The 57,671-nt window shown below is 64.2% G+C and carries 48 protein-coding genes, 1 tRNA gene and 1 riboswitch (1 of these 50 cut by a window edge); of the genes, 30 read left to right on the top strand and 19 right to left on the bottom strand.

Annotation, left to right across the window (positions count from 1 at the left end):
- On the top strand, window positions 1–395 hold the end of the coding sequence (locus tag GSQ89_RS33590; RefSeq protein ID WP_158932453.1) for a transcriptional regulator. The gene continues 2,263 nt to the left of window position 1, outside the view; 395 of the gene's 2,658 nt are visible here — the last part of the coding sequence; its start codon lies beyond the left edge, outside the window; the stop codon is at window positions 393–395.
- A 133-nt stretch (window positions 396–528) separates the two neighbouring features.
- Window positions 529–1,284, top strand: a complete 756-nt coding sequence (locus GSQ89_RS33585; RefSeq protein ID WP_158932452.1) for a glycosyltransferase family 25 protein — start codon at window positions 529–531, stop codon at window positions 1,282–1,284.
- Between the two features lie 82 nt (window positions 1,285–1,366).
- Here GSQ89_RS33585 and GSQ89_RS33580 read toward each other — a convergent pair whose 3' ends face one another.
- The 4 genes from GSQ89_RS33580 to GSQ89_RS33565 all read right to left on the bottom strand — a co-directional run bounded on the left by GSQ89_RS33580 (window position 1,367) and on the right by GSQ89_RS33565 (window position 5,078).
- The gene (locus tag GSQ89_RS33580; protein WP_216856536.1) at window positions 1,367–2,008 is read right to left on the bottom strand and encodes a hypothetical protein; all 642 of its coding nucleotides are present in this window, start codon (window positions 2,006–2,008) and stop codon (window positions 1,367–1,369) included.
- 41 nt (window positions 2,009–2,049) lie between these two features.
- Window positions 2,050–3,456, bottom strand: coding sequence for a selenium-binding protein SBP56-related protein (locus GSQ89_RS33575; RefSeq protein WP_158932450.1), 1,407 nt, complete (start codon window positions 3,454–3,456; stop codon window positions 2,050–2,052).
- A 132-nt stretch (window positions 3,457–3,588) separates the two neighbouring features.
- On the bottom strand, window positions 3,589–4,389 hold the full coding sequence (locus tag GSQ89_RS33570; RefSeq protein ID WP_158932449.1) for a DUF2182 domain-containing protein: 801 nt from the start codon (window positions 4,387–4,389) through the stop codon (window positions 3,589–3,591).
- Window positions 4,390–4,394: 5 nt separating this feature from the next.
- Window positions 4,395–5,078 (bottom strand): DUF1326 domain-containing protein, encoded by a 684-nt coding sequence (locus tag GSQ89_RS33565; protein WP_158932448.1) that lies wholly within the window; start codon window positions 5,076–5,078, stop codon window positions 4,395–4,397.
- Between the two features lie 301 nt (window positions 5,079–5,379).
- On the opposite strand from GSQ89_RS33565, the gene GSQ89_RS33560 reads away from it, so the two are divergent.
- Both GSQ89_RS33560 and GSQ89_RS33555 read left to right on the top strand, forming a co-directional pair.
- A complete protein-coding gene (locus tag GSQ89_RS33560) occupies window positions 5,380–5,907 on the top strand; it encodes a GNAT family N-acetyltransferase (RefSeq protein ID WP_158932447.1) in 528 nt (175 codons plus the stop codon).
- Between the two features lie 645 nt (window positions 5,908–6,552).
- On the top strand, window positions 6,553–9,663 hold the full coding sequence (locus GSQ89_RS33555) for a Hint domain-containing protein (protein WP_158932446.1): 3,111 nt from the start codon (window positions 6,553–6,555) through the stop codon (window positions 9,661–9,663).
- Window positions 9,664–9,739: 76 nt separating this feature from the next.
- On the opposite strand, the gene GSQ89_RS33550 is transcribed toward GSQ89_RS33555, so the two are convergent.
- Window positions 9,740–13,306, bottom strand: a complete 3,567-nt coding sequence (locus tag GSQ89_RS33550) for a hypothetical protein (protein ID WP_158932445.1) — start codon at window positions 13,304–13,306, stop codon at window positions 9,740–9,742.
- On the opposite strand from GSQ89_RS33550, the gene GSQ89_RS33545 reads away from it, so the two are divergent.
- On the top strand, window positions 13,298–13,906 hold the full coding sequence (locus GSQ89_RS33545) for an LLM class flavin-dependent oxidoreductase (protein ID WP_371734325.1): 609 nt from the start codon (window positions 13,298–13,300) through the stop codon (window positions 13,904–13,906). The genes GSQ89_RS33550 and GSQ89_RS33545 overlap by 9 nt on opposite strands.
- Before the next feature lie 19 nt (window positions 13,907–13,925).
- On the opposite strand, the gene GSQ89_RS33540 is transcribed toward GSQ89_RS33545, so the two are convergent.
- Window positions 13,926–15,128 carry a collagen-binding domain-containing protein gene (locus GSQ89_RS33540; protein WP_158932520.1) on the bottom strand — a complete coding sequence of 401 codons (1,203 nt, stop codon included), beginning with the start codon at window positions 15,126–15,128 and terminating at the stop codon, window positions 13,926–13,928.
- 189 nt (window positions 15,129–15,317) lie between these two features.
- Here GSQ89_RS33540 and GSQ89_RS33535 point away from each other — a divergent pair, with 189 nt between their 5' ends.
- The 7 genes from GSQ89_RS33535 (at window position 15,318) to GSQ89_RS33505 (ending at window position 24,824) form a co-directional block, all read left to right on the top strand.
- Window positions 15,318–16,457, top strand: a complete 1,140-nt coding sequence (locus GSQ89_RS33535; protein ID WP_158932443.1) for a glycosyltransferase family 2 protein — start codon at window positions 15,318–15,320, stop codon at window positions 16,455–16,457.
- A complete protein-coding gene (locus tag GSQ89_RS33530; RefSeq protein ID WP_254073486.1) occupies window positions 16,412–17,878 on the top strand; it encodes a glycosyltransferase family 39 protein in 1,467 nt (488 codons plus the stop codon). Before GSQ89_RS33535 ends, GSQ89_RS33530 begins: the two co-directional genes overlap by 46 nt.
- Window positions 17,879–18,401: 523 nt before the next feature.
- Window positions 18,402–19,313: an oxaloacetate decarboxylase gene (locus tag GSQ89_RS33525; RefSeq protein ID WP_158932442.1), complete on the top strand. Its 912-nt coding sequence runs from the start codon at window positions 18,402–18,404 to the stop codon at window positions 19,311–19,313.
- Complete coding sequence (gene acnA / locus GSQ89_RS33520; protein ID WP_158932441.1) at window positions 19,310–21,973, top strand: aconitate hydratase AcnA; 2,664 nt, start codon at window positions 19,310–19,312, stop codon at window positions 21,971–21,973. Before GSQ89_RS33525 ends, acnA begins: the two co-directional genes overlap by 4 nt.
- Window positions 21,974–22,255: 282 nt before the next feature.
- A riboswitch (SAM riboswitch) is annotated at window positions 22,256–22,333 on the top strand.
- A 35-nt stretch (window positions 22,334–22,368) separates the two neighbouring features.
- Window positions 22,369–23,292 carry a homoserine O-succinyltransferase gene (metA, locus tag GSQ89_RS33515; RefSeq protein WP_158932440.1) on the top strand — a complete coding sequence of 308 codons (924 nt, stop codon included), beginning with the start codon at window positions 22,369–22,371 and terminating at the stop codon, window positions 23,290–23,292.
- 36 nt (window positions 23,293–23,328) lie between these two features.
- On the top strand, window positions 23,329–24,342 hold the full coding sequence (locus GSQ89_RS33510) for an ABC transporter substrate-binding protein (protein ID WP_158932439.1): 1,014 nt from the start codon (window positions 23,329–23,331) through the stop codon (window positions 24,340–24,342).
- A gap of 251 nt (window positions 24,343–24,593) precedes the next feature.
- Window positions 24,594–24,824 (top strand): hypothetical protein, encoded by a 231-nt coding sequence (locus GSQ89_RS33505; RefSeq protein WP_158932438.1) that lies wholly within the window; start codon window positions 24,594–24,596, stop codon window positions 24,822–24,824.
- A gap of 43 nt (window positions 24,825–24,867) precedes the next feature.
- Here GSQ89_RS33505 and GSQ89_RS33500 read toward each other — a convergent pair whose 3' ends face one another.
- From GSQ89_RS33500 to GSQ89_RS33490, 3 genes are all read right to left on the bottom strand, one after another.
- Window positions 24,868–26,403 (bottom strand): DHA2 family efflux MFS transporter permease subunit, encoded by a 1,536-nt coding sequence (locus GSQ89_RS33500; protein WP_158932437.1) that lies wholly within the window; start codon window positions 26,401–26,403, stop codon window positions 24,868–24,870.
- A 10-nt stretch (window positions 26,404–26,413) separates the two neighbouring features.
- A complete protein-coding gene (locus tag GSQ89_RS33495; RefSeq protein WP_158932436.1) occupies window positions 26,414–27,505 on the bottom strand; it encodes an HlyD family secretion protein in 1,092 nt (363 codons plus the stop codon).
- A gap of 161 nt (window positions 27,506–27,666) precedes the next feature.
- Window positions 27,667–28,224, bottom strand: a complete 558-nt coding sequence (locus GSQ89_RS33490; RefSeq protein WP_158932435.1) for a DUF1643 domain-containing protein — start codon at window positions 28,222–28,224, stop codon at window positions 27,667–27,669.
- Between the two features lie 248 nt (window positions 28,225–28,472).
- Here GSQ89_RS33490 and GSQ89_RS33485 point away from each other — a divergent pair, with 248 nt between their 5' ends.
- Window positions 28,473–29,597, top strand: a complete 1,125-nt coding sequence (locus tag GSQ89_RS33485) for a heme-binding protein (protein ID WP_158932434.1) — start codon at window positions 28,473–28,475, stop codon at window positions 29,595–29,597.
- A gap of 268 nt (window positions 29,598–29,865) precedes the next feature.
- On the opposite strand, the gene GSQ89_RS33480 is transcribed toward GSQ89_RS33485, so the two are convergent.
- From GSQ89_RS33480 to GSQ89_RS33465, 4 genes are all read right to left on the bottom strand, one after another.
- On the bottom strand, window positions 29,866–30,222 hold the full coding sequence (locus GSQ89_RS33480) for a YkgJ family cysteine cluster protein (protein WP_158932433.1): 357 nt from the start codon (window positions 30,220–30,222) through the stop codon (window positions 29,866–29,868).
- Window positions 30,223–30,261: 39 nt separating this feature from the next.
- The gene (locus GSQ89_RS39605; protein ID WP_254073485.1) at window positions 30,262–31,119 is read right to left on the bottom strand and encodes a cupin domain-containing protein; all 858 of its coding nucleotides are present in this window, start codon (window positions 31,117–31,119) and stop codon (window positions 30,262–30,264) included.
- Window positions 31,120–31,180: 61 nt separating this feature from the next.
- Window positions 31,181–32,230, bottom strand: coding sequence for a lactonase family protein (locus GSQ89_RS33470; protein WP_158932432.1), 1,050 nt, complete (start codon window positions 32,228–32,230; stop codon window positions 31,181–31,183).
- A gap of 1 nt (window position 32,231) precedes the next feature.
- On the bottom strand, window positions 32,232–32,969 hold the full coding sequence (locus GSQ89_RS33465) for a CbiX/SirB N-terminal domain-containing protein (RefSeq protein ID WP_254073501.1): 738 nt from the start codon (window positions 32,967–32,969) through the stop codon (window positions 32,232–32,234).
- Window positions 32,970–33,092: 123 nt separating this feature from the next.
- Here GSQ89_RS33465 and GSQ89_RS33460 point away from each other — a divergent pair, with 123 nt between their 5' ends.
- Window positions 33,093–34,730 (top strand): electron transfer flavoprotein-ubiquinone oxidoreductase, encoded by a 1,638-nt coding sequence (locus GSQ89_RS33460; RefSeq protein ID WP_158932430.1) that lies wholly within the window; start codon window positions 33,093–33,095, stop codon window positions 34,728–34,730.
- A gap of 308 nt (window positions 34,731–35,038) precedes the next feature.
- Here GSQ89_RS33460 and GSQ89_RS33455 read toward each other — a convergent pair whose 3' ends face one another.
- On the bottom strand, window positions 35,039–35,905 hold the full coding sequence (locus GSQ89_RS33455; RefSeq protein WP_158932429.1) for an alpha/beta hydrolase: 867 nt from the start codon (window positions 35,903–35,905) through the stop codon (window positions 35,039–35,041).
- Between the two features lie 120 nt (window positions 35,906–36,025).
- On the opposite strand from GSQ89_RS33455, the gene GSQ89_RS33450 reads away from it, so the two are divergent.
- The 3 genes from GSQ89_RS33450 to GSQ89_RS33440 all read left to right on the top strand — a co-directional run bounded on the left by GSQ89_RS33450 (window position 36,026) and on the right by GSQ89_RS33440 (window position 38,713).
- Window positions 36,026–37,708 (top strand): tetratricopeptide repeat protein, encoded by a 1,683-nt coding sequence (locus GSQ89_RS33450; protein WP_158932428.1) that lies wholly within the window; start codon window positions 36,026–36,028, stop codon window positions 37,706–37,708.
- A 32-nt stretch (window positions 37,709–37,740) separates the two neighbouring features.
- Window positions 37,741–38,589 carry a 4-(cytidine 5'-diphospho)-2-C-methyl-D-erythritol kinase gene (locus GSQ89_RS33445; RefSeq protein ID WP_174254967.1) on the top strand — a complete coding sequence of 283 codons (849 nt, stop codon included), beginning with the start codon at window positions 37,741–37,743 and terminating at the stop codon, window positions 38,587–38,589.
- A gap of 49 nt (window positions 38,590–38,638) precedes the next feature.
- Window positions 38,639–38,713 (top strand) — tRNA-Gln (locus tag GSQ89_RS33440).
- A 30-nt stretch (window positions 38,714–38,743) separates the two neighbouring features.
- On the opposite strand, the gene GSQ89_RS33435 is transcribed toward GSQ89_RS33440, so the two are convergent.
- Entirely contained in the window at window positions 38,744–39,226 is a 483-nt protein-coding gene (locus GSQ89_RS33435) for a hypothetical protein (protein WP_158932426.1), read from the bottom strand.
- A 373-nt stretch (window positions 39,227–39,599) separates the two neighbouring features.
- On the opposite strand from GSQ89_RS33435, the gene GSQ89_RS33430 reads away from it, so the two are divergent.
- The 7 genes from GSQ89_RS33430 to GSQ89_RS33400 all read left to right on the top strand — a co-directional run bounded on the left by GSQ89_RS33430 (window position 39,600) and on the right by GSQ89_RS33400 (window position 46,710).
- Window positions 39,600–40,463 (top strand): glycine--tRNA ligase subunit alpha, encoded by an 864-nt coding sequence (locus tag GSQ89_RS33430; protein ID WP_158932517.1) that lies wholly within the window; start codon window positions 39,600–39,602, stop codon window positions 40,461–40,463.
- Window positions 40,464–40,536: 73 nt separating this feature from the next.
- A complete protein-coding gene (locus tag GSQ89_RS33425) occupies window positions 40,537–40,797 on the top strand; it encodes a type II toxin-antitoxin system VapB family antitoxin (RefSeq protein ID WP_158932425.1) in 261 nt (86 codons plus the stop codon).
- Between the two features lie 17 nt (window positions 40,798–40,814).
- Window positions 40,815–41,189 (top strand): type II toxin-antitoxin system VapC family toxin, encoded by a 375-nt coding sequence (locus tag GSQ89_RS33420; protein ID WP_254073483.1) that lies wholly within the window; start codon window positions 40,815–40,817, stop codon window positions 41,187–41,189.
- Between the two features lie 2 nt (window positions 41,190–41,191).
- Window positions 41,192–43,243, top strand: a complete 2,052-nt coding sequence (gene glyS / locus GSQ89_RS33415) for a glycine--tRNA ligase subunit beta (protein ID WP_158932423.1) — start codon at window positions 41,192–41,194, stop codon at window positions 43,241–43,243.
- 12 nt (window positions 43,244–43,255) lie between these two features.
- A complete protein-coding gene (gene ppdK, locus GSQ89_RS33410; protein ID WP_158932422.1) occupies window positions 43,256–45,925 on the top strand; it encodes a pyruvate, phosphate dikinase in 2,670 nt (889 codons plus the stop codon).
- Window positions 45,926–46,068: 143 nt separating this feature from the next.
- A complete protein-coding gene (locus GSQ89_RS33405; protein WP_174254966.1) occupies window positions 46,069–46,287 on the top strand; it encodes a type II toxin-antitoxin system HicA family toxin in 219 nt (72 codons plus the stop codon).
- Between the two features lie 9 nt (window positions 46,288–46,296).
- Window positions 46,297–46,710, top strand: a complete 414-nt coding sequence (locus GSQ89_RS33400; protein ID WP_158932421.1) for a type II toxin-antitoxin system HicB family antitoxin — start codon at window positions 46,297–46,299, stop codon at window positions 46,708–46,710.
- 70 nt (window positions 46,711–46,780) lie between these two features.
- Here the strand turns inward: GSQ89_RS33400 and thpR are convergent, their stop codons facing one another.
- Both thpR and GSQ89_RS33390 read right to left on the bottom strand, forming a co-directional pair.
- The gene (thpR, locus tag GSQ89_RS33395; protein WP_158932420.1) at window positions 46,781–47,317 is read right to left on the bottom strand and encodes an RNA 2',3'-cyclic phosphodiesterase; all 537 of its coding nucleotides are present in this window, start codon (window positions 47,315–47,317) and stop codon (window positions 46,781–46,783) included.
- A gap of 4 nt (window positions 47,318–47,321) precedes the next feature.
- On the bottom strand, window positions 47,322–48,017 hold the full coding sequence (locus GSQ89_RS33390; protein WP_254073482.1) for an arylesterase: 696 nt from the start codon (window positions 48,015–48,017) through the stop codon (window positions 47,322–47,324).
- Between GSQ89_RS33390 and GSQ89_RS33385 the strand changes: the two genes are divergently transcribed.
- From GSQ89_RS33385 to GSQ89_RS33375, 3 genes are all read left to right on the top strand, one after another.
- Window positions 48,007–48,717, top strand: a complete 711-nt coding sequence (locus tag GSQ89_RS33385; RefSeq protein ID WP_158932419.1) for an ABC transporter ATP-binding protein — start codon at window positions 48,007–48,009, stop codon at window positions 48,715–48,717. The two genes, GSQ89_RS33390 and GSQ89_RS33385, sit on opposite strands and share 11 nt — an antisense overlap.
- Window positions 48,714–51,218 carry an ABC transporter permease gene (locus GSQ89_RS33380; protein WP_254073481.1) on the top strand — a complete coding sequence of 835 codons (2,505 nt, stop codon included), beginning with the start codon at window positions 48,714–48,716 and terminating at the stop codon, window positions 51,216–51,218. The genes GSQ89_RS33385 and GSQ89_RS33380 overlap by 4 nt, the downstream gene beginning before the upstream one ends.
- A 129-nt stretch (window positions 51,219–51,347) precedes the next feature.
- A complete protein-coding gene (locus tag GSQ89_RS33375) occupies window positions 51,348–52,115 on the top strand; it encodes a Bax inhibitor-1/YccA family protein (RefSeq protein ID WP_158932418.1) in 768 nt (255 codons plus the stop codon).
- 381 nt (window positions 52,116–52,496) lie between these two features.
- Here the strand turns inward: GSQ89_RS33375 and GSQ89_RS33370 are convergent, their stop codons facing one another.
- Entirely contained in the window at window positions 52,497–53,078 is a 582-nt protein-coding gene (locus tag GSQ89_RS33370) for a hypothetical protein (protein WP_158932417.1), read from the bottom strand.
- Window positions 53,079–53,239: 161 nt separating this feature from the next.
- Here GSQ89_RS33370 and oxlT point away from each other — a divergent pair, with 161 nt between their 5' ends.
- From oxlT to dnaA, 3 genes are all read left to right on the top strand, one after another.
- Entirely contained in the window at window positions 53,240–54,529 is a 1,290-nt protein-coding gene (gene oxlT, locus GSQ89_RS33365) for an oxalate/formate MFS antiporter (protein ID WP_256367365.1), read from the top strand.
- Between the two features lie 260 nt (window positions 54,530–54,789).
- Entirely contained in the window at window positions 54,790–55,059 is a 270-nt protein-coding gene (rpsT, locus tag GSQ89_RS33360) for a 30S ribosomal protein S20 (protein ID WP_158932415.1), read from the top strand.
- 416 nt (window positions 55,060–55,475) lie between these two features.
- The gene (gene dnaA / locus GSQ89_RS33355) at window positions 55,476–56,927 is read left to right on the top strand and encodes a chromosomal replication initiator protein DnaA (protein ID WP_158932414.1); all 1,452 of its coding nucleotides are present in this window, start codon (window positions 55,476–55,478) and stop codon (window positions 56,925–56,927) included.
- Window positions 56,928–57,126: 199 nt separating this feature from the next.
- Here dnaA and GSQ89_RS33350 read toward each other — a convergent pair.
- Window positions 57,127–57,671, bottom strand: a 545-nt coding sequence (locus tag GSQ89_RS33350; RefSeq protein ID WP_254073480.1) for a GMC family oxidoreductase, incomplete at its 5' end; no start/stop codon positions are given.

The raw sequence follows: 57,671 nt of genomic DNA, 5'->3' as shown, positions 1-57,671 counted from the left end.
TCGCCGAAGCGCTTGCGGGACTTGGACAACTGGGTGAGGCGCTTGATGCCGTGAACGAAGCAATCGCCACCGCCAGCCAACCCGGGGGCGGTCAGCGATGGTATGTTCCTGAGCTGCTCCGCATCAAGGGCGAGGTGTTGCTCCAGCAAGGCCTTGATCGATCCGCGTTGGCGGAGGACTGCTATGATCAGGCGGGCGAATTGGCCCGCGAACAAGACGCCTTGTTTTGGGAGCTGCGGGTTGCGCTTAGCCTTGCTCGCTTGCGGGTGATCCAGAATCGCCAAAACGACGCGCGACAGATACTGGCACCGGTCTACGATCGGTTCACGGAAGGCTTTGGGACGGCGGATTTGCGTGCCGCCCGCGCGATGCTCGATACATTGCGCGTGGTCTAGCGGTGAGGCGACCGGCTAAGCCTCCTTCTGTCAATCGGCCCGGCCCCAACGCCACCTGCGGCGTCGGCTCTGGCAGGCCCGACCCGACCGAGCCGGGCACCCCGACCTTGAACAACGCGGAACACTTTTACAAATGATCGTACCCGTCGACGTTATCAGCCTTGTCCGAACTCATGAGCGTCGAGAGCGGTTCGCCGCACAGAACCCCGGCCTCCGCTTCACGTTTTTCGACGCCGTCGACGGTCAGGCGCTCGATATCGATGCGCTCTGGCGGGACGGCACCTTCGGCGGCTACGTTTCCTACAGTAGTGGAGCGATCGGCTGTGCCTTGTCGCATCGAGGGTTGTGGGACAAGGCGGAAAAAGAGCAGCGCGTCGTCACCGTAGTCGAAGATGATGCCATCCTGCGAGCTGACTTCGCTTCTGCCAGCCAAGCTATGATTGAACGCCTGGAGGCAGATTGGGATATCGTCATGTGGGGCTGGAATTTCGATTCTGCCCTGTCTCTTAACGTCATGCCGACTGTCTCGCCCATGGTCGTGCTGACCGATCAGGCTGAGATGCGCCAGTCGATAGATCGCTTTCGCGCCGAGACGGGGATGCCGCACCCAATTCCGTTGGCAGGTTGCTTAGGCACGTGCGCCTATTCCATCAGTCCAAAGGGTGCTGCGATATTCCGTGCCGCGTGCTTTCCCTTGAAGCCATTGGCCGTGCCATTTCCACTGCTCGCGCAGCCGATCCAGAACACCGGCATCGATATCGCAATGAATGCCCTCTATCCAAGCGTGCAGTCCTTCGTCTCTATTCCGCCGCTCGCGATCACGCCCAATGTCAATGCCGAGTCACTCACTGTAGCGACGCACGATGATAAATGGTCCGACGCGCAATAAAGTGTCGTTTCCAATGTACAATCACTGAGACACAGCGACGAGTACTACACAGGCGCCGCTCTGTGATGCTGTGTGTCACCTGCTATCGGCCCTCGCCGCCTGGCAACGCAGCACCAAACGCCAACGAAAGCATGCCGACCAGGACAAGGCTTGAGGCCCAGACCGTGTCCAGATTGAACCAACCCCGTGCCACGAACTTCAGCCCCAGATAGCGGTAGACCAGCCATGCCAGAAGTCCGCCGGCAACAATCATGGCGGTGGCATGGACGCTGGAAACCAGCAGCGCCATGCCCAGATTGGCGCCGATCAAGGCCCGCGCGGCCTGATGGCCCCGGTCCATGTCGAAGGACCGGCAAAGCCCCAGGTAGATCGGTACCAGCATCAGTCCCGCGCCGTGCGCGATGGCAATCGTGAAGGACCAAAGCGCAAGTCGCGACGGTGGGATCCGCGTCAGCACACGCGGATGGCGTCTCCTGATCAGCAGAAAGACACCGAAGCCGATGACAAGCACGCTCGCGCCGATCTGAATCTCGCGCTGCCAGGCGAGCAAGATCGCGAGCATGGCGAAAGGCACCAACACCACGAACATCGCCGACACGTGCCCCGCCCCGAGATATAACAGCGCGCCGAGCAGAGCCCGAACACGCCTCTCCATCAACCCGCTCGCAACCGCGAGCGGCCATCCCATCGCCGGGTTGACCCCATGATAGAGACCGCTCGCCATAACAGCCAGCCAAAGGCCGGTCAGCGACCAGCCACCGCCGATCAAATCCCGACCGACGGGTAGCAGAACGAATCGGTCGAGCAGTCGCCGCCTTCGAGCCTGATTTGGTGCGCCCGGTACCCGTCGGGAAAGGCGACCCAGTAGTCCTCCGCCAGCGTCAGTCCTCCGCCAGGTTCAGCCCGGGCCATGACCTGTGCCCCGGGCACACCATCCGGGTAGAACTGATCGTCCCAGGTCGAGTAGAGAGAATTGGTCCAGTAGACCCGTTTGCCGTCGCGGCTGATCTCGACCATCTGCGGACCACCCGCATAGGCTTTGCCGTTCGGGTGCGGGCTCCGCCGCACGATCCCGCCGATGTGGATCGATCCCGCCAGCTTCGGTTTCCGGGGTTCCGTTACGTCGTACTGTCGCATCTCGCCGGTTCCCCAACAGGACACGTACAGGAACTTGTCATCGATAGAGAGATCGATATCGGTAACGAGCGGCGGCACCGCGCCAAATCCCTGAAGCAACGGCGGAAGCAGTTCCTTTTGCGCGGGCTCCGGCGGGATGGTCGCCGTCTTCTCGATGTGGAACTGTCCACCCTGCCGCCACCAGGTCCAGATCGATCCTTCAAGGTTCGTCGTGTCGATCACGACGCCGATGAAGCCGTGCTCACGGCTGGGATCGTGCGCGGGACGCACTTCGAGCGCCATTTGGTGGTTGGCGCCGAGGTCGAGCGTCTGCACGTTGCGCCTGGCCCGCAGATCCCAGAAGTGTACACGGTGCCCGTACTTGTTCGACAGCAGATCCTCGGGGACGATCCCGTTTTCGAATTGCGGTGGCAATGCCCACTCGCTCGACACCATGTAGTCGCGCGGCAGGTTCCACCAGAAATCATAGCCTTTCTCTTGCGACCCGCGGTCGATTTCCCAGCGGCCGAGGACATCGAACGTCTCGCAGTCCATGATGAAGATGCCTGGCGGACCGTCGGTGCCATCCTTCCCGCCGCCACCGAGCGTGCTGACGTAGATGCCTTCAGGCCCGCAATGCACCGTGTGCGGACGCGAGTAGCCCGTCTTGCGGAAGATTTCCTCGGGTTCGATGATCTTGTGGATCCGCGCCTGCGTTGGATGCGGCTTCGTATCCACGATGTACATGCGCGAGGACCGCATCCCCGGAATGATCAGATAGCGCCGTTCGAGGAAGGCGTGACCGGTCAGCGGCGACAGTGAGGATGAGCAGGCGTTCCATCCGAAGTGATGGAATTCGTCCCCTTTGTTCGGCATCGCCAGCGTGTGAACCACCTGGCTATAGGTCGGCGAGCCCGGTTTCACGTCGATGACCGCGAGCGCGTCAGGTTGTGAAAAATCAGGACTTAGCAGTAATGTGTAGGCAAAATCTTCTGCGGGCGCTTCCATCGCGAGTTGTGGCGAAGCGTAAAACGTGGGATCTGGACGCATATTCATGACGATGCTCTCCTTGTTTTCTGGTTCGGATCCCAGGACATTCGATTTCCGCTTACCTGGTCGGGGAACGATGTTTTGTCAGTGCTGGTGCAAGTCGATTTCGTTACGGCGCCCAGCATGCGCCTTACGCACTCAAGTCAACATGTTGACCGTCGCGATCGCCCCCGCCCACGCGAGAAGGGCGAAACCGAGCGGTTGGCTCGTTCGCCGACCCCATGCCGCATTCTTTTCGATCGCCATCAATGATCCAAGCGCGAGCATCCAGCCGACATTGCCGACACCCACGACGAACATCAGCAGCATGACGGCCCAGCAACATCCGACGCACCAGGCGCCATGCGCGAGGCCCAGGCTGAACGCGTCACGCCATGGGCTCGGGCCGTGCCAATGGCTCATGATGAAGCCGAGCGGGGTGCGGCACTTGTCCAGGCAATGATATTTCAGCTTCGAGAACTGGAATGCGCCGGCCAGGCCGAGGACAACAGCGCCGGGTGTCCATGGGTGTGTGGCGAGCCAAACCCAGCCACCGAGCTCGGCGTGCAGCGTGCGGTCCAGCAGATGCGCGGCCACACCGAACCCTGCCCAGGCCAGAAGGTAGCCCGCGATGAGCAACCCGTGCAGCACCATATGGTCGGGCCGCCCGGAGATCATGCGATCGAACAGGCGGATCAGCGGCAGCGACGTCGGCAACATCATCGCTGCTGACATCAGCAACCATCCGCCGCCATACAGCATGACGGGGACCAGCCACGAACCACCAGGCACCGCGTTACAGATCGCCGCGCCGAGGCCGATCGTCGTCCAGTCGCCGTGGTTCAGGTAGCGTGCATAAGGGCTCGCGTCCCACACCAGCAACGTGATCCAGGACAGAACGACGAGCCCCGTGGCGAGAGGCGGAAACGCCGGTGCCATCCGCTCCGGTCGGCTCGCCATCGAAGTTAGCCGTCGAACACGAACGTGCTTTGCAGGGCATTGAACCCGGAGATGTCGAGATCGTGGCCGAGATCGGGATTTTTGCTGACGTAACGCGTCGCCTTGCCAACGAAGACCGGCGCGCCGGGCACGGTGGAAAAGATCGTGTCGGTGAGCGTGGTGATGGCTCCGGTCGGACCGCGATAGGGCTCCAGTTCGGCAAGGCCAACCTCGGCGATTTTGAGCATTCCGTGGCCCTGGTCGACGGTGAAGGTGATCGGTACCCTTTCCACCGAAACCACCTCGCCGACCAGTTTGGCGAGTTCCGCGACTGGACCGCCTTGCTTGCCGGAATATACTTCCAGCAACGCCGCCTGTTGCGGGTCGGAGGCGCCATCATCGATGTAAACTTTGACCCGGAAGCCCCCCTTGAGCACGTTGCCGGGAATTTCACACACCATGGCGACGGTGCGCCCAGTCATGTCCGCGCCGTCGATAGTGCCTTTGTCGATGTGCCAGGCCTGCATTGAATCGCAGGTGCCGTTATCGGGATCTTCGCCGATCCAGCATGGGCAAAGCACACGGTTTTTTTTTTCATAGCTGGCTCCCCCATAGATTTGTGTTGCTATCAACGAAATCCAGGTAGCGGAACGGCATTGCTCGTGGCGGCAGCAAGGTCTCAGCAACTCCGTAAATTGCTGACTTTCCATACTTGAGTCTATACCTCTTGCCGCATTTTCACAAGCCTTGTCTGGGTCTTTGGCAGGCGACGTATGTTGTCCATCGAGCGCAGGGCCCAGCGCCCGGGGATAGCCTTCGCGACATTCGCCAGGGATCGCACAACGATACTCGAACCGGACAGTGACGGAAACGGTTTGCCTGCGAGGGGTTAGTGTGGTCGAGAAGCACAGGGGCGACGTATTTGACCACGCCTACGATGTCAGCGGACGTCTCCCGGCAAAGTTGTCGCTGGTCCAGCGTCCCGGGAATTGACTGTAGAAAAAGGGCCAAATGACCCACTCCGACCCACTGCCGACCTTCACGACTGCGCGGCTGACCCTCCGGTCACGGACGCTCGCGGACCTTGACGCCTGCCTCGCGATGGATCGCGACCCGCTCGTCACGAAATTCATCCATGGCCCCTGGACCGATCCGATTGCGCATCGCGCCTTCGTCGAAGCACGCATCCGTCATGCGTATCCGGTCGGCATGGGCTACTGGTCCATCCTGGCGCCAACGGGCTTCGTTGGCTGGATTCTGCTGACGCCGCTGGATCTGCATGGCCCGGAGATTGAGATCGGCTGGCGTCTGATCCGTGCCGCCTGGGGCCAGGGTTTTGCGACTGAAGCCGCGTGGCCGGTGCTCAACCATGCCTTACATACGCTCAGCCTGCGGCTGGTCATCGCCGATATCGATCCGGACAATACGGCTTCCATCGGCGTTGCACGTAAGCTTGGTCTTACACCCGCCGGGGCTGCTTCGTACGGCGAGCGCACCGTGATCCGGTACGTCGCAAGCGGAATGGAGATGCTCTTGTGAGTGACGAACTTCCCGTGGTCATCAAGGCCGGTGCGCTCACGCCCTTGCCCGACGGAACTCGACCAAAAATCGTCGTGCCGTTCCTGGACGGGTCTTCCAGGCGAAGTAGTCGACGATCACGCTCCCACCTCCGCAGAAAAGCCACCCGTAGGCCCTTCAGGCAGTTACCGCGGCCATCAGCTCGGAGAATCCGACAAGATGGAGCACCCGCCTGAGATTGGAAGCGAGTGCGGTCGGACTGCGCTCGGCGCGGACCTTCTCCGGGCTGCGCATCAGAAACGCACCCTGGTTGATTTATTGCGTGATCGTTCTAAAAGGATGCTCGACCGTCTCGCGGCGGCGATCGAGAACCCCCGGCCGCTTCGCCAAACCGACAGCCGGACCGGCGCAAATCCACCGCCGGTCGCCGTCAGCCCGCGGCGAAAGACTTCTCAGAAGGTCGTAATGGCATGTTGACAATATCGATATCAAATACATTATTTTAGCCTCAATCGAATGGTGTCTTATTGTAACCGACCTCACAAAACTTGGCCGGAATAAGTTGTCTTCCCGGCCGATTTTGGAGAGATTGGTTCCAACGCCATTCGTTGGCCTCGATCGGTGCCTGGACGCCCCGAGTCCCCGGAAGCCCAAAAGGACCGACCGATGACCAATCCGATTACCGGAACCTACGCCACGCTCGTGTCCCTCACCGTGGGCGCCGATAATCCGACGACCATCGCCTCGAACGGGCTGCTGACCGATGGGCTGTCGGTGTCTTACACGGGCCTGGCGGTGGTCAATGCCGGCAGCATCGACGCCGGGTCCAATCGGTACGGCATCCAGTTCCTCACCGCCGGCAGCGTCACCAATCAAAGCGGCGGTTCGATCAGCAGCGGGGGTTTCGGGGTTTACGGCAACGGCGGCGGCGTGACCGTGGTGAATGCCGGCAGCATCGCGGGGTACTTCGGGGGCGTTCGCCTCGGCGCTGGCGGCTACGTCACCAACCAGAGCGGCGGCGCGATCAGCAGCGAGCGTTACGGGGTTTTCGACGAGCGCGGCGCCGTGACCGTGGTGAATGCCGGCAGCATCGCGGGATCGAAAGAAGGCGTTTTCCTCCTCTCGGGCGGCAGCGTCACCAACCAAAGCGGCGGGTCGATCACCAGTGGCTTTATCGGGATTAACGCCTACGGCGGCGTGACCGTGGTGAATGCCGGCACCATCGGTGGCGCTCGCTACGCCGTGCTGTTCGGCGCCGGCTACGCGAACCGGCTGGTCATCGACCCGAACGCGGTGTTCTACGGCACGGTGACCGGCGGCAATACGATCGGCGCGACGTCGGTTAGCACGCTCGAACTGGCCTCCGCCGGTTCGGCCGGCACGCTGTCGGGGTTCGGCACAAAATACGTCGATTTCGCCCAGGTCACGGTGGACGCCGGCGCGCAATGGACCTTGGCGGGCGCCAACACAATCGCCGCCGGCTCCCATCTAACCGACGCCGGAACCCTGACCAATGCCGGGACCCTCAACGGCGGCGGCGCGCTGACGGGCGTGCTGACGCTGGTACCGGGCGGGGTGCTGTCGAATGCGTCGACCGGGACGATCACCGCGGGGGCCGGGTCCGCCGTCCATGGGGCGGCCGGCGGGGCGGCGACGGTCGTCAACGCTGGGATGATCGCCGGCGACGGGGCCGAAGGCCAAGGGGTTTACCTGGCGGGCGGCGGCAGCGTTACCAACCTGAGCGGTGCTGTGATCAGCGGCGACCGTTATGGGATTTACGGCCGGGGCGCCACCGTGGCCGTGGTGAATGCCGGCAGCATCGCCGGGAGCGGCCCGAACGGCTATGGCACCGGTATCGACCTCGCGGCAGGCGGCAGCGTCACCAACCAAAGCGGCGGTTCGATCAGCGGGTATCGCGGGATTTCCGGTCAGGGCGGCGCCGTGACCGTGGTGAATGCCGGCAGCATCGCGGGAACCAACGAGGGCGTTGTCTTGTCCGCGGGCGGCAACGTCACCAACCAGAGCGGCGGTTCGATCACCAGTGGGTTTGTCGGGATTAGCGGAGCCGGCGCCGCCGTGACCGTGGTGAATGCCGGCAGCGTCGCTGGGTCAAGGCAGGGCGTTGTCCTGTTCGCGGGCGGCAACGTCACCAACCAAAGTGGCGGTTCAATCACCGGCCAGGACGGGATTTTCGGCGCGGGCGCCCCCGTGACCGTGGTGAATGCCGGCAGCATCGCCGGGTCCAACATTGGCGTTTTTCTGGAGGTCGGCGGCAGCGTCACCAACCAAAGCGATGGCACGATCAGCGGGGGTTACGGGATTGATGGCTACAACGCCGCCGTGACCGTGGTGAATGCCGGCAGCATCGCCGGCGGCAGCTACGCCGTGAAGTTCGCGGCCGGATACGCGAGCCGGCTGATCGCCGATCCCGGCGCGGTCTTCGCGGGGAACGTCCAAGGCGGCGGAGGCGTCCTGGAACTGGCTTCGGCCGCCAGTGCGGGAACGCTGTCCGGCTTCGGCACCAGCATCGCCAATTTCAGTGCGTTGCAGTTTGACACCGGCGCGGCGTGGACGGTCTCCGGCACCGACTCGGCCAGCGGCCTCGGCACCATCGGTATCACCGGCTTCGCCAATGGCGACACCATCGATCTGACCGGCTTCCTCGCGAGCGGCGAAACGTTCGCGAACAATACCTTGGTGTTGACCGGTGGAGTCGGCGGCCCGGACACGTTGAACATTCAGGGCGCCTTCACCTCCGACTCGTTTCAACTGTCCCCTGATGGCAATGGCGGCACCGATATTGTCGTCTGCTTCCGCGCCGGCACGATGATCGGCACGCCGGCGGGCGAGGTGCCGGTGGAGACGCTGAACATCGGCGACCTTGTGCTGACCGCCCAGAACGGGCCGCGCGCGGTCACGTGGATCGGCAACGGCAAGGTGCTCGCCACCCGTGGCCGGCGCAGCGCAGCGACGCCGGTGATCGTGCGCAAGGGGGCGCTGGCCGACAACGTGCCGAACGCCGACCTGCACGTGACCAAGGCCCACTCGCTTTACATCGATGGCGTGCTGATCCCGGTGGAGTTCCTGGTCAATCACCGGACGATCCTGTGGGACGACCGAGCCCGGGAAGTGGACATCTACCACGTCGAGCTGGACAGCCACGACGTGCTGCTGGCCAACGGCGCGCTGGCCGAAAGCTACCGCGATGATGGCAACCGCTGGCTGTTCCACAACGCCAACACCGGCTGGCACCTGCCTCCGCAAGACCCCTATGCCCCGGTGCTGACCGGGGGCCCCGTGGTGGATGCGGCATGGCGGCGGCTGGACCGCACCGGCCCGCGCGCGCTGCCGTCGCTGACGGAGGAGCCGGACCTGCATCTGGTGATCGATGGCGTGCGGGTGGACCCGGAGTACCGGCGCGGGTCGCTCTATGGCTTCCGTCTGCCGTCCTGCACCAAGAGCGTGGTGATCGCCTCCCGCGTGGGGGTGCCGTCGGAGCTTGGGCTCGCCCGCGACCCGCGGTCGCTGGGGGTGGCGCTGCGGCAGGTGGCGATCCGCCAGGGCGGCAAGTTCATGCTGATCGAGGCCGACGATGACCGGTTGACGGTTGGCTTCCACGCTTATGAGGCCGGCTGCCACCTGCGCTGGACCAATGGCAGCGCCACGCTGCCCATCGCAGCGTTCGCTCGGTTCGACAAGGGCGCAGAGGTGATGCTGCACCTGGGCGGGGCGACTCAGTATCTGGATGACGGCGCAAGCGCGGCACGGGTGGCGTAGGGGGCATTGGTGCGCGGGCACCATCAACTTGTTGGCCGGAGCACAGGGAAAGCGGGAAGGAAGATCGACAGTGGCCTTAGCCGGCCGGCAGAATGAAGATCGGCCGCACGAACCGGTTCTTGTCGAGCGTCACCTTCAGGCTGCGTCCCGTGACGAGGCCAGACATGTCGCCTTGGTATCCCGCGGTCCCCGGCGTGGACAGCGACACCGGCCTGGTCGGGTCGTAGTCGCCCGCCAGGAACTGCATCCGCCATCCCTGGAAGACATAGCGCCCGAACCGTTCGGGCGCGGTCAACGTCACCGCGGTGTCGGCGGCGTAGGTCCGCAGGAAACTGCCTTCGCCCGCCATGCGGCCCGACACGTCGGCGGCGTTCAGCCCGATCCGGGGCCGAATGCCATCGGCGATGCTGACAAACAGCGCGCGACGTTTGGTGGCTGTGTCGCGCGCCGTGTATCTCAGGTCCAGCGTCAGTTTCTTCAGCTTTGGCCGGTATTCCACCACCTCATCCAGCAGCTCGAGACGGATCCGCAGCGCCGCCCAGGCCGAGGGGCGCGGGAACAACTGGGCCGCGCTTTTCTGCTTGGTCAGTTCGAGGATCAGCGACAGGTCGTCGGTGCTCCGCGCTTCGGCCACGGGCCGGGAGCCCGGCGCGGAATTGATCGTGGCCCCCCAGGTGGTGGGGGCGCCGCGGAATTGGAACTGATGCCCCTCCCGCCACAGCCACGCCGTGCCGTCATGGACAATCCGCACCCGCACGTCGACCGAACGCGCCGGTGGGTCGACAAGTTCGATCTCACGCACGACCAGGTCGTAAATGCGCACGTCTTCCTGGCTGAGCACCAGCTTGCCCATCGCCATGGGGTCGATGAAAACCGTGTTGCTGCCCTGGTTCAGCGCGGCAAGTTGCTGCTCCGAAAGTTCAAGCGTCACCTGGGTGGTGATTTTGTCGGTCCGCGGGTCGCGTGAGGGCAGGGTTTCGTTGTGGTAGGTCAGGATGTCGGACGCCACCTGCGCCAGGTTTTCGTCGAAGACCACCCGAAGCCGGTCGAAGTCGTCGCCGGTCAGCACGGCTTTTCCCGTGGTCTTCAGCTTGTCGCGCAACTCATTGAACATCGCGACGGAATTGCCGTCGAAGTTGGCGGGCTGGCTGAGGTTGGCGTAGACGTAGGATGCGGCGAAATAATACTGGAACCGCTGCAGACGCTCGATCGCGCGCTCGCCCATTGCGCGGGTATAGCGCAGCCCCTCGGGGCTAAGCAGGGCGGCTTCCTGGGAGACGCTGGACTGCAGCGCGATCTGTGTCAGCCGCGATGTGGCGATGACCGAGGTGGCCGCATCCAGCGCATGGGCCACAGCCGCGATGCGGTCGCGATAGGTGGCCTTATCGGCGTTCAGCTTTTCCAACTTTTCCCGCAGTTGCTTGTATTCCGGGCAGTCGGCAAGCGCCTTTTCGATGGCGGCCTTCAGCTCGTCGGCCGAGATCGTCAATGAGCCCAGGGCCGAAATGACCTCGTCCTTGGCGTCGCTCTGGGACTGGATGTGTTTCTTGACCTTGTTACCCAGCTCGGTTTTCTTCAGTTCCTTGTCGAATTCGCCCGCGGCGGGGTCCTTTTCGGCGTCGTCGGGTTCCTTGTCGGGGACCGAGGTGATGCCCGCCGCCTTCAGCAAATTTGCGGCGGTGGATTTCGCCTTGGGCAGCAGCTTGTCGCTGACCAGCTTGGTGTCCCACACGGCCTTGCCGACGGTCTTGATCGCGTCGACGGCGCCTTCGCCCTCCCAGTCGGCCAGGGCGCTGAAACCCTTGCCAATCGCGCCCAACACCGGTTGGCCCACCGGGATCACCTGCGCCACGCCACCCAGGATTCGGCCCGCGACGCGAAACGTATGCTCGATCTCGGCTTTGCCCTTGGCACCGCGGCGCAGTTCACTCTCCAGCGTCGCGAGGTCGGTCATAAACGTGCCGATCCTGGCGGCGAGGGTGGTTTCCTCGTCCGCCAGCTGCTCCAATTGGGTGATCGCGGCGGCCTGGTCGCGCACGGCCTGGGCCACCTCGGCCTGTAGCTTGCCGATCGCCTGTTGCGCCGAGGCGATGCGCTGTGCCTTCCCGGCCTGGTTGTTTTCCATCCAATAGCTGAGGTAGAGCCGCGCCACCGCGCCGTCGATCTGACGCTCGTAAGCTTTCATGTTGGTCTGAAACGACAGCCCTGGCACCCAGCCGGCAGGATGCCCGAAATAGTCGTTCGGACCGTCCATGCGCTGTGCGAGATCCATCAGTTCGGCCCGAGCCAGCAGAACGTCGAAATCCGGGGCGCTATTCTCAGTGATGCCCATCATGTCGTCGAGGTATTTCCGCAGCAATGGGCGGGCGACGTTCGGCGCGCCAACCCGGAATACATCGCGCGCATAAGCGGTCAGTGCGGCCAGCGTCAGCGGGTGGATCCAGAACCAGGGTGCCGTTGTGGGCAGAGGCAGGGCTTTGCCATCACGGTCGGCGGTGTCGGCGCGGGGCTTGGGCGCGGGCACCGCTGGGTAGGGCTTGGTCGTTCGCTTTTCGGCGACACGGAAATAGCTTGAGTCCTTCATGTTGAAATTGCCGTTGCCCTCGACCCCGGCCTTCAAATGCGGGAACGGCGAATAGGCGCGGTAGCCGACCTCCAACTTGCAGGATTTCACCGGCTCTCCCGCCGAATTTTCCGGGATGCTGTCGGCCATGGCCCCCGGCTGGCCGCGACTCTGCGCGGCGATCGCCGCGATCTGGATTACATGGTTCGAACAGATCGTCCCACCTGCGCCTCCCAGGCCCGGCGTGCCCGGCATGGTCTTGGGCGCCGGGCCGTCCGTTGGCCAGTCCGACCCGATGGTCTCCGGGTTGTTCGTATTCTTGACCCACCCGTGCACGCTACTGCCCATTTGCGGCTCGACGTAGACGATCTGCCACCAGTTCACGATCACCGGTGCAAAGCCGTCTGTGCTCCTGTTGCCGGCAATCTCTGACTTCCAGTCCAACGTTTCGGACGTCCACCAGGCGGCCGGCGTATTCTCAATGATCCCTTTCCAGGGCGTCACCGACTTGGCTTTCGCGCCCGCCGAACCCTTCATCGCGGCCTGACCCGCGGCGCCTTGAGTGACGAACCGCTTGGTGGAGCCGGGCGCTTCGATCTCCTTGACATAAAGGTGCACGGCGCCGCCGGCCTGCCCGTCCATCGCCTGCGCCAGGCCACTTGTGCCCATGAACGGGCGCGGCTGGGTACTGATGGCGGCATTGCCCACGAAGGTCAGTTTTCGTGCCCAGATGGACAATTGGGTCCCCGGCAGATTCAGCGTACCGGTGACCGTCAGATGATCGACACAGATCACCAGCTTGCGGATGTCGTAATTGTCATGTAACCGCGTGTAGAGTGGCGCGTTGCCATCAGGCCCCAGGTCGAGGTCGACGCCAGACACCGTGATGTGCCTGGTCGAAGTCGGTTTGTCCTTTTCGCTCGCCGGGTTGAACACCAACAAGCCCGCGTCGCGTTCCACCACCTGCAGGTAGCGCGGATCGGTGCGCGACAGTGACTTGCTGGCAGCAGAGAGGACGGAGAATTCGAACGGCAACTGGTCTGACACCGCGATTTCCCGTGCCGGAGACAAATCGGTCAAGTTAAGATCCTCTCCAAATCTGCTACCGCGCGGGGGCATTTCGCATCATGTTGTTACTTCCTGTCAACCCCGACAGGTGACCGCGACGCGGAGCACGATTCTCGATGGCGTCGTGGTGCTACCTCGGAATCCATCCTCCGAGCCGCACGCTACGACATGCCGATGATGCTTGCCGTCATAGGCGGCGATCCGGAGCGATTTAAGCCGTTTGTCGAGCTATATCATCGTGCCTCCGAAAAGCTCGGCAGGCCGGTTCGGGCGATCGGTGTTCACTCGACCGGGTATGTCGCGGATACGGACGCTCAGGCGCGCGAGGAATTTTGGCCCGAATACAAGCGGCTGCGTGACCGGATCGGCACCGAACGCGGTTGGCCGCCTCTCAAAAGAGCCAACTTCGATCTTCAAGCCGATCATGGGTCGCTTTACGTGGGCGCTCCGGAGACAGTCGCGCGCAAGATCGTTGCGGTGGTCAATAGTCTCGGCATTTCACGATTCGATATGAAATACAGCTCCGGAACGCTGCCGCACGAGAAACTTCTTCGCAGTATTGAACTTTACGGCAGCAAGGTCATTCCCCTGGTGCGTGACATTCTTGGCTGATCCGGACGGCGGCAGGCCGCTATCTTCCCGGGCCGACCTTCCGCCGCCGGATCGCGGCCAGACCGGCGATACCAGTCCCGATCAGCATCAGGCTTGCCGGTTCCGGCGTGGGCACCGAGGAGCCGGGAAACGTGCCGGTATAGGGGTAACTGTGCAGTTCGCCGGTGGAGCCGGAATCGCTCTCCGCGACCAGCGTGCCGTCGATCGAGTTCGAATTGTCCACGGTCGCATCCGGGGCGAGGATCGAACCGCCGAATTCCGTGGTGAAGTTCAGATTCGTTGCGTTGACGAAGTTCCACAACACCGCCGAGGCGTAGTCGGTCGGATTCAGGAAGTTGGCCGTCGGGGCGAAGGTGCAGACATTGGTCGAGCAGCTATCGACGTTGACGTTGATGATCACCGACGTCGCGCCATCGAGGTTGATCGCCACCGAGGACGCCCCGGACAACAATGAGGAATTGATGTTGAACACCGCGACGCCGCTGCTGTTCGGGGTGGCGTTGAAGGTGACGGCGCCACTCAATGACGATGCGGTGCTGTTCGCCGCCACGCCGCTCAATTGTGTGGACAACTGGGTCAGCGGCGTTTGGAACGTGGTGGCGAATGAGCCCAGCGTGCTGGTGGGCGCGGCGGGGTTCGGGCTGGCCACTTGGGTCATCGTGCCGCCGTTGATGTTGGTCACGCTGCCCTGGCTGCCCGCGTAGGTCAGCGAGCCGCCGTTCAACTGGATGGTGCCGGTGTTGCCGTTGCCGACATAGACGCTGCCGCCGCTGGCCAGCGACAGGGCGCCGCTGTTCGTGCCGATGACGGTCAGATTGCCCGCGCCGCCGGAGGCGGTCAGGGTGCCGCTGTTGGAGCCGCCAACAAAGGCGGACCCGCCATTGTTCAAATTGATACTGGCACTGTTGCTGCCGGCGATGGCGACCGAACCCCCGTTGTCGACGTTGATCGTCCCTGAATCGGTCACGCTGCCATACACCGATAAAGCACCAAAGGACGACGTGGGCAGCCCGGGTTTTATGGCGACATTCGTGCCACTCGTCAGGTTGCCGCCGACGGCGACACGGCCTTCGACTTCAGAGCTGGCACTGAAGTCATCGAATATGACGGCATTGAATTGGCTGAAAATCTGACTGTCGGTCAGGGTCGTGGCGGCGGCCTGCCCCGTGGTCACGGCAGTCCAGGCAGCGAGCAGTCCAACGAGGCAAAAGGCGGTGCGCATGATCAATGTTTGCCATATGTCTAATTATTTCGATAACATCGATCAAACCGTCCCAATTTTCAATGTTTATTTTATATTTTCGTCGTTTTGAGAGAGTCGCTGACGCCGACCCTGCATTGCCCTTGACGCCGGGCTGCCGTCTTGTATGTCCAGCGAGCACCGCGCAGGCGTGGATTTTATCAACAGCTTATGCCCGATCCGACCCTCCAGGCCGAACCGCCGACGGCCAGCCGTCCCACCGGCACGCCTGTGTTGAGCGTCATCGTTCCGTCCTTCAACGAGCGTCCGAACGTGGCGCCGATGATCGCCAAGCTGGACGCGGCGCTGGCCGGCATCGCCTGGGAAGTCATCTACGTCGATGACAACAGCCCTGACGGCACCGCCCAGGAAGTGCGTCGCATTGCTCAGTTGGACAGCCGGGTCCGTTGCATCCGCCGCATCGGCCGCCGTGGCCTGGCCTCCGCGGTGATCGAGGGCGCGATGTCATCCTCCGCCGACTATGTCGCGGTGATCGATGGCGACCTGCAACACGACGAAACCCGGCTGCCGGCCATGCTGGCGGCGCTGCAGGCCGGCGGCCACGACATCGCCATCGCCAGCCGCCACGTCGAGGGGGGCGACAACGCCGGCCTGTCCAGCCGTTTCCGCCATGTCCTGTCCGATGGCGGCATCTGGCTGGCGCAGGTGTTCCTGCCGGTTCGCCTTACCGATCCGATGAGCGGCTTCTTCATGCTGCCCCGCCCGCTGTTCGAGGACCTCGCCCGCAACCTGAACGGCCAGGGCTTCAAGATCCTGCTCGACCTCGTGCTCAGCAGCGCCGCCCCGCTGCGGGTGCTGGAAGTCCCCGCCCGGTTCCGCGAGCGCGCCGCGGGTGAGAGCAAGATGGACGCGCTGGTGATGGTCCAGTTTGCCGGCCTGCTGCTGGACAAGGTGTTCGGCGGCCTGCTGCCGCTGCGCTTCTTCTCTTTCGCGCTGGTTGGCGCGCTGGGTATCGTGGTCCACCTGGCCGTCCTGGCGATGTTGCGCGGCTCGACCGGGCTGGGTTTCGAAATCGAGCAGGCGCTGGCGACCGTGGTTGCGATGGTGTTCAATTTTCAGCTCAACAACATGATCACCTATCGCGACCAGCGGCTGAAAGGTCCCCGCCTGTGGCGCGGATTGCTGTTGTTCATGGTGGTCTGCGGCTTCGGCGCCATCGCCAATGTCGGCATCGCCCACGTGCTGTATGAGCAGCACGAGACCTGGACCGTCGCCGGCGGGATCGGCGCGATGATCGGCGTGGTGTGGAACTACGCGGTCTCGGCAACCCTGGTCTGGCGTTCCCGGTGAAGGCACTCGCCGCCGTGCTGGCGGTGGTGACGCTGATCCGGTTGGCCGTGGCGGCGACGGCCCCGCTGGCGCCGGATGAGACCTACTATTGGGTGTGGTCGCACGCCTTGGCGGCGGGATACCTGGATCATCCGCCGATGGTGGCGCTGTGGATCAGGGCAGGGACCATGCTGGCGGGACAGACCGCGCTGGGCGTGCGGCTGTTGGGTCCGTTGGCGGGTTTTGCTGCGTCCTGGATGCTGCTCGATGCCGGCCGGGTGCTGTTTCCCGGGACGAAGGCCGGGATCGTGGCGGTGATGCTGCTGAACGCGTCACTGCTGTTGGGCGTCGGCACGGTCATCATGACTCCGGATTCGCCGTTGTTGTTTTTCTGGACGGCGACGCTGTGGACCATGGCGCGTATCGCCGCCGGGGGTTCGGGCGTCTGGTGGCTGGCCGCTGGGGTGTTCGGCGGCTGCACGCTGGACAGCAAATACACCGCGCTGCTGCTGTGGGTCGGGGTCGGATTGTGGGCCTTGCTGGTTCCCGCCGGCCGGTCCTGGCTGCGCCGCTGGCAACCGTGGACGGCGTGCGCGATCGGCTTTGTGCTGTTTGCCCCGGTGCTGGCGTGGAATGCGGCGCATGGCTGGGTGGGGTTCGTCAAGCAAGGCGGCCGGGTCGAGGATTGGCGGCCAGCCCGAGCGGCCGGCTTCCTGGGGGAGTTGATCGGCGGGCAGATCGGGTTGGCGACTCCGCTGGTGTGGGCGTTGTGCATGGCCGGGCTGGTGGTTGCGGTGCGCCGTGCCTGGCGAACGCGCGACCCCGGGTGGTCGCTGCTGGCCGCGCTGTCGCTGCCACCGGTGCTGGTGTTCGTGCAGCACGCGTTCGGCGACCGGGTGCAGGGCAACTGGCCGGCGATCATATACCCGGCGTTGGCTGTCGCTGCCGGTGGGTTGCTGCCGAGCCGGCGCTGGTGGGTTGGTGCTTGTGCGCTGGGTTTCGGGATCACCGCGGTGGCTTATGTGCAGGCGGCTACCGGGTTGCTGCCGCTGCCGGCGCGGCTCGATCCGATCGCGATGCGGTTGGCTGGATGGGATGACGTTGCCGCACAGGTACGGATGTTCCAGGATTCCACCGGTGCGGGTTTCGTGGCAGCGGATGGGTATGCGTTGGCGAGCGAACTGGCGTGGTGGATGCCCGCGGGCGTTCGTGTTGTGGGGTCCGATGAGCGGTGGACGCTGACGACGCTGCCGGTGGTGCCGATCGCCGGGAGAACCGGGCTGCTAGTGCGTGATGCCCGGCAATCGGACGCGCCCGATCCGGCGGTGTGGAGGGGGGCGGAACGAATTGGGACGGTGACGCGGGGCAGGGTGCCTGGTGGCGATTTCGCGGTCTACCGCGTGACGGCGGTCGGCGATTTGCCGATGCTTCCGGCGCGTTGACGTTTCTGGGCGAATCGTTGGGCGGCACTGACGGATTTGAGCAACGGTCAACTGACTGGAACCTCGGACGGATTGTAGGGCGGACTTGAAACTGATCCCGTCAACTGGGAGATCAGCGGCGACAGGTGACGGGATCAAATGCATGCCTCTCTTGGAACCTACCGTCGAAAATATCGAGGTCAGCCGGATGGTTGACCTGCTTGGCGGACAACGCACTTTGCATCGCTTGGTCCGCAGCCGTCTGGAGGCTCATGACCTGCTTCAAGAAGGTCGCACCCGTTCGTTCTGATCCCGAGCGTGGTATCGGCGCATAGTTGGAACGTGATTTTTGATCCGGGGACGGCCAAAGGTCTTTATGACTTAGTGGTGCAGGAACCATTTGCTCTCGACACCCGCTTGCATCCCCCGGCCGCGGTTAATCCGTGAGCCTCCACTTCCCCAACACTTCAACATCTTACCCCCGCCCGCGTTGACACCCGCCCCCACCGCATCGACACTTCGCTCCCAAACGGGAGCCAAACGCATGACCACCCCAAACCATCTCTCACCTGGCCGCCGCCTGCGGGATCTGATGGCCGAACCCGGCATCATGGTCTGCCCCGGGGTGTATGACGGCTTCAGCGTCCGCCTCGTCGAGCAGATGGGTTTCAAGACCGCCAGCATCTCCGGCGCTGGCGTCAGCGAAACCAACCTCGGCTGGGCCGATGTCGGCATCATGGGCTACGACGAGAACGTCCGGGCCTCGGCCGCATTGGCCGCGTGTTCTAATCTGCCGCTCAGCGCCGACGGCGACACCGGCTACGGCAACGCCATCAACGTTTATTTCACCATCCAGGGCTTTGAGCGCGCCGGCCTCGCCTGCCTGATGATCGAGGACCAGGTCTCGCCCAAGCGGTGCGGCCATATGGCGGGGAAACAGGTGATCTCGGCCGAGGAAGGCGTCGAAAAAATCCGCGCGGCCGCAGAGGCTCGGCGTGACCCCGACTTTGTCATCAAGGCCCGTACTGACGCGACAGCGATTCACGGCGTGGGCGAGGCGATACGGCGCTTGAACCTGTATGCCGAGGCCGGCGCCGACATGGTGTTCGCCGATGCGCTGCTGTCGGCGGAGGACATCGCCACGGTGGCTCGCAACGTGTCCAAACCGCTCGCCGTCAACATGGGATTCGGCATCCGCCAGCGCCCCACCACGCCGTTGCTGTCGGCTCGGCAATTGGAGGATATGGGCGTCAAGATCGCTTCCTATCCACGGTTGCTGACATCGGCCGCCATCCAGGGAATGAAGAACGCGCTGGGTGTGCTGAACCAGTCGCTGGCGGAAGAACGGGTGATCGATCGCCCTGACCTGCTGGTCTCGTTCGACGAACTTAACAATCTGATGGGTTTGCCTCGCATCAAGGAATTGGAAGCGCGGTTCGTCCGGAAGCCCGAATGACCCGGGACAGTTTTGGCGCACGTCGCACGCTGACCGTTGGCGGCGCTGCCTACGACTATTACAGCCTGCCTGTGCTGGCCGAAGCGCTGGGGACGTCGCTGCGGGGTCTGCCGTTCTCCCTGCGCGTCCTGCTGGAGAACCTGCTGCGGAACGAGGACGGCCACGCTGTCGGCAGGGCGGATATCGAGGCCCTGGCGCACTGGCCCGCTCCGGCCGCGATCGATCGGGAGGTCGCGTTCTATCCAGCCCGGGTGCTGATGCCGGATTCCAGCGGTATTCCACTGCTGATCGACCTGGCGTCCATGCGCGATGCGATGGCGGAACGCGGTTTGGATCCCCGGCGGGTGAATCCCCGTATCCAGACCGATCTGGTGCTGGACCACTCGGTTCGGGCGGATTTCACCGGCTCGGCGGACGCGTTCGCGCGCAACCTGAAGCTGGAGATGGAGCGCAACCGCGAGCGCTACGGCGTGGTGCGCTGGGCGATGAACCATTACGACAATCTGCGGGTCATCCCGCCGAGCAACGGCATCGTCCATCAGCTCAATCTGGAATATTTGGCGAATGTGGTTGGCACCGCGTCGGTCGAGGGTCGCACGGTCGCGTTTCCCGACAGTCTGGTCGGGATGGACAGCCACACGCCGATGATCAACGGGCTGGGCGTGTTCGGCTGGGGCGTCGGCGGGATCGAGGCAGCGACCGCCATGCTGGGCCAGCCGGTGTCGCTGCTGGTGCCGCGCGTGGTCGGTTGCCGCCTCACCGGGCGCCGCAAACCGGGTGTGGTCAGCACCGACATCGTGCTGACGCTGACCCAGACGTTGCGCCGGTTCGGCGTGCTGGCGGCGGTGGTGGAGTTCTGCGGACCCGGCCTGGATACGCTGTCGCTGCCCGATCGTGCCACGATCGCCAACATGGCGGCCGAGTATGGTGCCACCATGGGCTTTTTCCCCTGGGACGGCGAAACCATCCGCTATATGGCCGCGACCGCCCGATCGGCCGAACAGGTGGCGCTGACCGAGGCCTATGCCCGCGCGCAGGGCCTGTGGCGGGACTCGGTTGAGCCGCATTTTCCGGAGTTGATCGAATTCGATCTAGGGTCGGTGGAACCGTCGCTTGCGGGGCCATCGCGGCCGGAGGACCGGGTCACGCTGGCCGCTGTGCCGGCCAGTTTTCGGGCCGCCTTCGCCGGTGTTACCGCGACCGAACCGGATGCGACGGCGGTGGATCGGCCGTTGCGCCATGGCGACATTGCGATCGCCGCGATTTCGTCCTGCACCAATACCAGCAACCCGTTCCAGATGATCGCCGCCGGACTGCTGGCCCGCAATGCCGCGGCGCTCGGGCTGCGGGCGAAATCGTGGGTCAAGACGTCGATCTCGCCCGGTTCGCGTGTCGTTACTGCCATGCTGGAACGGGCTGGGTTGAAGGAGGCGCTGGAAGCTGTCGGTTTCCATGTCGTCGGCTATGGCTGCATGACCTGCGGCGGCGGGGCCGGTCCGCTGCCGCAAGCACTGACCGATGCGGTGGCCAAGGACGACCTGGTGGTGCTGGGCGTCATCTCCACCAACCGCAATTTCGAGGGCCGGCTGCATCCGGCGATTCGCGGCACTTATCTGGCTTCGCCGCCGTTGGTCGTTGCCTATGCCCTGGCCGGGTCCGTGCTGCATGACGTGCCGGGTGGAATCCTGGGGCTGGACCGGGCGGGCCAACCCGTTCGCCTGGCCGATCTGTGGCCGACGGATGCCGAGGTCGAGGCGGTCATGCACGCGTCGCTGACCGCCGATCTGTTCCGTTCGGTGTATGGCGACCTGGCCGACGGTGGGCCTGAGTGGGCGGCGTTGCGACCCGGTTCGGAACCGACCTTCGCGTGGGATCCGGCCAGCCTGTATCTGAAGCGGCCGCCGTTCCTGGACGATGCGGGCGATTTCGGTGCTGGCGACATCGTCGGTGCTCGTTCCTTGCTGATCCTGGGCGACAATGTGACGACCGATCACATCTCGCCCGGTGGGGCCATTCCCGCCGACGTGCCGGCGGGACGGTATTTGATCGAGCATGGGGTCGCTCCCGCGCAGTTCAGCACCTATGTCGCCAGACGCGCCAATCATGAGGTGATGGTGCGGGGGACGTTTGCGAATATCCGGCTGCGCAACCTGATGGCTCCTGGTACCGAGGGCGGCTTCACGCGCCACATGCCCGGCGGCGACCTGACCTCGGTGCATGATGCGTCCGAACGCTACCGTCGCGAGGGCGTTCCGCTGATTGTCATCGCCGGTGCCAATTATGGTTGCGGGTCTTCACGCGACTGGGCGGCCAAGGGCACGCGGTTGCTGGGCGTGCGCGCGGTGGTGGCGGAAAGCTTCGAGCGTATCCACCGCAGCAACCTGATCGGCATGGGCGTCGTCCCGCTGCAACTGCCGTCCAGCACACAGGCTAGCCAATTGCGCCTGGACGGCAGCGAGAGCTTTGACCTGCTGGGTTTGTCGGCCGGTGTGACGCCGGGGATGACGGTGACGATGGTGGTGCGCCGTGCGGATGGCAGTGAAACGACCGTGCCGCTGACCTGCCGGGTGGATACCGGGGTGGAGGCGGAATGGCTGCGCCACGGCGGCATCCTGCCCAATGCCCTGCGGACCCTGGTCGCCGAGGCTGCCCCTGCCTGATCGATCTGATCGTTCGGGTGTCAGCAAAGGAAGGGACCCAACGCAGATGAAGACGGATGCACGCGGAGCACGCAAATGGCGGGTATCATAGGCCATTGCCCACGCGCCTGATGTCCAGCCGCGATCTGCCAATGACCCTCATCATCCAGCCAATTGGCATCCGCGTGCACCTGCGTGAATCCGGCCTTCATTTGCGTCAGGATTCTTCCTTCCCCAACGCCAACCGCAAACGACGGCTCCGCCAACCCACCCCATAGCCATCCCGCCCGCCATCCTGTAAGGAAGGCGCCCCGTGGTGATTTGGCCGGCCGGCTTGCAGCCACGTTAAACAAATCGCTAAAGGGCCGTCCTCCGCGGACCCCAAGGCGATTCATCGTCGTTTTTTGGTGACCGCCATGCCGATCAAGATCCCTGATAAGCTGCCCGCCTTCGATGCCCTGGTGAAAGAGGGCGTGCGCGTCATGACCGAAACCGCGGCGATCCGTCAGGATATCCGTCCGCTGCAGATCGGGCTGCTCAACCTGATGCCGAACAAGATCAGGACCGAGTTGCAAATGGCTCGGCTGCTGGGCGCGTCGCCGTTGCAGGTCGAGTTGTCGCTGATCCGCATCGGCGACCATAAGCCCAAGAACACGCCGGAAGATCATATGCTGGCGTTCTACCAAGCCTGGGAGGACGCCAAGGACCGGACATTCGACGGCTTCATCGTCACCGGCACGCCGGTCGAGACGATCCCGTATGAAGACGTCACGTTCTGGCCGGAGATGCAGCGGATCTTCGACTGGACGCAAACCAACGTGCATTCGACGATGTCGGTGTGCTGGGGGGCGATGGCGGCGCTGTATCATTTTCACGGGGTGCCGAAGCATCAGCTTTCGGAGAAGGCCTTTGGCGTCTACCGGCAGAGAATCCTGAAGCCGGCGTCGCCGTATTTGAATGGTTTCTCGGACGATTTCTCGGTGCCGATTTCGCGCTGGGCGGAAATCAGGGCCTCGGATGTCGCGGACTGTTCCGATCTGACGTTGCTGACCCGGTCGGAGGAGAAAGGGGTTTGCGTCGTGGAAGACAGCCGGTCTCGGCGGCTTTATGTGCTGGATCACCTGGAATACGACTCGGGGTCCCTGGCGGAGGAGTATTTTCGGGACATCAAGGCCAATGTCCCGATCAAGCCACCGTTTGATTACTTTCCCGGCGGCGATTCATCGCTTCCGCCGCGCAACCGGTGGCGGTCCCATGCCCATTTGCTGGTGTCCAACTGGATCAATGAGATTTATCAGACGACACCCTTCGACATCGGCCAGATCGGTGCCGGCCCGTAATAGACCGGTCCAACAAGAAACGGAAGGAAACGAATCATGCGAACCCTGACACGCCGGCAGACGATTCTCGCGGTGACCGCTGCCGCCGCGATGGATGTTCGGCCCGTCCGAGCCGAAACGGGGCGGTTGCGCGTGTCGTATGGGTATAGCACGGGTTATCTGCCGCTGATGGTGATGCGGGACCAGGGGCTGATCGAGAAGCATGCCGCGAAACTGGGGCTGGGTTCGGTTCAGGTGGAGTGGCAGGTGCTGGATGGCGGCAACAACATCAACGATGCGATGCTGGCGGGGGCGCTGGATATCGCCGGCATCGGTATCCCGGGGTATCTGGTGCTGCGCGACCGGACCTTGGGCAAGAAGCAGGAGATGACCAGCGTCAGCGCGCTGAACGCCGGTGCGTTGTGGCTGAACACGATCGATCCGCGTATCAAATCGCTGACGGACTATACTGCCAACGACCGGATCGCGGTGCCGGGCATCAAGACGTCCTATGCCGCCGTTGTGCTGGAGATGGCGGCGGCGAAGACGTTCGGTATCGAGAACTATGCCAAGCTGGACCCGCTGACGGTCGGGCTGCCGCATCCCGACGCTTATGCCGCGATGATGTCGGGGAAGACGGAGATCAAGTCGCATTTTGCCTCGCCGCCGTTTTCCTATCAGGAGCTGCGGAATCCTTCCGTCCATCGTGTGCTGACCACCGCGGACGTGATCGGGCTGCTGACCATTCTGCTGAATATGACGCAGAAACAGTTCGCCGCGGCCAATCCGGGGATGATCAAGGCGTTCCTGGCGGCGCAGGAGGAGGCGAATGCCTTCATTGCCAGTGACCAGGAGGGCGCGGTGACCGCCTATGCCAAGGGCAGCAAGCTGAAGATGCCCAGGGCGGACATGCTGGAGATTTTGGCCGACAAGGAAAGTTCCTACAGCATCGTGCCGAAGGGTAGCCTGGTTTATGCCAGTTTCCTGGCTCGGGCGGGGGTGGTGAAGGCTAAGCCGGCGGCTTGGACTGATTTGTTTCTACCGGATATTCATGGGCAGGGGGGTAGTTAGATAGTAGTGGCTTGGGGAGCGAAAGGCAGAAATCGTGAATTTTGCTAAAACATGTAATTACGGAGCCAGGTCGGGTCGACCTGACCCGATCTGGCGATAGTGACTCAATTTGAATTTCGGGTTTTGACTAAACGTCGCCATGGCCGGCGTTAGAGCGTTTCCGGCCTGACTGGAATCGGAACAGGCTTGCGAAACGGGTGGCATCTGTGATTCTGGGATTCCGGTGAGATCGAACCGGAGGATCGGATGCTTTGGCAGCGTGGGAACGCGCGGTGACCGCCTACGCCAACGGCAGCAATCTGAAAATGCTCCGAGCCTATATGCTGGAAATCCTGGTCGACTCCGAAAGCGCCTACAGCACCACGCCCAAAGGCGGCCTAATCTACGCCAGCGTCCTCGCTCGGGCGGGCGTGGTGACGGCCAAGCCTGCCCCGTGGGCCGACCTGTTCCTGTCGGGCGTGCAGGGCCGGGATGGAAGCTGATAGCTCCAGCGTTGATACGTCGTCATAGGGCGACCGAAAACGGTCAGTCGATCACCGCCGGATGCTCCGGTCCTGAACCGTGGGCGCCCTTCTTGGGGCCGCGCATCAGCAGCAGCAGCGGCAGCATCGGCAGCGCCAGCAGCATCATCAGCTTCCAGTCGTCGTTGTAGGCGATGATCTGCGCCTGATGCGTCAGCATCCCGTTCAGCACCTGGGCGGCGTGCGAGGTTGTCGGCATCAGGGTCCGAGCCGCGCCCTCGAACAGGCGGTTCAGCGGCGTGATGTGGCTCGCCAGCGTTGCGTGCACGATCTGGGTGTTCTGCGTCACCAGGGCGCTGGTTACCGAGATGCCGATTGCGCTGCCGACGTTCCGGGTCAGGCTCAATAATGCCGTGCCCTCGGTGCGCAGCGCCGGTTCCAGGGTCGCGAAGGCGATGACCTGCAGCGGCACGAACACGAAGCCCAGGCCGGCGCCTTGCAGCATGGTGTTGGCGATCACCGTGAAGTCCGACACGGCCGGGGTCCAGCCGGTCATGCGGTACAGGCTCCACGACAGGATGATGATGCCGAATGCCATCAGCAGGCGTCCGTCGACCCGGCTGGAAAGGCGCCCGGCCACCATCATTGCCGCCATCGTGCCGAGGCCGCGGGGCGCCATCGCGATCCCTGCCGTCTCCACCGGATCGCCGGCCAGGTTCTGCAACCAGGGCGCCAGCAGCGCGGACACTGCGAACAGCACCATGCCGACGGCGAACATCACCAGCAGGCCGGCCGACAGGTTGCGGTCCCGGAACACCCTCGGGGTGATGAACGGCTTTTCGGCGGTGAACATGTGGACGAAGAACAGGTAGAATCCCAGACCGGCCAACGTCGCCTCGACAATGATCTCGGTCGAGCCGAACCAGTCCATGGTCTCGCCCCGGTCCAGCATCAACTGGAAGCCGCCGATGCCCATGGCCAGCACGCCGAAGCCGATCCAGTCGAACCGCATGCCGGTGCCTTGCGGGGTTTTCGGCAGGAACATCGCCATGCCGGCGCTGGCGAGGATGCCGAACGGCAGGTTCACGAAGAACACCCAGCGCCAGTTGTAGATCTCGGTCAGATAGCCGCCCAGAGTCGGCCCCAGGATCGGCCCGACCATAACGCCCATGCCCCAGATCGCCATTGCCGAACCGCGCATTTCCGGCGGATAGATGTTCAGCATCGTCGATTGCGACAGCGGCACCAGCGCGGCGCCGAACAGGCCCTGCAGCAGGCGGAATACCACCATCTCGGGCAGCGATTGCGCGACGCCGCACAGCATCGACGTGACGGTGAACCCGACCATCGAGATCATGTACAGGTTTTTCAGCCCGAACCGAGCCGACAGCCAGCCCACGGGCGCGGTCATGATCGCCGCCGCGGTGATGTAGGACGTCAGCACCCAGGTGATCTGGTCGTAGCTCGCCGACAGGCTGCCCTGCATGTAGGGCAGCGCCACGTTGGCGATGGTCGAGTCCAGCGACTGCATCAGCGTCGCCATCATCGCGCAGACCGTGATCAGGGTGCGATGCGGAACCGTCTGTTCCTGGCCGGACATCGGGATGGTCCTAGAAAAGATCCGAAAGCGTGCGGACGTGGCCGGTGTCGATGTCGATATCCGCGCTCATGCCCGCGCGTAGCGGCGGATCGCCGGCGTGCATGTCGACCCGCACTCGAACCGGGATCCGCTGCACGACCTTCACCCAGTTGCCCGAGGAGTTCTCCGCCGGCAGCAGAGAGAAATTCTGGTCGGTCGCCGGGGCGACGCTTTCCACGATGCCCGACCAGGTGCGGCCGGGGTAGATGTCAAAGCTCACCTCCACCGGGTCGCCGTTCTTGGCATTGGTGAGCTGGGTTTCCTTCGGTTCGGCTTCCACCCAGACGTGATCGGTGGAGACCAGGCCGAACGCCGCGCTGCTGGCGCCCAGATACATGCCGGGCTGCAGCTTGCTGACCTGGGTGACGATGCCGTCATAGGGTGCCCGCACGACCGAGTGGGCCAACTCGCGTTCGGCTTCGGCCACCTGCGCCTGCGCCTGCTTGAACGATGGCATGTCTTCCACCGCGATGTCGGGGTTGCCCGCCAGTTTGGCCAATAGCGCCCGAGCCTGGCTTTGCGAGGCACTGACGGCTTGCTGGTCGGCGGCCAGCTTGTAGCGGGCGTCGTCGGTTTCCTGCTGGGTGACCGCGCGCGCCTTCACCAGGGCGGCAAAGCGGCCATAGGTCGCCTGGTCGGCGTTCACCTGCTGCTGTTTGGCGCCGGTGTCGCGTACGGCGGCCTCGTAATCGGCCTTCGCCGATTCGATGTTCAGCCGCACCTGCGCCAGGTTGGCGCGCGCGTTGTCCAGCGCGATCTGGAATTTTTGCGGGTCCAGGGTGAACAGGACCTGGCCCTTGGTGACAGCCTGTCCCTCATGCACCGGGATCGAGGCGACGATACCGGACACGTCGGTGGACAGCACCATGCTGTCGGCCTGGACATAGGCGTCGTCGGTGTCGACCCAGCGTCCGCTGGACAGCCAGTAGAAGCCACCGCCGACGACCACCGCCAACACACCGCCCGCCATCAGGCCCCAGCGCATCAGCTTCTTGCTGGTTCGGCTGCGCACCGCGGGACGGGTGGCGATGTCCTCGCGGAAGGTGGTGGTGGCTTGAGACATGGAAGGCCAGTCCAATCGTATAGAATGCTGATCGTAAGCTAGCTTCTTATCTCCCATTCACAAGCCATGTTGCTATGCACAATCACCCGGGCTCCGGTGCGAGCCATGCGTGGCTTCTCGCTTGTCTGTGAAGTATTTTTGCCACGTGCCGGTGGCGCCGGTCATTCCAGCCAGAGAAAGGGCAGCAGGCTCTCGCTGAGGTACAGCGGGTGGTAGGGAATCCCCTGTTTCGAGAGCTTCAGCACGTGGGATTTGCATCCGGCGGCGCGGATCATGCGAACCACCTCGGGGCCGCGCGCACGTAAGGCCGGGTGTTTGGGGGTGCCGTAGGCGAAGACCGTCATCGCGGCGTCGCGGGCCATCTCCACCAGGTGATGGTCGTTGTCGGGGCCGACCGGGTCGGGGACCTCGGCGAGCCGGCTTTGTATGGTCGCTCGGTAGGCGAAGGTGTTGCCGACGGTCAACCCGGCATAGCCCCAACGCCGGGCGAGCCGGCCGCACTTCGCCACCGTGGGATCGTCCACCTGCAGATCCGCGGTGCTGGGATTCATCATGATGAAGAGGATATGCGCGCCGGTGCCCCAGCGGCGGCTGAGCCGATAGCGGAATTCGTTGTTGGGGCCGCCGAACAGGGCGGTGGTCACGATGTCCGACGCCAGTTTCTGACGGACCTTGCCGCCGGGATCGTGCGGGTCCGGCGGTATGATCGGGGTGTTCATGCGGGTCTATCCGTGGTTGGCGATCGGCGGTCTTGAAGCATCGACGGCGGCGACGCGAAAGATGCCGTGTGACGGGAACGGCAGCCGCGTTGCTTTTCCGGTGTTTTCATTGGGGCAGGGGGTGTTACAATCACGGTTGACCAACGCTTCCGATGATAGTCTCGGCACGATCAGAGCGCCGGCACAGAAACATCCCCTACAGCGTCGCGCTTGCCGATGCCGATAACCCCGAGTCGTGGAGCAGAACCATGTCCGACACCTACCAGCCAATGCCGGAGCCGATCGGTTCCCAATCCAGCCAACCGTCGACGCCACAGCCGACTGGTTCCAGCCAACCGCCAATGCCGGAACCGATCGGTTCCAGCCAGCCGCCGATGCCGGAACCGGTCGGCTCGCTGCCCGACCAATCGTCCGCGGCTCAGCCGGTCAACACGCGGCCGGGCCATCCGCTGGGCATTTTGCCGAGGAAACTGGGGCTGCTCGCCGATCTGGCGGGGACGTGGGTGGGCACCGGTTTCAATGTGATTTCACTGCCGGATTTTGATTCGACCCCGCCCAGCACCGGGCCGAAGACGTCTCGCCTGCTGTTGAGCAGCACGATCGAGACGCTGCAATTCACCCCGATCGGTGGTTCGGTTCCCAACCGCGGTGCGGTGACGGCAATTGGCGCCACCACGGGCCAGCCGGACATTGCGCTGAACGGACTCAGCTATTTGCAACGGATCAGCGACTTCACGACCAACCAGGCGCTGCATATCGAGCCGGGATTTTGGCTCAGCATTCCGCCGACGACGATGTTTCCGCCGCAACCGGCCGCCACGATCGCGCGCTTGAGCACCATTCCGCACGGCGATTCGTTGACCGCGCCGGGGGGTGGTTTCGGCCTGTCGGGTGGGCCGCAGATTCCCGTGGCCAGCACGCTGCCGTCCAGGGACGGAACCGTGCTGGGGCCGCCGCATACCGATCCGTTTCAGAACCCGGTTTTGCCGCCGAACTTCGAGGCGGGGTACGTGCTGAATCCCAACCAGGCGCTGCAGGACGCGATCGTTGGCCAGACGATCACCGATACGATCGTGTTGATCGTGTCCACTCGGTCGACCAACCTGACGACGCCGACACCGGCGGTGGCGCAAGACCCGAATCCAGCCGGAACGGTCATCGATATCCCGTCGCCGAGCGGCGGCATCACCAATATTCCGTTTGTCGTTCAGAACGCAGCGGCGAAGCAGCTCGATGCGATCTTCTGGATTGAGACGGTGCAACAGCCGGACGGCAGCACCTTCATGCAGTTACAATATACGCAAACGGTTATTCTCAACTTCCTTGGCATCGACTGGCCACATGTGTCGGTCGCCACATTGGTCAAGCAGTAATGTGAGGGTGGGTGGTGTCGTTTCTTCATTGGCTTGGCGGTGGAGGGCCGCTGCCGCTTGAGGGCGAGGCGCGTTATGCCAGCGGCGATTGATGTTGAGGCATCTGCGTTGTCTTGGGTCAGCGACGTCCGGGCTATCCGGTTTGGCACCTTACTGGGGCGGATGGTCCGGACTTCGCCGGGCCATGACGAATTAACTGAGGCCGGGTCACGACGAATCGACTGAGGCTGGGCCATGACGAATCAAGAGTCGGCCTCAATGGCTGGTGTTACTTCTCCTGCTCGCGCAGTTTCGCGATGCCGGTTTGTAGGAATACCGCGTAGCCGTAGACGGTTTCGTCCGGTTGGTTCCAGCAGACATAGCCGCGGCAGTCGTGCGGGCGGGCTTCGTAGACGCCGCACATGTGGTTCTCGTCCAGGAACTGGCAGGTCTTGTAGCCTTCCTTGATTCGTTTCTCGCCTTTTTTGGTGACCTCGACGACGTGCCGCTTCTCGAAGTCGGCGACGCTGATGTTCAGATGCTTCGCCAGCCGCCGCATGTCGTCGCGGCTGACGCGCACATAGCCCGCCATCCGGCAGCAGAGGGCCGGACATTTCAGGCAGTCGAGACGCTCATGCGACACCATGGCGGATGATTGCGACGGGCGCGGTCCGCCCGCAATGGCTCAGGTGGTTTCTTCGGTCTTGAAATCGGCCGGGACGATGATTTCCAGCACCTCGCAATCGGCCGAGTAGTCCAGCACAGTGTGCCTGATCCCGGATGGCTGCAGCCAGCAGGTTCCGGCCGACATCATCTGCTCACCGTGGCCTTCGAACTCATTTTTCATCCAGCCTTGCAGCACGTAGACCAGTTGCAGGTCGACGGTGTGCACATGGCGCTTGCGGACTTCGTCGGTGCAGGGCGGGGTGAAGCGGATGACATGCGCTTGGCACAGCCCGCCGGTGGCCGCGGCGATCCCCAGGTCCCGGTACTGGGCGTAGGTGCGCAGGCCGTCGGCCTTGAAATCGTCGTGGTTCAGGTGGCTGACGGTGAAGCTTTGCGGCGGGTTGGTCTTGGGCTTGGCCGCCGTGGCGCCGGGCGCCTTGCGTGGCGCGGCGACGGTGCGGGCCCGCCGAGCGGCCGGGGTTGGAACGGCGATGCGGGTGACGGACCGGCGGGCGGCGGCCTTTTTCACCGCGACGGTTCTGACAACGGCCTTGCGGACAGCTTGCTTGGGGGCTGCGGCCTTCGGAGCGGCGGCCTTCTTCGGTGCCGGGGCCTTCGCCTTTGCCGCGACCTTTTTCACGGGGGCTGCCTTCTTCGGCGCGGCCGCCTTTTTCGTCGGGGCGGCTTTCTTCGGGGCCGGAGCCTTAGCCGCGGCACCCTTCCGGGGTGCGGGTGTCATCTTCGGCGCGGCGGCCTGCTTGCCAGCGGCTTTCTTCTTCGGCTCGACGGAAGCGGCCTTCGTCTTCTTACGGACGACAACGGGTGGCGCCGCCTTCGCCTTGGCGGGCGTTGCTCGTCCGGTGCTGGCTTTGGCCATGCGAGTCGTCCCCATTAAACTTTTCGATTGATAATAGTATCGACGCGATGGCGCCTCACTTTCAAGAGGGTGTCACGATGCTGATCGCGGAGGGGCTGCCGACCTTGATTCGCACGCCGGTGGGGGTCAGCGCGCCGGTCCCGGAGTCGATCGCGAAGACGGTGATCTCGTCGCTGTCCTGGTTGGCGGCGTAGAGGCGTCCGCCTTTCGGGCCAAGCGTGAAAAACCGCGGCCGAACGCCACCGGTCAGCGTGTGATCGGCGTAGGTCAGCGAGCCGTCCGGACCCACGGTGAAGCGGGCGATGCTGTCCTGGCCGCGATTCGAGACGTACAGATGCCGTCCGTCGCGCCCGAATGCGATTTCCGCCGTCGTGTTGTGGCCCGCAAATCCGCCCGGCACGGTCGAGATCACCTGACGTTCGGTGGCGCGTCCCGCCGCCCAGTCGAACCTGGTGACCGTCGAGTCGAGCTCATTGTTCACGTAAAGCACCGGCAGGGTGGGATGGAAAATGGTGTGCCGCGGGGCCGCCCCGGGAGCCGAATCGGCGAAACCCTGTTCGGTCGGGGTCAGGCGTCCATCCTGGAAGCGGAAGAAGAAGGTGCGGTCGAACCCCTTGTCCGGGACGATCACGTATTGGCCGGTCGGATCGAAGATGACGGCGTGCGGGTGGGACGAAGCCTGTTCCTTCGGATTGGGGCCGGGCGTGCCCTGCAACGGGACCAACTGGCTGACCGGTTGCAGCCGCCCATCCTCGCCGATCGGCATCACCGCGACGGCGCCGCTGCCGTAATTGGCGATCACCAGGAAGCGTTCGCTGGGATCCAAGGCCGAATCGACCGGGTTGTTGCCCTGGCAATCGACCTGGTTGAGCAGCGTCAGCATTCCGGTCCGCCGATCGACGGCGAACGCGCTCATCAGGTTCCGCCCGCCATGCACGCTGTAGAGGCGGCTGTGGTCGCGCGTCAGGGTGAACAGCGCGGGGTTCTCCAGCCCGCCGACGTGCTGGATGTGGCTCCAGGCGCCGTTGACCTCATCGATGCGGTAGACGTTGATCCCGTTGCCGCGCCCGTTCCGATCGGGTGTCGTGTAGCCGCCGACATAGGCGAACATATTATTCTCCTTCTGGATCGCTTCCTGCCTGATCGAGAATGATCTGAACCATCAGCGGATCGTCGGCAACACACCCATGGAACCGCACCGTTGGCCCGTCGCCGCCACGCGCCGTCTGTTCCGCGGCGATCAGGGCCGGCAGGTCGTCGCGGACGTGGCCGCCATGGTTGGCGAAGAAGCCGATGACCATCACCGGATGGGCGCGCAGCCCCGCCAACGCGTCGGCAACCAAGGGCGGCTCCTCCAGGCAGGCGGCTTCGACCCGCACGAACAGTTCCGTCGCCGCCACGCGGGCGGCGTGGCGATGCAGTGCGAGGGCCTGCCCGGGGGCGCTGGAGGACCCATGCCCGACGATCAAAACCGCGGCATCACGGGGTGGCGTGGTCCCGGCGGCGCAGGCGGCCATGGCCTGGTGCTCGATCATCCCGGCCAAGCCGTCATGAACGCCAACCGGCGGACAACGCACGATACGCTCATAGGGCACGGCCGTATGGATCGCCTGGGGCACGGCGACGCGGCTGAAATAGCCGTCCTCCATGAAGAAGGGCACCACGCGGATGGTGGGGGCGCCGATCCGACCCAGCACCTCGCTGACGGACGGTGCGCCGTTCAGCAGCGCGATCTCCACCTGGGCGAACCGATTCGCCGCACGCAGCGTCTCGGCATGCCGCACCATCGCCGCGCCTGCATCGGGATAGCGCGCCGATCCGTGGCCGATCAGCAACAAAGCCTCGTTCACGGACAAATGCGGCACTCCCTGGCGCGTGGTTGAATGTTGGGGGGCGTTACCGGTTTGCCCCATGCGTTATTCTGACGCACATAAGTCTGAAGCGAAGGCACGTCAGACAGCAAGGAGTGGAATATGGCCGAGGACCTACCCGAACGCGAGGCGATGGAGTTCGACGTCGTGATCGTGGGTGGCGGCCCGGCCGGCCTGTCGGCGGCGATCCGGCTGAAGCAGATCAACCCCGAGATGGCGGTCTGCCTGGTGGAAAAAGCCGGCGAGATCGGCGGCCACATCCTGTCCGGCGCGGTGATCGAGCCGCGCTCGCTGAACGAACTGATCCCCGACTGGAAAGAGAAGGGCGCACCGCTGGATACGCCGGCGCGTGAGGACCGCTTCCTGTTCCTGACCGAAACCAAGTCGTTCAAGCTGCCGACACCGCCGCAGATGCACAATCACGGCAACTACATCGTCTCACTGGGCAATGTTGTGCGCTGGCTGGGTCAGCAGGCGGAGGAACTGGGCGTCGAGATCTATCCCGGTTTCGCCGCCTCGGAACTGCTGGAGGAAGACGGCCGCATCGTCGGCATCGCCACCGGCGACATGGGGATCGGCAAGGACGGCGAACCCACCGGCAATTTCCAGCGCGGCATGGAACTGCGCGCTCGTTATACGCTGTTCGCCGAGGGTTGCCGCGGGTCGCTGTCCAAGCAGTTGATGCATCGCTTCAACCTGCGCGACGGCTGCGATCCGCAGACCTACGCAATCGGTATCAAGGAACTGTGGGAAATTCCAGCCGCCAACCACAAGCCCGGCCTGATTGAGCACAGCCTGGGTTGGCCGCTGGATCGCGGCACATACGGCGGGTCCTTTCTGTATCATTTCGGCGAGAACCTGGTCTCCTACGGCTTCGTCATCGGCCTGGATTACAGCAATCCCTGGCTGTCGCCGTTCGATGAGATGCAGCGGTTCAAGACCCATCCCGACGTTCGTGGGCATTTCGAAGGCGGCCGGCGCATCTCCTATGGCGCACGAGCACTGAACGAGGGCGGGCTGCAATCGATCCCGCGACTAAGCTTCCCGGGCGGCCTGCTGATCGGCGACGCAGCCGGCTTCTTGAACGTGCCGAAGATCAAGGGCACCCACACCGCGATGAAGTCCGGCATGCTGGCAGCCGAGGCGGTGGCGGAGGCGCTTGCGGGCGATCATCCGGCTGAGGTGCTGGGGTATTTTGATCGGCTACGGTCAAGCTGGGTGTGGGATGAGCTGTCCAAATCCCGCAACCTGCGGCCGGCCTTCGCGAAATGGGGCATGTGGGGTGGGCTGCTGTACAGCGGGCTGGACACCTATCTGCTGCGCGGCAAGGCGCCGTGGACGATGCACCACACGCATGCGGACAACGAAACGCTGGTGGAGGCCGATAAGGCGCCGCGGATTGTCTATCCGAAGCCGGATGGGGTACTGACGTTCGACAAGCTGTCCTCGGTGTTCATCAGCAACACGAACCATGAGGAAAACCAGCCGGTGCATCTGCGGCTGACCGACCCGGCAAAGGCGGTCACCCTGAACTGGGACCATTTCCGCGGTCCGGAGGCGCGCTATTGCCCGGCCGGTGTGTATGAGTTCGTCGGGGTGGACGAGGGTAATCCGACGCTGCAGATCAACGCTCAGAATTGCGTGCACTGCAAAACCTGCGACATCAAGGACCCGTCGCAGAACATCAACTGGGTGCCGCCGGAGGGCGGTGGCGGACCCAGCTACCCGGGCGGGATGTAGCCGTCCGTGTCGGTTGTTTGGGTCGTCACGGACCGGTTGGGTTAATTCGTCATGGACCGGTTGGTTTAATTCGCCATGGACCGGTTGGTTTAATTCGTCATGGACCGGCGAAGTCCGGTCCATCTGCCACGGTAAGGTGCTGGAGCAGATGGACCGGACTTCGCCGGTCCATGACGCGGTTGATGTGTCGGTGCCAACGCGAGCCGGTGTAGGTGCCGGACTTCGCCGGTCCATGACGCGGTTGATGTGTCGGTGCCAACGTGAGCCGGTGTAGGCGCCGGCGGCATTGCCCTCGCGAGGACGTATCGTCAGGCGCCCCCGACTGTCCGCCTGCCATCCAGCGCGCCGGCGAGGAAATCCTGCACCCGGTCGAGGACCTTCAGGCGGTCGTGTGCCAGGCCCGGCACCAGTTCGAAGTGCACGCTGACACCGGCTGTCTCGAAAGAGTCCCGCAGGGCGCGCAGGCGGTCGGGACGGGTGAGACCAGCATCATTGGCGCCTGGCATCCAATGGGGGCTGCCTTCGCGGTGGGTGATTTCCCAGGTTTCCAGGTCGGCCTCACCGACGATCATCTGTACCGGAACACGGGACAGGGCGGCGGCGTCGAAGGTGATGCCGAACCTGTCCGCCAGGTCGCGGATGCCCACCCACCAGTCGCGGCCGGGGTCCAGCAGGGTCACCGACCCGGGCGATCCGATCGACGCGGCCCAGAGACGGTCGGGGTGCAGGATGGCGAAACGGTGGGCGAAGTGGCCGCCGCCGGAGAAGCCGAACATCGCGAACTGGTGCCAATCCTGGCGGTATTTCCGAGCCACTTCCTCGACCATGGCGAGCAGCACGTGGTCGTAGCGGATGTCGCCCTCGGCCATGTATTTGTAGCCATGGCGGGCGCCGTTACCGAGCACCCCGATGGGGAAGACAGGGCACAGGATGGCGATGTTGTTCCAGCGTCCGAACGCGGCGAAACCGTCACGGAATTCCAGGAACGAGGTGCGGCTGCTGCCATGCACGGCCACCAGCAGGTCCAGCTTGGCGCCTTCACCGGCCGCGGGCGGCACGTACAGGCAGTAGTGGAAACGCGGGTCGAACGCGCAGGCGAACATCGCTGTTTTGCCCAGGTCGTACAGCGCTCGGGTCTTGGCGGCGACGTCTTCGGGTGGAAAAGCGGCGGTCATGACAGGACCCCTTCTCGATCGGGGCCGCGGCAGACTCGACCCCTGCGACCTCTGCTATAATTCATCTGAGAGCGCCGCAAGCCGAATGACACAGTATTGCGTGGCTGTTAGAGTAGGCGGATGCAACATGCCCGTGCCGCTCGGCGGTCCGCCCTTCTCGCGCTTATCCTGTTATCGGCCTGCGCGGCATCAGAACCCCCTTCCAACAATGCGACCGGTTCGATATCGAATGGGGTCATCGGCAATTACCTCGCCGGCCGCTACGCTCTGTCGGAAGGCGATTCGCAGACCGCGGCGGACGATATGCTGAAGGCGCTGGCGGAAAACCCCGGCGATCAGGAACTGACGTTGCAGGCCTTCGTCGCCAGCCTGGATGCCGGCCGGCCGGAAGCCGTGAAGCTGGCGCGGCAGTTGCCGCAAAGTCAGGTGGCCCAGCTTGTCCTGGCGGATGTCGATATCAAGGCGGGCCATTGGCAGGCGGCGGAGCAGCGCCTGCACGACATGCCGCATGAGGGGCTGACGCAGTTGCTGCAGCCGCTGCTGATTGCCTGGGCGCAGCAGGGCGATGGGGCGACGGATGCCGCGTTGTCCACATTGCGGCCCTACGTCGAGGACCCGCGGTTCCGCACCATTTTCGCCCTGCATGCGGCGATGATTGCCGACCTGGGCGGCCACGCGGACGCCGCCGCCAGGCTGTATCGGGCAACCGAGGTCAATCTGTCGGCACCGAATCTCCGTATGTCGCAGATCCTGGCAAGTTGGGCGTCTCGCACCAAGCAGCCGGGGGAGGCGCAGCGTATCCTGGCTGCCCTGCCGACGGTCGCGCCGGACCTGTCGATCGTCATGCCGGCGCTGATGGCCACCGTCACCGAACGGCCGGTGGCAAACGCGACCGACGGCATCGCCGAGGCCTATTTCACCTTCGCCTCGCTGCTGCAGGCGCAGGACGCCAATGACTTCTCGCTGGTGATGTTGCGGCTGGCGCTGGATATGCGGCCGGATTTCGCCGCCGCCCGCCTGCTGGCCGCCGATATCCTGGATAACCAGCATCACCCGCAAATGGCTTTGAACATGCTGAACCAGGTGCCGGCGACCGATCCGTTGAGCGCCGCGGTGCGGTTGCGCCGGGTGGCGGTGATGGATCGCCTGGGACACGCGGACCAGGCGACGCACGAGTTGGAACGCATGGCGCAGGATTATCCCGACAGTCCGCTGCCGGATGAGCAGAGAGGCGATCTTCTGCGACTCAAGTCGAGATTCCCCGACGCGGTGCAGGCGTATGACCGGGCGATCGCGCGCGTTTCGCATCAGAATGCCGCGGACTGGATCCTGTTCTACGACCGCGGTGTCGCCGAGGAACGTGCCCACGCCTGGCCGAAGGCCGAGGCTGATTTTCATCACGCGCTGGAACTGTCGCCGGATCAGCCGTTCGTATTGAATTACCTCGGCTATTCCTGGGCCGACATGGGCCGTCATCTGTCGGAGGCTCGGCAGATGATCGAGCGTGCGGCACAGCGGCGGCCCAATGACGGGGCGATCACCGACAGCCTGGGGTGGGTGATGTTCCGCCAGGGCGACGCCAAGGACGCGGTGACGACGCTGGAACACGCGGTCGAGCTGGAGCCGGAGGATTCGACGATCAACGGGCACCTCGGGGACGCTTATTGGGCGGCGGGGCGCAAGATCGAGGCGCAGTATCAATGGCGGCGGGCGCTGACGCTGAACCCCGATCCGGATGACGCCGCGAAATTGGAGGCCAAGCTGAATACCGGGCGTTCCGGCGCGGTTCTCAGCGGGCAATAGCCGGTTGGCCGGTTTCTTTCGTGGCTGACCGCGTGAACGCTGAATACGCCCCGGCGAAGATCAACCTGCATCTGCATGTCGTCGGGCGTCGCCCGGACGGGTATCACCTGCTGGACAGCCTGGTTGTGTTCGCCGGGATCGGCGATCGGTTGACCGTATCTCCGTCCGACCGGTTGACCTTGTCGGTGACCGGACCCTTCGCGGCTGGACTGGCGGCGGAGGCCGACAACATGGTTTTGCGGGCGGCACGCGCCCTCGCGGCTCGGGCCGGCGTGCAGGCCACCGGCGCCTTGGTGCTGGAGAAGAATTTGCCGGTGGCGTCCGGCATCGGAGGCGGATCGGCGGACGCGGCGGCGGCGTTGCGGCTGCTGTGTCGGTTCTGGGGACTGGATCCGGACATGCCTGGGCAGGTGGCCGCCGGCCTGGGGGCTGATGTGCCGGTCTGTGTGGCCGGTATGCCGGCTGTGATGTCGGGAATCGGTGAAATCCTGATGCCGGCGCCGGCGTTGCCGGATGTGGGAATCGTGCTGGTCAATCCGGGTGTCGCGGTTGCGACACCGGCGGTGTTTCGCGCCCGCACCGGCGGGTTCTCCGATCCGGCGCGGTTCTCCGATCGCGGATGGCGGGATGCCGGGTCGCTCGCCGCGGCACTGCTGGCCACCCGCAACGACCTTGAACCGCCGGCGCGGCTGCTGACGCCGGTCATCGGCGATGCACTGGACGCGCTGGCGGCAACCCCCGGCTGTCTGCTGACCCGCATGAGCGGATCGGGGGCGACCTGCTTCGGCTTGTTCGCGACGCCGGAGGCCGCGGAGACGGCCGCCGGGACGATCATCCGTGACGGATGGTGGGTCTGGGGCGGACAGCTTTTCGCCGGATAGCGGTTCCGGCTTTACGCGGACGGCTGGGCACCCTATCACGTCGCCGCATTGGGGCGTCGCCAAGCGGTAAGGCAACGGATTTTGATTCCGTCATACGGAGGTTCGATCCCTCCCGCCCCAGCCAACCATGTCACGGCAGCGGCCGCCTGGACGATCAGCTCTTTGGCGCGGCGCCCGGCGGTGCCACGGTCACGGCGACACGGATGGTGGCGTCACCCGGGAGCAGCTTGACCTCGAACGTATCATGGCCGGCGAAGCCGCGGTCCGGCGTGTAGTCGATCCGGGTGTTGTCACCGACCTCATGGATCAGCACGTCGCCATGGGCCGCGCGTGTCTCCAGCAATCCGGCGCCGAACGGCTTGGGGCCGTCCTGGTGCACGGGAATGCCGCACCAGCCGCCATCGTTGACCGTTTTCATCGCCACGTCGGACCTGGCGCCCGGGGCGGGGTTCACATTTGGCACATCGCAGACTTTCGCGCCCCCCGCGAGGTCGGCGGCATAGACGCGCAGCGTCGATCCGGCCGGGCCCGATCCAGGTTGGGAGCAGCCAGCCAGCGCGAGGCCGGTCATGAGAAGGGCGGCTTCCGCCACGCGCCGAATGGTGCCGGCGCGGGTGGCTACCTGGACATCGGTCATATTGTCTGAGCCTCTACCTACTAACGATTTCAGGCCGAATCGCCCACGATCGAGTCGTGCCAACGATCCGGCGGGGTCGCACATAGACCGCTTAGGCCGGCCATTGGAAGCCGGATTCCCGAACTGTGATGGGTCGGCGGGATGTCAGGTCGCAGCCGTCGTCCCCGGGACGGTCAATTTGTTGTCAGGCGACGACATGCCGGAGGAGCGGCAGGAACCTGCATCCCACGATACACCGCGGCTTCACGGCCGATCGCCGCCGAATGTGTGCCACCGCTTGTCCCATAGTGGCCGGGATGCTTAATGGCGACCCCGCCGTTCCGGCTGAACCGGGACGAAAACGCCACGCCGCCGCAGGACTGCAATGACGACGATGACCCGCACCAAGCCGAGCTTCCAGGACCTTATTTTGCGGCTGCATGGCTTCTGGGCTCGGCAGGGTTGCGTGATCCTGCAACCGTATGACGTCGAGATGGGCGCCGGCACCTTCCATCCGGCGACGACGTTGCGGGCGTTGGGGCCTAAGCCGTGGCGGGCCGCCTATGTGCAGCCCAGCCGTCGCCCGACGGACGGTCGTTACGGCGAGAACCCCAACCGGCTGCAGCACTACTACCAGTACCAGGTCATCATGAAGCCCAGCCCGGCCGATGCGCAGGACCTGCTGCTGGCGTCATACCGGGAAATCGGCCTCGACCCGCTGCGGCACGACTTCCGCTTCGTGGAGGACGACTGGGAAAGCCCGACCCTCGGCGCCTGGGGCCTGGGGTGGGAGGTCTGGTGTGACGGCATGGAGGTCGGCCAGTTCACCTATTTCCAGCAGGTCGGCGGCATTCCCGTCACCTACCCGAGCTTCGAGATGACCTACGGCCTGGAACGCCTGACAATGTACGTCCAGGACAAGGACAACGTTTTCGACATTGACTTCAACGGGGCAGGGGTGACGTACGGCGACGTCTTCCTGCGCGCCGAACGCGAATACAGCGCGCACAACTTCGAATTCGCCGACACCGCCATGCTGTCCCGCCACTTCGCCGACGCCGAGGGCGAATGCGCCGCCCTTCTGGACCGCAAGTTGGCCCTGCCGGCCTACGACCAATGCATCAAGGCGAGCCATTTGTTCAACTTGCTGGATGCGCGCGGAGTCATCAGCGTAACGGAGCGGGCCAGCTACATCGGCCGGGTGCGGACACTGGCGAAAGGCTGCTGCGAGGCGTGGGTGGCTGGAGAGGCGGGGTGATAGATTCTCATCGTGGGTGGCATCCGGCACGTTTTTCTACCATATTGTCCCGTGTATCTACCTTGAGGTGGACATGGGCACGCAACTGAACATCAAGAGCGAGGACGCTTACCGCCTGGCCTCCCGTCTGTCGGAATTGACGGGCGAGAGCCTGACGGCGGTCGTGACCAAGGCGCTGCGAACCGAACTCGACCGCGAGCAGCGGTTACGCGACAAGGCTGCCCTGCGGGACAAACTATGGGCGATCGCCGGCGAGATAAAAGCCAACATGCCGGATGATGTGACGTCCGACCATGGTTGGCTCTATGACGACGAGACGGGCCTGCCGAAATGATTGTTGATTCGTCCGCCGTGCTTGCGATCGTTCTGCGGGAGCCTGATGGACGCCGCTATCTCGACGCCGTGCTGGATGCCGCGCCGCGCCGGATGTCCGTCTCGAACTGGCTTGAGGCAACGATGGTCGTGGACCGCCGGGGGAACGACCTGGCCGTAACCTGGTTCGAGGATTTCATGCAGAATGCGGAGATCGAGTTGATGCCCGTTTCGATCTCCCAGGCAGCGATCGCTCGGCGCGCCTGGCGCGTGTTCGGGCGCGGCAGTCATCCCGCACGGCTGAATTATGGCGATTGCTTTGCCTATGCCCTCGCCAAGGAAACGCGGGAACCCCTGCTGTTCAAGGGTGACGATTTTGCCCAGACCGATATCGAGCCGGCACTGAAAGACTGAACATGCCCGAATTTTTCCTGGAACTGTTCAGCGAGGAAATCCCCGCCCGCATGCAGCGTGGCGCGGCGGCCGAACTTGAACGTGCGATCGGGGCAGCGCTTGCGGCGGTTGCGCCGGGGAACATCGCGACGTGGTTTGGCCCTCGCCGCATCGCTTGGCGTGCTGATGTTTCCGCCGAGGTTGCAGCCGCCAGTTCCACCGAACGTGGACCTCGGGCCAGTGCGCCGGAGCAGGCGTTGACCGGCTTCCTGCGCAAGCACAACGCCAACCGCGAGCAGTTGCGCCAGGAAGGCGACTACTGGGTGCTGGAGAAGAGCGCCGCCGCCGTTTCCGCCGGCGCGTTGATCGCCAGCGTGATGCCGGGCCTGCTGCGGCGCTTCCCGTGGCCGAAATCCATGCGCTGGGGTGGGTCCAGCGGCTTCGTCTGGGTGCGGCCGCTGCGCCGGATCGTGTGCCTGCTGGACGGCGCGGTCGTGCCGTTCGATCTGCGCGACGGGTCCGACGATGGCCACGGCTTGGCCAGTGGCGACCTGACCGAGGGCCACCGCTTCCACGCCCCCGGTGCCTTCGCCGTGTCCTCCGCCGCCGATTGGCGGGACAAGCTGGCGGCGCACCGCGTGCTGGTCGATGCCGTCGATCGCAAGCGCATCATCGCAGACCGCATCGCCGGCCTCGCCGCCGAAAAGCACCTGGCGGTGGTGGACGATCCCGGCCTGCTGGATGAGGTCGCCGGCCTGGTCGAGTGGCCGGTGCCGCATCTCGGCCGCATCGCCGACGAACACATGGATCTGCCGCCGGAGGTGATGCAGGTCTCCATGCGGGTCAACCAGCGCTACTTCGCGCTGCGGACGGCGGAGGGTGCCGCCGCGCCGTGGTTCGCGTTCGTCGCCAATGTCGAGGCGGATGACCACGGGACCGCGATTATCGCCGGTAACGAACGTGTCTTGCGCGCTCGGTTCTCGGATGCGCGGCACTTCTGGGATTTGGACCGGAAGACGCGGCTGGAAACGCGGATTCCGGCGCTGGACAAGGTGACGTTCCAGGCGAAGCTGGGCACTCAGGGAGACCGCGTCCGGCGATTGGTCCAATTGGCGGCGACGATCGCCGAACAAGTGGGTGCCGATCCTGCGCAGGCCGCCCTAGCCGCGGAACTCGCGAAAGCCGATCTGGTCAGCGGCATGGTGGGCGAGTTCCCCGAACTGCAAGGCGTCATGGGTCGCTATTACGCGTTGCACGATGGCGAAATCCCAGCCGTGGCTGATGCCGTTCGCGATCACTACGCGCCGCGCGGCCCGACCGAACCAGCCCCGTCCGCCCCGGTCTCGATTGCCGTTGCCCTGGCGGACAAGCTAGACCAGTTGGCCGGTTTTTTCGCGATCGGCGAGAAGCCGACCGGCTCCGGCGATCCCTATGCGCTTCGGCGTGCGGCCTTGGGGGTGATCCGAATCATCCGCGAGAATGGGCTGCGAGTGCATACGCGCCGGCTGTTGACGGCCGCCGCAAGCGATCCGGCAACTGTGCAGGCAGTATTCGAATTCATCGTCGAACGTCTGGTCGTCCAGCTTCGTGCCGATGGCGCGCGCTACGACGTATTGAACGCGGTGTTCGGCGCCAAAGGCCTGGACCAGGACCGGGACGACGACTTGGTCGCTCTGCTGGCGCGAACGGAAGCTGTTGCCAGCCTGTTGGGGACGCCGGACGGCGCGAACCTGCTGACCGCGTACCGGCGCGCTGCGAATATCCTGCGGATCGAGGAGCGCAAGGACGGCCCATTCACGGATGTTCCCGACCCGGCGCTTTTTCGGGAACAGGCCGAAATCGACCTGGATCGAGCCTTGGCCAACTGCCACGGCGTGGCCGGGCTGCTGAACTACGAAGCCTACGGTCCGGCCATGGGCACGATGGCCAGCCTCCGCGCGCCGCTGGATGCGTTCTTCGAAAAAGTAACCGTGAACGCGCCGGAACCTGATTTACGCCGCAATCGTTTGCGTTTGCTGAACCAAGTCCGATCTATCATGGACCAGATCGCTGATTTCTCCCGTATCGAAGGCTAGATGAGGGTCCGCATGACCAAGTGGGTTTACAGCTTCGGCGCCGGCAACAACGAAGGCCGAGCGGATATGCGCAACCTGCTGGGGGGGAAGGGCGCCAACCTGGCCGAGATGTCGTCGATCGGCCTGCCCGTCCCGCCGGGCTTCACCATTACCGCCGAAGTCACCGCGGCGTTCTACGAAAACGACCACAAATATCCGGACGATCTCAAGGGTCAGGTCGATGCCGCGTTGGCCCAGGTGGAGAAAGCCGTCGGCCTGAATTTCGGCGATAGCGCCCACCCGCTGCTGGTCTCCGTCCGCTCCGGTGCGCGTGTCTCCATGCCGGGCATGATGGATACCGTCCTGAACCTTGGCCTCAACGACACCACCGTGGAGGGGCTTGCCAAGGCCGCCAACGATCCCCGCTTTGCCTGGGACTCCTACCGCCGCTTCATCCAGATGTACGGATCGGTCGTCCTCGGCGTCGACCACCACCGGTTCGAGGAGATCATCGAGCACGCCAAGCTCGACGCCGGCGTGATCGAGGATACCGCGCTGACCGCCGATCAGTGGCGCGAGGTGGTGGAGGGCTACAAGGACCTTGTTGAGCAGGAGACCGGCAAGCCATTTCCGCAGGACCCGCACGAGCAGTTGTGGGGTGCCATTGGCGCGGTGTTCGGGTCGTGGATGAACGCGCGGGCGGTCACCTATCGCCGCCTGCACGACATCCCCGCCGATTGGGGCACCGCCGTGAACGTCCAGGCCATGGTGTTCGGCAACATGGGCAACGACTGCGCCACCGGCGTCTGCTTTACCCGCGATCCGTCCACCGGCGAGAACATGTTCTACGGCGAGTACCTCGTGAACGCGCAGGGTGAGGACGTTGTCGCCGGCATCCGCACGCCGCAGCCGCTGTCCGCGTCGGTGGCCAAATCCGGGGAAATTCCGCTCGAAAAGGCGATGCCCGCGGCTTATGCCGAGCTGATGGAAGTGCGCTCGACGCTTGAGAAGCACTACAAGGATATGCAGGACATCGAGTTCACCGTGCAGCAGAACAAGCTGTACATGCTGCAAACCCGCAACGGCAAGCGCACCGTGGCGGCGTCCCTGCGGATGGCGGTCGAGATGGCTCGCGAAGGCCTGATCGACGAAGCCGAGGCGGTGATGCGGGTCAATCCGTCCTCACTGGACCAGTTGCTGCATCCGATGTTGGACCCGACGGCGTCGCGGACGATCCTGGGCAAGGGATTGCCGGCCAGCCCGGGTGCTGCCTCCGGCATCGTGGTGTTCAGCGCCGATGAGGCCGAATCGCGCGCCGCTAAGGGTGAGGCTGTCATCCTGTGCCGTGTCGAAACCAGCCCGGAAGACATTCACGGCATGCACGCCGCGAAGGGCATCCTGACCACCCGCGGCGGCATGACCAGCCACGCCGCGGTGGTCGCTCGGGGCATGGGCCGCCCTTGCGTCGCCGGCGCGGGCGGCATCAGCGTCGACTACAACAACCAGATGCTGTCGGCCGGCGGCAAGCAGGTCCGAGCCGGCGAAATCGTCACGCTGGACGGCGCGACGGGCGAGGTCTTCGTCGGCTCCGTCGCGATGATCGAGCCGGCGGTGTCCGGCGATTTCGGCACCCTGATGGAATGGGCCGACAAGCATCGCCGCATGGGCGTCCGCGCCAACGCCGAAACCCCTTTGGATGCCGAAACCGCTCGCAAATTCGGCGCCGAGGGCATCGGGCTTTGCCGCACCGAACATATGTTCTTCGATCCCGAACGCATCCTGGCCGTTCGCCAGATGATCATCTCCAACACCGAGTCCGGCCGGCGCGCCGCCCTGGCCCGCCTGCTGCCCTTCCAGCGGGAGGATTTCCGGCAGATTTTCACCATCATGGCCGGGTTGCCGGTGACGATCCGGCTGTTGGACCCGCCGTTGCATGAGTTCCTGCCGCACCACGACCAGGAAATGCAGGAGGTCGCCGACTCGCTGGGCACCGATATCGCAACCATCCGTCTGCGGGCCGAGGAACTGTCCGAGGCCAATCCGATGCTGGGTCATCGCGGCTGCCGGCTGGGGATCGCGTTCCCGGAGATCTACGAAATGCAGGCCCGCGCGATCTTCGAGGGCGCGATCGCCGTCGCCAAGGAAACCGGTAATGCGCCGCATCCGGAGATCATGATTCCTCTGGTGGGGATGAAACGGGAGTTGGAGATCACCCGCGCCCAGGTCGACAAGATCGCGGTGGAGGTCTTCGCCGAAACCGGCACGACCATCGAATACAGCGTCGGCACGATGATCGAACTGCCCCGCGCCGCGCTGCTGGCGGACAAGATCGCCGATTGTGCGGACTTCTTCAGCTTCGGCACGAATGACCTAACCCAGACGGTGTTCGGACTGTCGCGAGATGATGCTGGCAAGTTCCTGCCGCATTATGTGGAGGCGGGGATTTTGGCGAAGGACCCGTTCGTGTCGATCGACGTCGAGGGTGTGGGCGAGATGGTTCGTATCGCGTCCGAGAAGGGCCGGGCGGCGAAGGGCGGGTTGAAGCTAGGGATCTGTGGTGAGCATGGGGGCGATCCGGCGTCGATCGCGTTCTGTGAGCAGGTGGGGCTGGATTACGTGTCGTGCAGCCCGTTCCGCGTGCCGGTGGCGCGCCTGGCGGCGGCGCAGGCAGCTTTGGGGGCGGCGGGGGATCGGACGGCGTAGGGGACACTGGTTTCGGCGCTTCGGCTTTTTGGGAGGCGAGGAAAGGCTGGGATCAGAGTCGTGGTGCCACTCGGTTCCTCGGACCGGACCTATCGTCGAGCCCTTGAGGCTAATTTCCGTTGCGTTGCATACAGATCGTGTGTATGGTGCGCACTGTGAAGAGCCGGGATCTCATCCGCGAGTTGGAAGCCGACGGTTGGGTTTTGGATCGCGTGCGCGGCTTGCATCACGTGTTCAGGCATCCGAAGCGAACCGGTCATATATCCGTGCCGCATCCGAAATCGGACCTTGGCGTTGGGCTCGTCGCGCAGATTCGCAAGGATGCCGTTCGGACCCGCAAGAACGAGCCAGAAGTGAAGTAGGAGATGGGCATGCGTTATCCTGTCGCGATCGAACCGGCCACGGACACAACCTGTTTCGGTGTCGCGGTGCCGGACCTGCCGGGGTGCTTTTCGGCGGGCGACACTCTGGATGAGGCGATTACAGCCGCCGAGGAATCGGCCGCGGCCTGGATCGATGCGACCCTCGATGCGGGTGATCCGGTTCCGCCGCCATCCAACCTGGACGCGATCCGGCGCAATCCCGACTATACCGGCTGGATTTTCGGTCTTATCTCGGTCGATGCGGCCCTGCTGGACGACACTGTCGAGCGGGTCAACATCACGCTGCCTCGCCGTGTGCTCCGGCGTCTGGATGCTCTGGCACGGTCGGCTGGGGAAACCCGCTCCGGCTATATTGCCCATCAGGTGACGTTGGAGGACCCGCGCCGCAGGTCGGTTGCCTGATACTGTCACGTAGATATGGTTACGTTATCAGATACTGTCTGAGCCTGAGTTTTCCTGACGGGATTGTTTCTTACCCCAACTCATACTCCACTTCAGCCGTATAAACCGAGGCCTCCTTCCCCAACTGCGAGCTGAACAGCGTGAAGTGCTCCACCGGCACCGGGTCTGCGCGGAACAGATTGTGCGCCTGGACGTAGGACACCAGCTTCCCCTCCGGCACGTTGTCCAACCGAGCCAGCGTCACATGCGGCTGGAACCGCCGCCGCTCCGGCTCCAGGCCGCAGCGTTGCAACGCCGTCTCGATTTTGTTCTGCAGATGATCCAGTTGTGGGTTCCGTTCCACCCCCACCCACAACGCCGTGCTGCGCCCGCCCTTGGCGAACGTACCCACCCCGGCCATGGTCAGGGAGAACCCGCGCCCGCGCAGCCCGGCCAGCGCGATGTCGATGTCCTCCGCCCGGTGCCCGGGCGTCTCACCGATGAAGCGCAGCGTCATGTGGTAGTTTTCCGGCGGCACCCAGCGCGCACCCGGCAGCCCGGCGCCGGCCAGGGCCGATAGCCGTTCCCTCAGCATCCACGGCAGATCGAGGGCGACAAACAATCTCATCCTGTCAACCTCTTGCGGGATGTGCTTTCGCCAGCAACTGTTCCACCAGGGGCAGGAGTCGCGCAACCTCTCGCTTCACCCCCTCGGCGTTCGGATGCATGCCATCCGCTTGGATCAGGTCCGGGTGCAGCGCCACCCCGTCCAGAAAAAACGGATCGTACAGCACACCCGACCGCTTCCCCAGCGTGTCGAACACTGTTCGGAATGCCTTCTGGTAGTCCGGCCCCAGGTTCGGCGGCGCATACATCCCAGTCAGCAACACCGGAATGTGCTTGGCCGCCAGTTCGTCCAGAATGGCGGTCAGGTTCGCCTCCATGTCCTTGGGATCGACGCCGCGCAGGCCATCGTTCGCCCCGAGTTCCACGATCGCCGCATCAGCGCCGTCGCCCAGCGTCCAGTCCAGCCGTGCCAGGCCGCCGGCGCTGGTGTCGCCGGAAACCGCCCCGTCGATGATCGAGACGTCGTGCCCCTGCGCCTTCAGCGCCTGCTGCAACTGGACCTCGAACCCCTGGTCGTGCGGCAAGCCGTACCCGGCGGATAGCGAGTCCCCTAGCACCAGCAGCCTCGGGACCCCCGCTGGCACCATGATGCGAGGCGGCGTGCCGAGCGCCGGGGTGGCAACGGCTAACAATATTGCAATGCCGCACCAGCCCTTCCGCCACCATCCCGCGCCACGATATAGACGCCCAATGGATGCCATTCCGCGCTCTCCGCTCGCCGCCGCGCCGCTCGTGCGGATCAGGGACCTGCATTTGACCGTGCCGTCCGCGGCCGGGGCGGTCAACATATTGCGTGGGGTCGATCTCGACATCGGCATGGGGGAAGCCGTCGGCCTCGTCGGTCCGTCCGGTTCGGGGAAGACCAGCCTGCTGATGGTGCTGGCCGGGCTGGAACGCGCCACCTCCGGCAGCGTCTCACTGGACGGGCAGGAGATCACTCGCCTGAACGAGGACGCGCTGGCCAGGCTGCGGCGCGAGCAAGTCGGGATTGTGTTCCAGGCCTTCCACCTGATCCCCACCATGACGGCTCTGGAAAACGTCGCGATCCCGCTGGAACTGGCGGGTGTGCGGAACGCGGATGCTCGGGCCCGCGCCGCGTTGGATGCCGTCGGACTGAGCCACCGCCTGACCCATCTCCCCGGCCAGCTCTCCGGCGGAGAACAACAGCGCACCGCGCTCGCCCGAGCCTTTGCGCCTGAACCGGCATTGCTGCTGGCGGACGAGCCGACCGGGAATTTGGACCACGCGACCGGGCAGGCGGTCATCGACCTGCTGTTCGCGCTGCGTCAGCGGACGGGGACGACGCTGCTGCTGATCACCCACGATCGCGACTTGGCGGCCCGCTGCGACCGGCAGGTGCATTTGTCGGACGGCCGAGTGGACGAACTGGTGGCGGCGTGATCCTCGCCCTGACCATCGCCCGCCGGGAATTGCGCGGCGGGGTCCGGGGCCTGTGGATCGTCCTGCTGTGTCTGGCGCTCGGCGTCGGGGTCATCACGGCGGTCGGCACGTTGCGCGCGGCAGTCGATGCCGGTCTCGCCGCCGACGGCCGGGCGCTGCTTGGCGGCGATCTGGAGATTGATAGCGGCTCCCAGCCTCCGCCGGCGCAACTGCGGGATTGGCTGCGCGACCAGGGGGCCACGACGTCCGCGGTGACGCAGATGCGGTCCATGCTGGTTGCTCCATCGGGTGAGCGGCAATTGATCGAACTGAAGGCGGTGGACGGGAAATGGCCGCTGGTGGATCAGGCCGGCATCCGGCCCGCCCAGTCGCTGGCCGGCGCGCTGGGGTTGCGGGACGGGAAGTACGGGCTGCTGGCAGAGCAGATCGTGCTGGATCGGCTTGGTCTTCATCCCGGCGATACCGCGCGTCTCGGGACAGCCACGTTCCGGGTGGCCGGCGCGCTGACGTACGAACCCGATCAGGTCGGGACCGCGGCCATCCTTGGCCCGAGGGTGCTGATTTCGGCTGATGCGCTGCCATCCACTGGTCTGATCTCACCGGGGGCCATGGTCCGTTATGCGATCCGTCTGACGACCCGCGATCCGGCCGGCATCCAGCGGGCGATCGCCGAAAAATACCCCAACCAGGGGTGGCGCATCCGCGATCCCTCCGACGCGGCGCCGGGGGTGAGCCGTTTCATCGATCAGACAGCGCTGTTTCTGACGTTGGTCGGGCTTACCTCGTTGCTGGTCGGCGGCATCGGCGTCGCCAATGGAGTCCGAGCCTGGCTGGATGCTCGGGCACGCACGATCGCGACCTTGCGGTGCCTGGGCGCGTCGGCGCGTTTGGTGTTCGCCGTGTGCCTGATCCAGGTGCTGGTGCTGTCGGCCGGCGGGATTGCCCTTGGGGTGGTGGCGGGGGCGGCCTTGCCGCTGGCGGGCGCCCGGTTCTTGACCCCGATCCTGCCGGTGCCTCCGGTTCTCGGGGTTTATCCGGGGCCGCTGCTGCTGGCGGCGACCTACGGTCTGCTGATCGCGTTGTGCTTCGCGCTGTGGCCGTTGGGCCGGGCGGCGCGGATTCCGGGCGGTGCGCTGTTCCGTGATGGGCTGGTGCCGGAGGCGACGCGGCCCTCGGCCATGCTGATCGTGGCGAATGCGGCGCTGGCGCTTGCTTTGGTTGGCCTGACCATCGCCACTGCCACCGACCGCTTTTTCGCGCTGTATTTCTGTGTTGGTGCCGCCTTGACGCTGGTGCTGTTCCGGGCCGGTGGGTCCGCGGTGATGGCGCTTGCCCGGTTGGCGCCGGCGTCGCGGTTCCCATCGGTTCGCCTGGGAGTCGGCAATCTGTACCGGCCCGGCGCTCCGACGCCGCTGTTGCTGCTGTCGGCTGGTTTGGGGTTGTCGACGCTGGCGGCCGTGGCGCTGATCCAAGGCAACATGCAGTATCAGATCCAGGCGCAGTTGCCCGCGAACGCCCCCAGCTTCTTTTTCATCGATATCCAGAACGACCAGTTGCCGCGGTTCGAGTCCATCGTTCGTGCGCAACCGGGGGTGACGGAGATGAATCAGGTTCCGTCCCTGCGAGCCCGGATCGTAGCGATCAAGGGCGTGCCGGCGGAACGGGCGGTCACCACGCCGGACACTGCCTGGGCGTTGCGGGGCGATCGGGGCCTGACCTATGCCGCTACGCCGCCCGAGGGGACGCATCTGGTCGCCGGCACATGGTGGCCGGCGGACTATGATGGGCCGACGTTGGTATCCATGGACGTCGGCATGGCGAAGGGCTGGCATGTCGGCATCGGCGACGTCATCCGCGTCAATGTCCTAGGCCGGGACGTCGATCTGAAGATCGCCAATTTGCGCGACATCGCCTGGCGGTCGCTGTCGATCAATTTCTTCATGGTTGCCAGTCCGGGCCTGCTGGCGCATGCGCCGCACACCCATATCGCGACCGTTCGCATCGCCGACGCGGGGCAGGGCGGCCTGCTTCGCGCGGTCACCGACGCTTTGCCCAACGTCACCGGCATCCGTGTTGAGGATGTGCTGTCGGCCGTCGCTGCCTTGCTGGACCAGATCGCCGCCGCGTTGACCGTCACGGGCGCACTGACGCTTCTGGCCGGCACGTTTGTGCTGGTCGGGGCTGTGGCGGCCGGCCAGCGGCGCCGGGTGCGGGAAGCGGTAATTCTACGCACCCTCGGGGCGACACGGGCGCAGATCCGAACCGCTTGGCTGACCGAGTTCGGCCTGTTGGGGTGCGTGGCCGGGGTGATCGCCGCGGCTGTCGGGTCGGCCGCCAGCTATGGGGTGGCGCATTACATTATGCACACGGACTGGATTTTTTTGCCTGTAACACTCATTTACACACTTGCGGGAGCACTCGCACTCATGCTGCTGTTCGGGTATGCTGGTACCGCAGCCGCTCTGCGGGCCAGGCCCGCGCCACTTCTGAGGAACGAGTAGCGCACCTGTTCGGTTCCGCTGACGGATCACATGCCAATCGACCCGGTGGGTCTTATCCCTGGACTGTTACCAGGGGGGCCGATCGGCTATAATCAACGCGGGCTCACGCTCGAAAGGAAACTGAAAACCATGGCTTACAGTCCGCAATTCGGGGCCTATCCCCGGGCATCCGCCGCTACCACGGCTGTCTTCGACGCCGGGCTACGGGCTTACATGCTACGGGTTTACAACTGGATGGCATCCGGCCTGCTGCTGACCGGCGTGGTCGCGTTCGCCATCGCCCATACCAGCCTGCTGGACGCGTTCTACCCGTTGGTGCAGACGCCGTTCGGGTTCGCCCACCGCCCGTCGGTGCTGGCGATGATCGCGATGTTCGCGCCGCTGGGCTTCGTCCTGGTGCTGTCGCTGGGGGTCAACAAGCTGTCCACCTCCGCGGCGCAGGCCCTGTTCTGGGCGTTCTGCGCGGTGATGGGCGCCAGTCTGGTGAACATCTTCCTGATCTACACCAGTGAGTCCATCGTACGGATGTTCTTCATCACTTCGGCTACGTTCGCCGCGACCAGCCTGTATGGCTACACGACGAAGACCGACCTCAGCCGGTTCGCCGGGTTCCTGATCATGGGGCTGTTCGGGATCATCATCGCCAGCCTGGTGAACCTGTTCTTCCACAGCACCGCGATGCAGTTCGCCATCAGCATCATCGGCGTGGTCGTGTTCACCGGCCTGACGGCGTATGACACCCAGCGCATCAAGGGCAGCTACCTGCAGTTCGCCTATGCGGAAGGCACCGACGGCGCGAACAAGCGCAGCGTCTACGACGCGCTGAGCCTGTATCTGAACTTCATCAACCTGTTCATGCTGTTGATGCAGCTTCTGGGCAACCGGAACAACAACTAGAGCGCGATGACCGGAGGCGGAATCGCCGCAGGTCTGAATCACGTGATCGGACAAAGAGTTAGAGCGGGATGGCTGAGCCAAAGCGAGGTCATCCTGCTCAAATACGAATAGCCGTTGACGTGGCAGTCTCGTCATGGACCGGCGACAGTCCGGGCCGTCTGATCCAGCACCTTAAGGTGGCAGATGGTTCGGACCGTCGCCGGGCCATGACGAATCAAGAGGCGGCCTTAACGGCAGTTGGTATAACCCGGACATCGCCTGTCCATTCGTGAAAAGGGCTACCCAGGCGTTGTAATCGCCCGGGCAGCCCTTTTTTCTTTGCGGCAGCTCAAAGCTCCCGCCTTCGCGGGGCCATGCTTGAAGAGGGCGGCGCCTTTCGCCTTACTTCTTTTTCCTGACCACGACCTTCTTGACCGCCGCTCTGCGCTCCGCCACCGCGCTCGTCGGCATCGGCGTGCAGACCGACACGGAAGCCGGGATCAAATCTTTGCCCGCGGCGAAGTTGGCGAGTTCCGATGACGAGTTCAACGCCAGGACCTCATTGAAGATCAGCCCGTTGCGCGGGCAGAAATCGCCGCCCAGGTCGCTGCCCTGGCGTGAGATCGCATTCGCCAGATCGGTCACGAACCGGTCATGCTCCGTCTGCGCCGACCGTCCGTAGCGGTGCTTGAAATAAGCGTCGATCGCCCGTTCGTTGCCTTGCAGGTCGGCCTGATAGCGCCGGATGAAGGCGTTGTACGACTCGTCATCGTGACAGCCCGTCGCCAGCACCATGAGTTCGCTGCGCAGCGCCTGGACCTCAAACGTCGATTGGTCTGCCATGGACGAGCATTGGGGCTGGGCCAGCGCGGACTGGGAGGACAGGATGGTCAGTGCGGCAACAGCGCTTACGAATCGACGCATACGGTACTCCTTTGTGGCGATTGCGCCAGTTGGATAGCGCGAGGCGACGCGCGCCGCCACCGACAAATTGCATTTGCGGGACAGCACGATTATTCCGATGCCGTCTATATTAAGGCGGTAAAAGCGGGTACAAAGAGGGTGGCTTGGCCTGCTGCGAAGGGCTGGATTGAGACTTTAAGCATGATAACGAATGCCCAAACGGCATCCTGGGAGGGATTAACGTGTCCGAGAATTCATCCGCACCAGAAAATTTGACTGGGCGATGGGTCCAGTTGTGGCTGGGCGTCCTTTGCATGGCATTGATCGCCAACCTGCAATATGGCTGGACCCTGTTCGTCGGTCCGATTCATACGGCCCACGGCTGGACCCTGGCGGAAATCCAGTGGGCGTTCAGTATCTTCATCGCCACCGAGACCTGGCTGACCCCCGCCGCCGGCGCCCTGGTCGATCGTCTGGGGCCGCGCACCGGTCCCGGCCTGACCATAGGCGTGGGCGGGCTGATGGTCGGCATCGGCTGGGTGGTCAACGCATATGCCGATTCGCTGTACCTTCTGTATGTGGGTGCCGCCGTGTCGGGCACAGGGGCGGGTGCGATCTATGCCACCTGCGTCGGCAACGCGGTGAAATGGTTTCCGGATCGCCGCGGCCTGGCCGTAGGGCTGACCGCCGGAGGCTTTGGCGCCGGCGCGGCCCTGACCGTCATTCCCATCCGCATGACCATCGGTGCCGCCGGTTACGCCCAGGCGTTCCTGTGGTTCGGCATCGGCCAGGCGGTGGTGTTGCTCATCATTTCCCGCATCCTGCGAGGACCGGAGCGGCCGATCGTGCTGGCGACCAAGGTCAACCCGAGTCTGCAGCAGAGCATCGGCAGTTCCACCAGTGCGCAGATGCTGCGGTCCCCCATCTTCTGGCTGCTGTATGTGATGTTCATCGGCATCTCCGCCAGCGGCCTGATGGTCACGGCGCAGATTGCTCCGATCGCCAAGGATTATGGCATCTCCAACGCGGTGATTTTCCTGGGCGCCAGTACCCTGAGTGTCGCGTTGGTCGTTGACAACGTGCTGAACGGGTCCGCCCGGCCATTTTTTGGCTGGCTGTCCGATCGTATCGGGCGGGAGAAGACGATGGCTCTGGCCTTCACCTTGGGTGCGATCAGCTACTGGCTGCTGGCGGTGGCCGGCCAGACCCCATGGGCCTTCGTGGTCTGTGCCGGCCTGATCTTCTTCACCTGGGGTGAGATTTTCTCGCTGTTCCCCTCCACCTGCACCGACACGTTCGGACCGAAATACGCCACCGCGAATACCAGCCTGCTGTACACCGCCAAGGGCACCTCGGCGTTCCTGGTGCCGCTGGCGAACGTGCTGAAGACCGCGACCGGAAGCTGGGAGGCGGTCTTCCTGGTCGCCGCCGTCACTAACGTGGTGGTCGTCCTGCTGGCGCTGTTCGTGCTGCGGCCGCTGCGGGCGAACCAGCTTCGGCGGGCACGGCTGGCCGCGGCGCCGCAGGGTTAGGGCGCTTTTGCGGCCGCTGGGCATGGAATCCGATGCGCTGGCGACCGAGTTGGCGCACCTGATGATCGCCATCCACGCGGAACCGCGGAAAATGGCCGCGGCGGGGCGGGGTTCCAGTTTTGTGATCGTGTCCGGTTGTGGGCCAACGACCTTGACTCGCGGGGGGGTGATGCGTAGAACCCGCGTCTTCCGCCAGCCCACACCTGGATCAGTGGATCCCGGGTGTGGGTTGGATTCTTAACGTTGTGATCGAAGAACGCATGGCCAATACCGCATCGGCGCGCAAGCGCATCCGACAGACAGTGACCCGCACCGCGCGGAACCAGGCGCGGAAGTCGCGCATGCGCACCTTCGTGAAGAAGGTCGAAACCGCGATCGCCAGCGGCGACAAATCCGCTGCGGCGGTTGCGCTGCGGGATGCTCAGCCGGAGATGCAGCGTGCGTCGGGCAAGGGCGTCATTCACGCCAACACCGTGGCGCGCAAGTTGTCGCGCCTGTCCGCTCGGATCAAGGCGCTACCGGGCGCCTGAGTGCGGGTCGGTCGACCTGGGACGGTTGACCGATTTCTTCTTGGGATGCATGCTTGGCAGTCACGCCAGGGTTGCGCCGTTATTTCACTGATTACTCAGCCTCTTTCTGGAAATGCCAGTCGCCCTTCAAAAGGGCGTGCAGGTGTTGATCGGCTCAGTAACGTGTTATTGTAATGTTATGTCGTTTATTTGGATTTGGCGACTTGATGTTAATTTCCGATTGCCTCGGTCCTGAACTCTAGGACATACTTCACCCGTCAGCCGGACAGCAACGATAGTAAAAATCAAACCTTCCTCAGGGGAGGGTGAAAAACTGCGTTCCGAGCGGACCAAGACAGGGGCAAGGCCCGGCAGTGGTGACACGGTCGGACAGTGTAATCGATCAAGCTGCGGACAGCCAACGCGGGGGGTTCTGGATGGCCACGACTGAGCCTGAGATCGTGGAAATGCCACAACTGGCAGTCCAATGGACGCGGATCAGGGGACGCTTGCAGGCCGAGGTGGGTGAGGTCGAATACCGTACCTGGCTCCGCCAAATGACTATGGTCGGCCTCGATGGCGATGAGGTCACCGTCACATTGCCAACGCGGTTCCTGCGCGACTGGGTGGCCACCCGTTACGGCGACCGGTTGCGCACGATGTGGCAATCGGAAAATCCGTCGATCCGGCGCGTGGAGATCCGCGTCGGTGGTGCTGCGATCCAACCAGCGCCGCTGGCCGAGAGTGTCTCCGCCCCCCGAGAAGTTATGAAAGACATCCTGCGCGAACCCGCCCCGCCTGTGCGTCCGGCGCCGGCCGCCGCCGGTTGGCCGGACGAGCGGACCGAACCGCGCTCCGACCTTGCCGCGCCGCTCGATCCGCGTTTCACGTTCGAAGGCTTCGTCGTCGGCAAACCAAATGAATTCGCCTATGCCTGCGCCCGCCGGGTGGCCGAACATCCATCCAGCCACGGATTCAACCCGCTTTTCCTGTATGGCGGTGTCGGGCTGGGCAAAACCCATCTGATGCACGCGATCGCATGGGAACTGACGGATCGGACCAGCAGCCCGGTCTCGGTCGCCTATATGTCGGCCGAAAAGTTCATGTACCGCTTCATTGCCGCGATCCGCAGCCAATCGACGATGGAGTTCAAGGAAAACCTGCGTAGCGTCGACGTCTTGATGATCGACGACCTACAGTTTCTTATCGGCAAGGATAACACGCAGGAAGAGTTTTTCCATACGTTCAACTACCTGGTCGAGCAGGGGAAGCAGATCGTCGTCTCGGCCGACAAGTCGCCATCCGACCTGAACGGGCTGGAGCACCGGCTGCGCACCCGGCTGGGTTGCGGCATGGTCGCCGACTTGCACTCCACCACCTATGAACTGCGCATTTCGATCCTGGAGGCGAAGGCAGCCCGAGCGGGTGTGGATGTACCGGGGAAGGTGCTGGAATTCCTGGCGCACAAAATCACCTCCAACGTCCGGGAATTGGAAGGCGCGCTGAACCGGCTGGTCGCACACGCGAACCTGTTTGGCCGGCCTGTTACATTGGAAACGACTCACGAAGTACTTCACGATATTCTGAAGGCACATGATCGTCGGGTGACGATTGAAGAAATCCAGAAGAAGGTTGCGGAGCATTACAGTATTCGTCTGACGGACATGTCTTCCGCCAGACGTGCGCGCGCGGTCGCTCGGCCGCGGCAGGTGGCGATGTACCTGGCCAAGCAACTCACCAGCCGCAGCCTGCCGGAAATCGGCCGCAAGTTCGGCAATCGCGATCATACCACGGTAATGCACGCGGTGTCGCGTGTGACCGAATTGATGGAGCGCGACGGGACATTCGCCGAGGACGTCGAACTGCTGCGACGGCTGTTGGAGTCGTAGCAAGGCGAGGGGCGCGCTGCCCCTCGACCCGGCCAAGGGCCGACGGCCCTTGGAACCCTGGACTGGGTGGGTGGTCAGGAGGGGGCAACTCGGTAGTTGCAACCGCCTCGGTCGCCCCCTCCTGATCACCCACCCAATTTAATGGGATCAAAGGGGGCGTCGCCCCCTTTGCGGGTCAAGGGCGGAGCCCTTGCCTTCCCTAAGCTGCCACCAGCAGGTCGTCGGCGGTCGCTGCCTTGATCATGTCGGCGCCTTTTTCGGCAATCATGATGACGGCGGCGTTGGTGTTGCCCGATGGCACAGTCGGCATGATGGACGCGTCCACCACGCGCAGTCCGGCGATACCATGCACGCGCAGGCGATCGTCGACCACGGCCATCGGATCGGGGCCCATCTTGCAGGTGCCGATCACGTGATAGGTGGTTTGGCCGTTCTCGCGGGCGAACTGCAGCCACTCGGCGTCGCTTTGGACTTTGTCGCCGGGGTTCATTTCGTAGGCGCGGTACTTGTCCAGCACGCGGCTGTTGATGATGCTTCGGCCGATTTTCATCCCGTCCACCAGCACCTGCTGATCGATCGGATCGGCCAGGTAGTTCGGCCGGATCGCCGGCGCGGCGTTGGGGTCGTTCGATTTGGCGTGGATGGAGCCTTTTGATTCCGGACGACACTGGTAGGTCGTCAGGGTCATGCCCGGTTCGGTCTCCAGATCGCGCTTTTGCGCATTGCCGTAGCTAGCGTGGGCAA

Origin of the sequence: Acidisphaera sp. S103, from assembly GCF_009765975.1 — a bacterium.
Classification (GTDB): domain Bacteria; phylum Pseudomonadota; class Alphaproteobacteria; order Acetobacterales; family Acetobacteraceae; genus Rhodopila.
The sequence above is the reverse complement of the archived record's forward strand: the minus strand, read 5'-3'. Positions and strand labels throughout refer to the sequence as shown.

Coding starts and splice junctions, on each gene's coding strand:
- GSQ89_RS33585 (WP_158932452.1), top strand. CDS start 529: ATGATCGTACCCGTCGACGTTATCAGCCTTGTCCGAACTCATGAGCGT.
- GSQ89_RS33580 (WP_216856536.1), bottom strand. CDS start 2,008: ATGGCGAGCGGTCTCTATCATGGGGTCAACCCGGCGATGGGATGGCCG.
- GSQ89_RS33575 (WP_158932450.1), bottom strand. CDS start 3,456: ATGAATATGCGTCCAGATCCCACGTTTTACGCTTCGCCACAACTCGCG.
- GSQ89_RS33570 (WP_158932449.1), bottom strand. CDS start 4,389: ATGGCGAGCCGACCGGAGCGGATGGCACCGGCGTTTCCGCCTCTCGCC.
- GSQ89_RS33565 (WP_158932448.1), bottom strand. CDS start 5,078: ATGGAAAGTCAGCAATTTACGGAGTTGCTGAGACCTTGCTGCCGCCAC.
- GSQ89_RS33560 (WP_158932447.1), top strand. CDS start 5,380: ATGACCCACTCCGACCCACTGCCGACCTTCACGACTGCGCGGCTGACC.
- GSQ89_RS33555 (WP_158932446.1), top strand. CDS start 6,553: ATGACCAATCCGATTACCGGAACCTACGCCACGCTCGTGTCCCTCACC.
- GSQ89_RS33540 (WP_158932520.1), bottom strand. CDS start 15,128: ATGCGCACCGCCTTTTGCCTCGTTGGACTGCTCGCTGCCTGGACTGCC.
- GSQ89_RS33535 (WP_158932443.1), top strand. CDS start 15,318: ATGCCCGATCCGACCCTCCAGGCCGAACCGCCGACGGCCAGCCGTCCC.
- GSQ89_RS33525 (WP_158932442.1), top strand. CDS start 18,402: ATGACCACCCCAAACCATCTCTCACCTGGCCGCCGCCTGCGGGATCTG.
- acnA (WP_158932441.1), top strand. CDS start 19,310: ATGACCCGGGACAGTTTTGGCGCACGTCGCACGCTGACCGTTGGCGGC.
- metA (WP_158932440.1), top strand. CDS start 22,369: ATGCCGATCAAGATCCCTGATAAGCTGCCCGCCTTCGATGCCCTGGTG.
- GSQ89_RS33510 (WP_158932439.1), top strand. CDS start 23,329: ATGCGAACCCTGACACGCCGGCAGACGATTCTCGCGGTGACCGCTGCC.
- GSQ89_RS33500 (WP_158932437.1), bottom strand. CDS start 26,403: ATGTCCGGCCAGGAACAGACGGTTCCGCATCGCACCCTGATCACGGTC.
- GSQ89_RS33495 (WP_158932436.1), bottom strand. CDS start 27,505: ATGTCTCAAGCCACCACCACCTTCCGCGAGGACATCGCCACCCGTCCC.
- GSQ89_RS33490 (WP_158932435.1), bottom strand. CDS start 28,224: ATGAACACCCCGATCATACCGCCGGACCCGCACGATCCCGGCGGCAAG.
- GSQ89_RS33485 (WP_158932434.1), top strand. CDS start 28,473: ATGTCCGACACCTACCAGCCAATGCCGGAGCCGATCGGTTCCCAATCC.
- GSQ89_RS33480 (WP_158932433.1), bottom strand. CDS start 30,222: ATGGTGTCGCATGAGCGTCTCGACTGCCTGAAATGTCCGGCCCTCTGC.
- GSQ89_RS39605 (WP_254073485.1), bottom strand. CDS start 31,119: ATGGCCAAAGCCAGCACCGGACGAGCAACGCCCGCCAAGGCGAAGGCG.
- GSQ89_RS33470 (WP_158932432.1), bottom strand. CDS start 32,230: ATGTTCGCCTATGTCGGCGGCTACACGACACCCGATCGGAACGGGCGC.
- GSQ89_RS33460 (WP_158932430.1), top strand. CDS start 33,093: ATGGCCGAGGACCTACCCGAACGCGAGGCGATGGAGTTCGACGTCGTG.
- GSQ89_RS33455 (WP_158932429.1), bottom strand. CDS start 35,905: ATGACCGCCGCTTTTCCACCCGAAGACGTCGCCGCCAAGACCCGAGCG.
- GSQ89_RS33450 (WP_158932428.1), top strand. CDS start 36,026: ATGCAACATGCCCGTGCCGCTCGGCGGTCCGCCCTTCTCGCGCTTATC.
- GSQ89_RS33435 (WP_158932426.1), bottom strand. CDS start 39,226: ATGACCGATGTCCAGGTAGCCACCCGCGCCGGCACCATTCGGCGCGTG.
- GSQ89_RS33430 (WP_158932517.1), top strand. CDS start 39,600: ATGACCCGCACCAAGCCGAGCTTCCAGGACCTTATTTTGCGGCTGCAT.
- GSQ89_RS33425 (WP_158932425.1), top strand. CDS start 40,537: ATGGGCACGCAACTGAACATCAAGAGCGAGGACGCTTACCGCCTGGCC.
- glyS (WP_158932423.1), top strand. CDS start 41,192: ATGCCCGAATTTTTCCTGGAACTGTTCAGCGAGGAAATCCCCGCCCGC.
- ppdK (WP_158932422.1), top strand. CDS start 43,256: ATGACCAAGTGGGTTTACAGCTTCGGCGCCGGCAACAACGAAGGCCGA.
- GSQ89_RS33405 (WP_174254966.1), top strand. CDS start 46,069: ATGGTGCGCACTGTGAAGAGCCGGGATCTCATCCGCGAGTTGGAAGCC.
- GSQ89_RS33400 (WP_158932421.1), top strand. CDS start 46,297: ATGCGTTATCCTGTCGCGATCGAACCGGCCACGGACACAACCTGTTTC.
- thpR (WP_158932420.1), bottom strand. CDS start 47,317: ATGAGATTGTTTGTCGCCCTCGATCTGCCGTGGATGCTGAGGGAACGG.
- GSQ89_RS33385 (WP_158932419.1), top strand. CDS start 48,007: ATGGATGCCATTCCGCGCTCTCCGCTCGCCGCCGCGCCGCTCGTGCGG.
- GSQ89_RS33390 (WP_254073482.1), bottom strand. CDS start 48,017: ATGGCATCCATTGGGCGTCTATATCGTGGCGCGGGATGGTGGCGGAAG.
- GSQ89_RS33375 (WP_158932418.1), top strand. CDS start 51,348: ATGGCTTACAGTCCGCAATTCGGGGCCTATCCCCGGGCATCCGCCGCT.
- rpsT (WP_158932415.1), top strand. CDS start 54,790: ATGGCCAATACCGCATCGGCGCGCAAGCGCATCCGACAGACAGTGACC.
- dnaA (WP_158932414.1), top strand. CDS start 55,476: ATGGCCACGACTGAGCCTGAGATCGTGGAAATGCCACAACTGGCAGTC.